The following is a 56401-nucleotide window of genomic DNA, read 5'->3' on the forward strand; positions in this document are numbered from 1 at the left end:
AGCAGGATGGAGCAGCTGACCACGGTGCCCGCGGGCAGCTGCCAGCCGCCGATGGTCATGTCGTCGGTGAGTTTGCGGACTGCGCCGGGAATCACGGTGCGCAGCCGCATGGCTTCCTTCATGACGGCTTCGAGTGCTTTGTCGTCGTCGGTGCGCACCGCCTCGAAGGCCTGCTGTTGCAGGTCGGGGTGGACCGCGAGTTCGTGCAGGGCCCAGGACAGCGCGGCGGCGGTGGTTTCGTGCCCGGCCAGCAGCAGGGTGATCAGCTGGTCGCGCAATTCGGCATCGGTGAGCGGCGGATCGGCGTCGGTCGTACCGCCTGCTTGCAGCAGCCTCGACAGCACATCGGTGCGCTCGGCGAGGTCGGGCGCGGTGCGGCGGGCCGCGATCTCCGCGTAGAGCAGATCGTCGATGGCAACCAGGTTGTCGTGGAAGTCCTTCCACGGCGCGAACCGCTGCAGCGCAGGTTTCAGGAGGCCGATGTACTGGATAGTGCCGATGGTGACGATGCGATGCAGCCGCGGTGCGAGTGCCGCGCGGGTGCGTGCGTCGGTGACGCCGAACACCACCCGCATGATGACCTCGAGGGTGAGCGCGTTCATCCGATCGAGGGTGATCACTGTTGAACCGGGCTGCCAGCGGTGCACTTCCGCGCCGGCGATCTCGGCGACCACGTCCCGGTAGCCGCGCAGTGCCGCACCGTTGAAGGCAGGCATCAGCAATCGGCGCGCCCTGGCGTGCTCGGCTTCGTCGGTCATCAAGACCGAATGCGCGCCCATGATCGGCCCGAGAATCTGGTTGCCTTCGCCGGCATGCAGGTCGCGCGGGTCGCCCGCGAAGATCTGCTTGATGTGTTCGGGCCGGGTGAACACGACGAGCTTGTCCGCGAAGGGCGGCACGCGCAGCGCGAACACATCGCCATAGTGGCGACGCAGCGGCGGCAAGATCAGCAACCGGCGGCGGATGTACAAGAAGCCCTGCACGAATGCCGGTAGCGGAGGGCCCGGCGGATACGTCGCTGTCATAGCTTCCTCCGAATCCGAGGCCGGAGGCATCCTTGTGTCCGGTCACGAGCCAATGTCGCACATTCCGCCGACCGCACGAAAGGGCCGAGGGCCCGCCTACCGTAGCGCGCACGGCAGGCATACGGTGCACGACAGAAATCCGCCAGCGGCTGTCTCATCTCGATGATCCCTCCGCCGGGCGGGTTGCCTTGCACCCCTTCGATACTGGCACGCGATGCCATGATCGGCCATCATGCGGAACGGGGACGCGGCACAACTCCCGGTGTGCACGATTCGGCGGGCGTGCCGCCGTCGGTGTCGTTACCCTGCGGGAATGAGTTCGATTGCGCCTGTGCTGCGCGGCGCCCGGATCGCAAACTCCTTCGCGTTCGGGTTGCAGGGTTTCTTCTTCGCCGTGGTGCTGACCCACTTGCCGCAGCAGAAGGAACGATTCGGCCTGTCCGACGGCCTGATCGTCGGGTCGGTGGTGTTGGTGTCGCTGCTCGCCGGTGGCGGCAGCGTGGCGGCCGAGCAACTGGCGATCCGCTGGTCGAGCCGCACGACGCTGCGCATCGGTCTGCTGGGCATCGCGATCACCGGCTGCGCGATCGCGATGGCGCCGAACACGATCGTGCTGTTGGTGACGCTCGGCTGCTACGGATTCGCGGTCGGCATCGTCGATGCAAGCACCAACATGCAGGCGGTATTCATCCAGCACGGGTACGGCACCTTCATCCTGTCGTCGTTCTACGCAGCCTGGAGCGCGGGATCGATCACCGGCGCGCTGTTCGTGTCCGGCTGCGAGGCACTCGGGGTCACGCTGCGCGAATCGGTCCTGACGGCGGCGGGGGTGGTACTTGTGCTCGGGCTGGTACTCGGACCGCGACTGCTCGGCGCCGACGAGGCGGAAGCAGATCAGGCGGAAGCGGCTGCGGCCGAGAGCGAATCCGGAGCAACGGAACCCTCGGGGACCGTCGCGTTCTCGGCGTATCTGGTGTTCGGCATCGCCATGGCGCTGGTGTTCGCGATCGACCTCGCGGTCGGCAACTGGTCTGCGCTGTATCTGACCGACGATCTGCTCGCCAGTTCCGCGACCGCGGCCTTGGCATTGGCCGCCTATCAGGGCACCTCGCTGATCGCCCGACTCACCGGCGACCTCTGGGTCCGACGCTTCGGGCCGCGCCGGGTCGTGCAGGTCGCCGCCACGATCGGAGTGGTCGGCCTTACGGTGGTGGTGGCGGCTCCTGGGCCGGTGGTCGCCATTGTCGGCTTCTTGGTCGCGGGCCTCGGGATGCCGGTGATCGCACCGCTGTGTTTCAGTGAGGCAGGCCAGCTGACCACCGGACGTGCATTGGACGCGCTGATGGCGCGGCTGAACCTGTTCAACTACGCGGGCACGCTCGTGGGTGGCGGCGTGGTGGGCGCGATCGCCGCCGGGTTCGGACACCGTGCCGGATTCGTCATTCCACTCGTCTTCGCGGCGGTCCTCATCGGGCTCGCACACGTATTCCATTCACGTTCCGAAGCAGGCAAGTTTCTCGCAGCGGGCGACGAACATGCTGTACTGGACAGATGAGCAACATCCCAGTCACCGTCGACCGGGCCGGATTGTGGGACGCCGAGGCTCTCAGTGACGTTGCGGCCGCGACCTTTCCACTAGCCTGCCCGCCCGGCGCCACCGCCGACGACATCGAGATCTTCATCAGCGATGTGCTGTCCGGAGAGCGCTTCGGCGAATACCTGACCGACCCGACGCGCACGGTGCTGAAGGCGGTCGCGAACGGTGACATCGTCGGCTACGCGATGCTGCACGCAGGCGATCCGGCCGATCCCCAGGTCGCCGCGGCGGTGAATCTGCGGCCGGTCGTCGAGATCAGCAAGATGTATGTGCTGCCGGGCCATCACGGCAGTGGGGTGTCGAAGGCGCTGATGCGCGCCGCACTCCAGCGCGCTCGCGAAGAGGGGGCCGCGGGAGTCTGGCTCGGGGTCAATCAGGAAAACACCCGTGCCCAACGTTTCTATGCCAAGCACGGGTTCACCAGGGTGGGCACCAAGACCTTCCACGTCGGCAACCAGCTGCATCACGACTTCGTGATGCGAATGGCGCTCTAGCTCTTCACGAAATTCACCAGCGCCGCGTGAAATGCCGGTTCGATCACGGCCATCAAGTGGTCGCCGGGCACCACGGCCAGCGTGCCGTCGGGTAAGGCGGCGGCGAGGCGTTCGGGTTCAGCGGCGAACGGGTCGGCGGCGCCTGCCAGAACCAGCGTGGGCACGGTAACACCGGCCAGTGTGGTGATCGGCTCGTCGTCGAGACCGGTCGCGACCGCCTCGATGGCCGTCCGGTCGGCACTGATCGCATCGGCGAGAATCCGGAACATCATGGCGACCTGGGATGCGCCCGCGCCGTCGCCGTGCATGGCGGTGCGCAGGTCATCGATGTCGATGACGCGGCGGTCGACGCCACCGCAGTCGAGCACACCCGAGCCGATGCCGCCGACGGCCAGCTTCGTCACCCGATCGTCGGCGGCCGCGACCAGCAGCGAGATGACCCCGCCCATCGAATAGCCGACCTGCACAACGCGATCGAAGCCGAGCTCGTCGTACAGAGCGCTGACGTCCTTCGCCATCGCCGCCCACGAGTACCGCGCGGCATCGTGCGGTTTGTCCGAGCGGCCGTGTCCGCGGGCGTCGAGCGAGACGACGGTGTGCCCGGCAGCCTGCAAGGCCTGCACCACACCGGTGCCCATCCAGTTGGCGTTGGTGTCGGCGACGACCCCGTGCTGTAGCACGACCGTGACCCCGTCGCCCTCCCACACTCGGTAGTTGAGCTCCAACCCGTCCCAGGTCTTGAACTTCGTCATGCCCGCATCGTAATGGCGTCCGATCCGGGGGTTGACAAGTTCTGGATGTTCAGTCTTTACTGAACACATCAGTTCTTACGGAAATCACAAGACATACAGAACCTGATCGAGAACCTTTCGAAGGAGCATCATGACCACCGCCGCGATCCGCACCGAGGGCCTGACCAAGCACTACGGCAAGCATGTCGCCCTCACCGAGCTGAATCTCGAGGTCGGCCAGGGCGAGGTATTCGGATTTCTCGGGCCCAACGGCGCGGGCAAGTCCACCACCATCCGCATCCTGCTGGATCTGATCCGACCGACCTCGGGTCACGTCGAAGTTCTCGGCGTCGATCCGCGCGCAGGCGGTGCAGAACTGCGCAAGCGCATCGGCTATCTGCCGGGCGAGCTCGAGATCGAGGGCCGCAACACCGCACGCGACCTGCTCGGGTTCCTGGCCGATCTGCGCGGCACGGTCCCGGCGAATCGGATCACCGACCTCGCCGATCTGCTCGATCTGGATCTGTCCAAGAAGGTCGGCGCGATGTCCAAGGGCAACAAGCAGAAGGTCGGCATCATCGCCGCCTTCATGCACAACCCGGACCTGCTCATCCTCGACGAACCGACCTCCGGCCTGGATCCGCTACTGCAGCAGCGCTTCCTGGACCTGGTCACCGCGGCGAAGCACAACGGGCAGACGGTGTTCATGTCCTCCCACATTCTCAGCGAAGTGCAGCAGACCGCCGATCGGGCCGTCATCATGCGCGCGGGCAAGCTGCTCGGCACCGAGAACGTCGAGGATTTGCGGCGGCGTTCGCCGCGCTCGGTCGAGCTGGTGTTCGGCGAGGATATTTTCGCCGATGACTTCGCAAAGCTACCCGATGTGCGCGACCTGACCATCGAGGGAAAAACGTTGCGCTGCACCACCGAAGGTGAAGTCGACGACCTGTTCAAGATGGCGGCGAAGTACCGCCTGGTCAGCGTGCTCTCCACCGAGCCGGATCTCGAGCAGATCTTCTTCAGCCTCTACGGCCGCTGACCCACACCGGCAAGCACACCACCGAAATACTTATCGCACAGGAGAACTCGTCATGACCCGCTCGGTTTTCACCCAGACACTGAAGGAACAGCGCCGCGGCCTGATCGGCTGGTCGATCGGCTTGGCCATCGTCCCGATGATGTACCTGCCCAACTTCCAGTCGCTGCAGCAGCAGGGCTCGCTCGATATCAAGCAGAACAAGATGTACGAAGCCATGGGGATGGGCGATTTCGCCAGCGCCACCGGCTATATGCAATCCATGGTGTACGCGATGATGGGTACGCTGTTGTTGCTCATCTTCGCGGTCACCTTCGCAGCACGTTCGGCCGCCCAGGAGGACAGCGGAACGCTGGATCTGCTACTGGCCCAACCGATCAGCCGCCGGGTTCTGCTCGCTCAGCGGTTCGCGGCGCTGGCGGTGCAAACCGGAATCGTCACCACTGTCTTCACCCTGAGCATCATCGCGGGCGCCAACGCGGGACAGATGAACATTCCAGCGGGCAATATCGTTGCCGCAAGCGCGGGACTCGGTCTGCTCGCCCTCGTCGTCGGCACGATCACGTTGTTGATCGGCGCACTCACCGGAAAGCGTACGCTGACACTGGGATTCGCCGCGCTGGTCGCGCTGGCGGCCTACCTGGCCAACAACCTCGGCGGGATGTTCGACGGTACCGAATGGCTGCGCAAGCTGTCGCCGTTCTACTACGCGATCGGTGACTCGCCACTGGTCAACGGCTGGAACGGCATCAACCTCGCGGTGCTGGTCGCCGTGGTTGTCGTCGCCGTGGCGGCCGCGCTGATCGCCTTCGATCGCCGCGACCTGGCGGTCTGATTTTTCCGAACGGGGCGGGCCGACACGGCTCGCCCCGTTTACCCATATCGACACCACCGAAGGGATACTCGACCGATGAGCGAGCGCAGCGAACGAAACACATGCACAGCGCCACTGGGGATCACCGAACAGCGCGCCAGCGAGGCCCGATCATGAGCAGCACGGACAACGAACCGACCAGCGACCCCACCCCGGAACAGTTGGCGTTCGTCGAGGATCTGGCGCTCGTATTCGAAAAAATGGGCCTGGTCCGGATGGTCGGCCGGGCGGCGGCCTGGCTGCTGATCTGCGACCCGCCCCAGCAGACGTTCGGCCAGATCGCCGACGCGCTGCAGGCATCGAAGGGATCCATCTCGAGCGCACTGAAGACCCTGGTTGCCATGCGTTGGGTGGACAAGACGTCCAAGCCGGGTGACCGCAGGGACTACTACTCGATCCGACCTGGAATCCTCCCCGACCTGCAGCGCCAGCAGCTCGCTCAATACACCGATCTCACGGACACGACCACACGCGGCCTCGCGTTGTTCGACGACCCGAACGGCGAACAAGCCGCCCGTGTCCGCGACATGCACGAGTTCTTCCTCTTCGTCTCCACGGAGATCCCCGTGCTGCTCGATCGCTGGGACGCCGCGCACCCGCGCTCCTGATCCGGGCATCCGAGGATCCCGGCATCAGCCGGGATCCCTTGCACGACAGCCGAAATCAGGCCAGCATCTTGGCCTTCAACGCGGCGACGTCGGCGGTCGAGAGCCGCAGGCCGTCGCGGACGTAGTTGTCGAAACTGCCGTAGGTCTCGGCGGCCTGATCGAAGGCGGCGTCGAGCCACGGCTGCTGGACGCCGTTGATGGTGTCGTTCGGGCCGGTGTTGCGGTACTGGTTGGACAGCAGATAGTCCTGGTTCACGGTGTCGCGATCGACGCCGAGAATGGTCAGCAGGACCGCGGAGGTCCAGCCGGTACGGTCCTTGCCCGCGGTGCAGTGGAACAGCACGGCGCCGTCTCCGGTGTCGATGATGTCGCGCAGCACCGCGGCGAAGGCCTCATTGGCGCCGGGGGCGGTGATGAAGGCGCGATAGAGGTCGTCGCCACCGGTCAGGGTGGTGATCAGGGTCTGTGGCGGCGCCTGGCCGATGACATCGGCCCAGTGCGCGGTGGCGCCGGCAGGCACCTTGTCGGGGCCGATTGCGCGTTCGTAGACGGTGCGCAGGTCGTCGACGTAGCGGACCTGCCGGTGGGTCAGGTCGGCGAGATCGGCCGGTGTCGCATTGTTGAGCTGGCCGGTGCGGTACACCAGGCCGGTGCGTACCAGTCGGCCGTCGACGGTGCGGTAGCCGCCCGCGTCACGCGCGTTCTGCACGCCCTGCAGGTTCAGCGAGCGGTCGAACACGGTCGCGGAGACGGTCGGCGGGTCGGCGAGGGCAACGCCTGTCACGGGCCCGAAGGCGACGGTGAGGCCGGCGGCGAGTGCCACCGGGACACGGATCGAACGACTGACCATGACAAGTCTCCCATCGGTTGAACGAACAGCCTCCCGGCTTCGAGACCCACCCAACCAATTGAAATACCAGTAGGTCAACTTTGTGCCGTGACCGCTATGCGGCAGCCGCTTCGAAACGCGACAGCGCCAGCAGTCGCGAGATCGCGCGCAGGTATTTCTTGCGGTAGCCGCCGTCGAGCATCTCCTGCGAGAAGATCTCGTCGAGCTTGGCGCCGGACACGGTCACCGGAATGCTCGCGTCGTAGAGCCGGTCCGCAAGCACCACGATGCGCAGTGCGACGGCCTGGTCGTTGACCTGGTGCACGTTCGAGATGTACACCGACGACACTCCGGAGATCAGTGCACCATACTTCGACGGATGCAGTGTGCTCAGGTGTTGCAGCAGCGCGTCGAACTCGTCGAGCGTGGATCCCGATGTGGCAGTGGCCCGTTCGGTCAACAGCTCCGGCGAGATCGGCTCGGGAGCAGGCGGCAGATCGCGGTGGCGGTAGTCGGGGCCGTCGACACGCACGGCCCCGAAAATCGAGCCGAGCTTCTTGATTTCCCGCAGGAAGTCCTGCGCGGCGAAACGGCCCTCGCCCAGCTGACCGGGCAACGTGTTGGAGGTCGCGGCGATCGACACCCCGCGCGCGGACAGCTCGGTCAGCAGTCGCGAGACCAGCATGGTGTCGCCGGGATCGTCGAGTTCGAATTCGTCGATGCACAGCACACTGTTGGCCGCCAGCCGCTCGACAGCATTGTTGAAGCCGAGCGCACCGACGAGATTGGTGAGTTCACCGAAGGTGCCGAACGACTTCGGCGCGGGCGCGCTGTGGAAGATCGAGGCAAGCAAGTGGGTCTTGCCGACACCGAATCCGCCGTCGAGATACAGGCCCGCGCCACTGACCGGCTTCTTCTTGCCGAACAGGCTCTTTTTGTTGGCCGCATGGTTGATCTTGGCGACCTGGCCGGCGAAGTCCTCGGCCTTGCGCACCGCGGCGGCCTGGCTCGGCTCCTTCGGATCCGGGATGTAGGAGGCGAAACTGACCTCGTCGAACATGGGCGGGGGCACCATCTGCGCGACCAACTGGTCTGCTGGAACCTCCGGATGGCGATCGACAAGGTGTTCTTGCATAGACGGAGCCTAATGACGTGGTGTGATGTTGCTTCATGCAGCGTATCCACAATGCGATCCAGCTCACACGGCTGAGCGACGATGACCTGGCCGAGCTGTACGCCTACCCCGCCCGGCTCCACCGGCCCTGGGTCCGAGCCAATTTCGTGTCCAGCATCGATGGCGCCGCCACCAGCGGCGGACTGTCCGAGGGTCTCGGCACGCCCGCCGACAAGTCGGTGTTCACGATGCTGCGCGAGCTGGCCGATGTGATCCTCGTCGGCGCAGCCACCGTGCGAGCCGAGAACTACGGCGGCGTCCGCGCCGACCCGCAGCGGCGCCGCGCGCTCTACGACCGCGGACTCGGCGGCCACCGCGACGGCGCACCGCCGCCGATCGCCGTGCTCACTGCGAGCGCCGCGATCGAACCCGGCTCGCGGCTGTGCACCGATACCTCCGTCGCACCCATCATCATTACGACCGCGGCAGCGCCGCAGGACCGCAAGCAGCAGTTGTGCGACGCGGGCGCGCGGGTCGTCGAGGCGGGCGATATCGCGGTCACACCGAAAGGGCTGCTGCGCGCGTTGGAGAAGCTCGAATTGCGCCGCGTGCTGTGCGAGGGCGGGCCCCACCTGTTCGGCGAGCTGCTCGACGCCGACGCGATCGACGAACTGTGCCTGACCACCGCACCCGTGCTGGTCGGCGGGACGGCGCGACGAATTTCGCTGTCCGCGCACGAGTTCCGCACCCCCATGGCACGCACGCACATCCTGCTCGACGACGACGGCACGATACTCACCCGTTGGGCCCGTCGCTGAGGTGCGCGACACCCACGCCCCGGCGCTCATCTACGGCTCCTTTGTGAAACAACCGGGCGAACCTGGCAGGCTGTAGCGCATGCGCTGGACTCGGGCCGCCGTGCTGGCCTCGACACTCTCGATCATGATCGCCGGATGCGGTGCGGGCCCCTCCGATCGCCCCGGTGTCGCCGTCGAGCGCGCGCCCGCCGTCGGGGGGCCCGCCGCCACGTCGACGCCGCCACCGCCGCCCAAGGCCGAGCTGCCCAAGACCGACCTGAGCTGGCGGGAGTGCACGGCGCCGACGCTCGACCTGCTCGGGCTCGGCCCAGCGCCCGCAGGCCTGGTCCTGGATTGCGCGGAGTTCTCGACACCGATCGACGGGACGGGCTCGGTGCTCGGCAGCTTCCGTGCGGGCGCCATGCGGGCCCGCCTGCCGCAGACCCCGGCCGACGCCGCCCCGCTGGTGCTCACCTCCGGAGCGGATCGGTCCTCCTCGGCCACTCTGGCCGGGCTGGCCGTCGGACCGGCGAGCAGTCTGCTGACCACGCGTCCGATTGTCGCGGTGGACCGCCGAGGCCTCGGCACCTCGGAACCGATCGACTGCCTGCCGATCGACGTGCGCCGCGGCCTCGCCGACAACGCACAATTCGCGCTGGGCGCAACCGATCCCGCCGAGGCGGTGACCGGGTTCAGCCAGGACGCCACCATCGCGTGCCGCGACTTCCTGCACCCCTACGAGGGCACGTTCGACGCCCCCCACGCCGCCGACGACATCGAACAGCTGCGCAAGCAGTGGCAGGTCGAGCACATCGACCTGCTCGGCAGCGGCAACGGCGCCAAGGTGGCGCTCAGCTTCGCCCGCAGGTACGGCGACCACCTGTCGCGGCTGGTCCTCGACTCCCCCGAAGCCGTCGGCGCCGACGCGACCACCCGGACCGAACAGCAGGTCCAGGGCGCGGAGGCGGCGCTGACCGCCTTCGCGCAGCGCTGCACCGGAATCAACTGTTCGCTCGGCGCGGACCCGCGCGCGGCGGTCACCGATCTGCTGAAACGCGCGAGCACCGGCGGTCTCGGCGATATCTCCGCGAATGCGCTGCTGACCGCGGTGACCGGTTTCCTCGGCGGACCGCGCGCCGACCAGGCCAACCGCATTGCCGAACTCGCCGACGCACTCTCGGCGGCCGGACGCGGCGACCGCGGTGCGCTCGGCAACCTCATCCTGCGGGAATCCGCCGCCACCGCGAGCGACGGGCAATTCGTGAACCGCTGCACCGACAATCAGACGCCGCCGACCCCCAGCCGGGCCACGGAACTCAGTGCCGAGTGGGGACAGAAGTATCCGGCCTTCGGCAAGGCCGCCGCGATCGCCATGATGGCGTGCGCCGCCTGGCCGGTCGCGGGTGCACCACCGCTGCCCGCAAAGCTCGACCTACCGGTTCTCGTTCTGGGCGGGATCGCGGATCCGGTCGTCGGCACCAGTGGCCAGGCGTCGGTGACCGGCGCGCTCGGCGCAGCGGGCGCCCGCCACGCCTCGGTGGCATGGCAGGGTTGGGGCCATCCGGTCTTCACCCACTCCGGCTGTGCGCAACAGGCGCTGCTCGACTATCTGAAGGACGCGAAGTTGCCCAAGGATGGCACCGCGTGCCCCGCATGACCCCCTGATATGGCGCGCCGGGCAGGTCCCCGCAACCGTCATGAGCTGATCCGGTGTACCGTGCCCCAGTGTTACTTCGACAGCTCGAGCCGCGCACCGCTCGTACCACCGCCGAAGCGATCAAGTTCGCACTCTGGCCCTTAGCGGTCATGACTGTGCTCAATCGGGTCTTCATCAAGGCTGTCAACGGGTTCATCACCGACGACTTCAAACCGGTCTACAACGCGTCGTTGGCCTTCCTCAACGGCAACCCGGTGTACACCGCCAATTTCGACTCGGTGGACCCGCATTACCTGTACCCGCCGAGCGGCACCCTGTTGATCGCGCCGCTGGCCCTGGTCGATCCGGAAAAGTCACGCTGGTGCTTCATCCTGCTGAACGCCGCCGCCATCATCCTGGCCTGTTACCTGCTGCTGAAGCTGTTCAAGTTCACGCTGTCCTCGGTGGCGGCCCCGGTGCTGCTGTTCGCGATGTTCATCTCCGAAACAGTCACCAACACACTAGTTTTCACCAACGTCAACGGTTGCATTCTGCTGGCCGAGGTGATCTTCCTGCATCTGCTGCTGCAGCGCCGAGACCTATGGGCAGGCGCGATACTCGGCTTGAGCATCGCCGTGAAACCGACACTGGCACCGCTGATCCTGATCGCGGCCGCCCGCGGGCAGTGGAAGGTCTTCTACACCGCGATCGGCGTACCTGTCGCGCTGACCGCGATCGCCTGGCCATTGTCGAAGGACGCGGACAAGTTCTTCACCCGCACCGCGCGCTACATCGTCGAGTCGCGGGATTACTTCAACAGCGCCATCGTCGGCAATGCGGCCTACTACGGTCTGCCGCTGTGGCTGACCTGGGGCATGCGCATCTTCATGGGCATTCTGGTCGCCATCACGCTGTGGCTGCTGTACCGCTACTACCGCCAGGACGAACTGTTCTTCGTAACGACCGCGTCCGGTGTGCTGATGACCGCGTCGTTCCTGCTGCCCTCACTCGGGCAGATGTACTACTCGATGATGCTGTTCCCGTTGCTGATGTCGGTGGTGCTGCACAATTCGGTGCTGCGCAACTGGCCTGCCTGGCTGGCGGTGTTCGGGTTCATGTCCTACGACAAGTGGCTCTCGGACCGCTGGCAGGGCTTCGGGCGCAACCTGGAGTACCTGCGTATCACCTTCGGCTGGGGTCTGCTGCTCATCGTGATCTTCTGCGTGCTCGGTGACCGTTATCTGGCGGCCAAGCGTGACGGTCGACTGCAATTCGGCATCGACCCGACCTGGATGGCGTCGGCGCCCGATTCCGGCGGCGACACGGTTTCCGCCGCCGCGGCGCAGAGTGCGAGCAAGACGGACTCCGCAGACAGCGACACCGAGGACAGCGAACGGTCCGGACTTCGGGAACCGGAGCCGAGCGCAGCCAAGTAGCGACCTGGCTTGCGGCGCGGCAGCCGAAAACCTATTAGCGTGGAGCAATGAGTTCCGACGCTGACACGACCCTGCCCGCGCCTCGCATCCAGCTGACGCCGCAGGAGTGGAAGGCCAAGCTGAATCCCGAGGAATACGCGGTCCTGCGGCAGGCCGCGACCGAACGCCCCTTCACCGGCGAGTACACCGACACCAAGACCGAAGGCGTCTACGTGTGCCGTGCGTGCGGGGCCGAGTTGTTCCGCAGCACCGAGAAGTTCGACTCGCACTGCGGGTGGCCTTCGTTCTTCGATCCGGCCGAGTCGGAGGCGGTCATCCTGCGCTCCGACGACACCCTCGGCATGCGACGGGTCGAAGTGGTGTGCGCGAATTGCCACAGCCACCTCGGCCACGTGTTCGAGGGCGAGGGGTACAACACGCCCACCGACAAGCGCTACTGCATCAACTCCATCGCACTGCAGCTGCACCCCTCGGGCACCGTAGCGCAGTAGTCTTCGGCGCTCAGCGGAAAGATACGGACCGCGGTCACGGTGCGCATGCCCCGAAATTTCGGGGCATGCGGTCTGCTGCGTCGCGATTGCTCAGAAATTGCAGCGCCTGCTGCCGAAGGCAGGTCGACGAAAACACGGCACAGCAGGTAGACGACACCATTTGCGCGCTGTCCGGCCGCTGCCGAAGAATGCCTCTCCGCACGCGTCTGCCGAGCCGGACGGGACGTCCGCCGAACCCGACGTGGCCGATCCTGGATTCAGCTCGGCAGCGTGGAATTCTGCTGCCGGGAATTCCGCGGTGGCCCCTGGTGCGGCCGCCAGCAGTGTCGTCGCCACCACGAGGCCGGCCGCATGTCGTCTCCCATCGGACACTCGCCGACCTCTGGATTGTCCGCCCCGGACGCACCGTGGTGGTGCCCGCGGCGGGGCCTAGTCCGAATCGCCCGAGGTCAAGACGCACGTCTACCCGCTCGGCAGCCGCAACACCGCGCTATGGCCCGCATCCGTGGTGACCGCAGGCGGGGAGGCTCCGATGTCGCCGCCGAAGACTGTCCGGCTCAGGGCAGCGCGGCGATGAGCTTGTCTACCTCGACGCGCGGACCGGTGTAGAACGGAACCTCTTCACGCACATGCAGGCGCGCCTCGGTGGCGCGCAGATCACGCATCAGGTCCACGATGCGGTGCAGCTCCGGCGCCTCGAAGGCGAGAATCCACTCGTAGTCGCCGAGGGCGAACGAGCTGACGGTGTTGGCGCGCACATCCGGGTAGCCACGGGCGGCTTTGCCGTGATCGGCGAGCATCTTGCGGCGCTCGTCGTCGGGCAGTAGGTACCACTCGTAGGACCGCACGAACGGATAGACGCAGATGTAATTGCCCGGGTCTTCACCGGCAAGAAACGCCGGGACGTGACTCTTGTTGAACTCGGCAGGCCGATGCAGCGCCACATTGCTCCACACCGGAGTACTCGCCCTACCCAGCTCTGTGGTGCGACGGAAGTCGGCGTACGCGGCCTGCAGGTCCTCGACACGTTCGGCGTGCGTCCAGATCATGAAGTCGGCGTCAGCCCGCATGCCCGCGACGTCGTAGATGCCGCGCACCACCACGTCACGATCGGCAAGCCCCTCGAAAAACGCCTGCGCATCGGCAATGGCCTTCGCCCGATCTTCCCCGAGCACACCCGGTTTCACCTGGAACACCGAGAACATCAGGTACCGGACGGTGGAGTTGAGGGCCTGGTAGTCGAGTCGCGCCATGCCTCCATCGTGCCACTCGACCGAACGTGGTCGCCCACGGGCCGAGCGAAGTCACCATGCCGAACGATCGCACGGCCTCGCCCCTATCGCCGACGAAACTCGTCATCGAAGCCCGCGCCGACTGCTGGCATCACACGCCGAGAATCTTCGAACGATACGAATCGCAGACCGCGTCAGCTCCTCGCTCGGCCCGGAGGCCGAGCAGCAGGGGCTGGGTTCACACTTGTCCACCTGCGATCCGGTGGGCAGCCGCCGTGCCCGAGGCTACGCAGGCCGGGACGCCGACGCCGTGGAGATAGGCGCCCGCGACGGCGAGGCCATCGAGATTTGCTGTCGCCGACTCGATTTCGGCGACACGGTTGGTATGGCCGGGGGCGTATTGGGCGAGGCCGCACGGCCACCGTTGAACGAGTGCGCCGATCGGTTCGATGGTGGCGCCGGTGACGGTGGCGAGGTCTTCGGTGGCGGCGTCGATCAGGTCGGCATCGGACCAGGACAGGGTGGAATCGTCGCCGAATTTACCGAAGGAGACACGCACAGCTGCGGTTTCGCGCTGCGCCAGATGTGCCCATTTGCGGCTGGACAGGGTGAATGCCTTGGCCCGCAAAGATTCTCCGGTGGCGACAAGGATGCCGGAGTTCTGCGGAAGCGCCGTGTCCCGCGGAAGTGCCAGTGCGACAAGGGCAGACGAGGACAGTTCGATTCCTGCCGCTGCGGCGGACGCGGCGGGCGCGAGGGTGCGCAGCAGGCGGGCGGTCACCGGCGCCGGGGTGGCGAGCACGACCGCATCCACGGCACCGACCGGGTCGACGACCCAGCCGCGCCCGCCGCGGGCCAGTCGAGTAGCCGGTGTCGCGGTGACGAACTTCGCATCGGATCTGGCCGAGAGTGCTTCCAGCAGTATCCGATAGCCGTCGCGGATGCCGCCGAAGACGGGCGCGTCGGACGGCGGCGGCATGGCAGCGGCGACCGCGTGGGTCAGGCTCGGTGCGCCGTCGTCGAGTGCCGCGGCCAGCGTCGGCAGCGCCGCACGTACACCGATCGAACGGGAGCTGCCGGCGTACACCCCGCCGAGCAGTGGGTCGACGCTGCGCTCGGCGACCTGCGCACCGAACCGGTCGGCGATCAGGCTGTAGACGTCGATATCGGCGTCGGGGTACCAGGCCATCGGCCTATCGGCCTCCGCGTCGATCCGCGCGAGTGTGTCGGCGTCGACCAGCCCGCGCATCGACTCGGCATCCACGGGGATACCCATCAGAGTGCGCTCCGGCATCGGATGCGCACTGCCCTCCGACCACAGCAGCGGACGTAGCCCCGCCGGAACGACCAGTTGCGGCTCCAATCCGAGTTCACGCACCAGCCCCGGCACCTCCGGCCGCCGGCCGACGAAGGCCTCAGCTCCGAGATCCAAAGGCTCCCCGGCCAATTCACCGGTGTACAGAATGCCGCCCACTCGATCGGCCCGATCGATGACCACGATGTCGGCTCGCGGCCCGAGCAGTGTCCGCAATCGATACGCGGCAACCAATCCCGTGATTCCGCCGCCGACAACCGCGATTCTCATACCTTCGACCGTAACCTGCCCGCTATCGGCCGCTGGTGTCGCCACCGACAATCAGGTCTGCATGCTCCCGGGTGCGATCGGCCGCGAAGTGCGCGTCCTCGGTCGCCATCCACTGCTGCCACAGCGGCAGCGTGTGGGCACCGTCCCGCTCGAGCCCACGGGCCAACCGCACGTCGGGTGGTGTCTCGACCCACACCGCCAACGACAGGCGATCACGCACAGCGGCACGCGCGGAGGACACGCCTTCCAGCACTATCACGCCACCTGGCGTGACCTCGCGCCACTCGGCCAAGACCCGATCGACCCAGTCGTAGCGCTGATACCGCCCCGGCCTGCCGCACGCGATCGGTTCGAGCACCTGCTCTTCCAACCGCGGCCACCAGGCGAGCTGGTTGTTCTCGGCCGCGAAATCATCGGTGTGCACCACCTGCGCGCCACACTCCGCGGCCAAAGATGCGGCGAGCGTGGATTTCCCGGCGCCACCGCCCCCGTCCACCGCCACCAGACGCGTCGACCCGAGCCGCGGCTGATGCGCGAATATCCGCGCGACAATCTCCTGCACCGACACATCCACGACGGATTGAACCCTCCGCTGATCAGCCCTGTTCCCGATATCTGCGGACGAGACCACCGGCCGGTGCGAATCGGCCGAGCAGCGATCGCGCAAAGGGCAAGCTCAGAGCTCGTGGACCAGCTCGACCAAGGCCGTCAGCACGCCGGGGTCGGTGTCGGGCAGTACACCATGGCCGAGGTTGAAGATGTGTCCTGCCGCGCCCATGGTGATCGCCTCGTCGGCTTCGCGGGCGATCCGGCGCGTCTCGGCCTCGACGGCTGCCGGACCGGCGAACAGGACCGCGGGATCCAGGTTGCCCTGCAACGCTTTTCCTGGTCCGACGCGACGCACCGCTTCGGTCAGCGGTACCCGCCAGTCGACACCGACGACGTCCGCGCCCGCCTCTCCCATCGCGCCGAGTAGCTCACCGGTCCCGACACCGAAATGGATGCGCGGCACGCCTGCGGCAGCAACCTCCGCGAACACCCGCTCGGAGTGTGGCAGCACGAAGGTGCGGTAGTCGGCGAGTGAGAGCGCGCCCGCCCACGAGTCGAACAGCTGCACCGCGTCGACGCCCGCGGCCAGCTGCGCCTGCAGGAACGCGATGGTGATGTCGGTCAGTACACCGAGCAGCTCGTGCCAGGTCTGCGGGTCGGCGTGCATCATCGCCTTGGTGCGCTCGTGGTTCTTGCTCGGTCCACCCTCCACCAGGTACGAAGCGAGCGTGAACGGCGCGCCCGCGAACCCGATCAGCGGCGTGTCGCCGAGTGCGTCGGTCAGCAGCCGCACGCCGTCGGTGACCGCGCCCACTTCCTCGGGACGCAGTCGCGGCAGTGCCCGCACATCGGCGGTGGTGCGTACCGGCGACGCGATCACCGGACCGACACCTGGCACGATGTCGAGGTCGATGCCGGCGGCCTTCAACGGAACGACGATGTCGGAGAACAAGATCGCCGCATCCACGCCGTGCCTGCGGATCGGCTGCATGGTGATCTCGCACACCAGCTCCGGATCGAAGCAGGATTCGAGCATCCCGATGCCCTTGCGCAGTTCGCGGTACTCGGGCAGCGACCGCCCGGCCTGACGCATGAACCAGACCGGCCGACGGCTCGGTGCGGCGCCAGTGGCGGCGGCCAGGAACGGAGCATCGGTCAACCGGCGGCGGGTGTGAGTGTTCATCGCCTTCATCGTAAGCGGGCCACCGCCCGGTCTTCGCTCGGCCGGGCGCAGAGCCACTCCTGAGACGACGTCCGACACGCGACCGCGACCGGCCGGGCAGTGCCCGCGGCAAGCCACACCCACAGCCGGCCTGACTCGTCTTCATTCGCCCCGCACGGCGGCGCAGAAACACCGCATCCGACGGTGCAGAAAGCGGCTCGGCGGCGCGCCTCCGACCGCGTCGGGGGGACTAGGTCTACCGTCGCTTTCGTGACACCGCTCGACTTCCGCGACGGAGCCGCACCGACCGAGGGACCCGATGAGCCAGCTCAATTTCGTGCCGCGGTCGAGGCGATGGCCACCGCTACCGTGCACCCTCGGATCGAGCTGGCACCGATCCGCCCGCCGCAACGCCTGGCCCCCTATTCGTACGCGCTCGGCGCCGAAGTCAAACACCCCGAAACCGCTGTCGTGCCAGTCGATTCCGAGGGCGATGCGTTCGGCAGGCTGATCCTCCTACACGATCCGGACGGCGACGACGCATGGCACGGCACCTTCCGTCTGGTCGCCTATATCCAGGCCGACATCGACGGCGCGCTGGCCACCGACCCGCTGTTGCCGGAGGTCGCCTGGAGTTGGCTGGTGGACGCTCTCGAAACGCGCAACGAGCCGTTCACGGCCCTGGGCGGCACCGTCACCTCGACGAGTTCGGTGCGCTACGGCGACATCGCCGGGCCGCCACGGGCGCACCAATTGGAGCTGCGCGCATCGTGGACTGCGGTCACCACCGACATGCGGCCACACGTGGAAGCGTTCTGCGAAGTGCTCGCCTACGCGGCCGGGCTGCCGCCCGCCGGTATCACCCATCTGCGGCCAGAGTCCTATACCAGCAACGACCACATCTAACCGCCACGTAAAGTTCAAGTTTATGCCGGTAGCAGACGAGTCCGACCAGGGCAGCACAGCGGAAGACAACGCAGCGGAGCCGCTGCTGGTCCCCGCGGAGGGTGTTCCACCCGTACTGGCTACCGCACGCGAGATCGCCGATGCCGCTGCCCGGCTTGCCGCGGGCACCGGTCCGCTGGCTGTCGACGCCGAACGTGCATCCGGTTTCCGGTATTCGGCCCGCGCTTATCTGATCCAACTGCGCCGCGCCGGAGCGGGCAGCTTCCTCGTCGACCCGATTCCGGTGACCGATGAGCTCGCCCCGCTGGCCGAGGCGATCAACGATCTCGAATGGGTACTGCATTCGGCGGACCAGGACCTGCCGGGTCTGGCCGAACTCGGTCTGCGTCCCGCGCGGCTGTTCGACACCGAATTGGGTGGCAGGCTGGCCGGTTTCGAACGCGTCGGGCTCGCGGCGATGGTCGAGAAACTGCTCGGCAGGGCGCTGCGCAAGGGCCATGGCGCGGCCGACTGGTCCACGAGGCCGCTGCCCGACGAGTGGCTGAACTACGCCGCGCTCGATGTCGAGCTGCTGCTGGAACTGCGCGACGAAGTCGCGAAAGCACTCGACGAACAGGGCAAGACAGATTGGGCCGCACAGGAATTCGAGCACGTTCGCAGCACCGAGCCCGGCGCGCCGAAGGCCGATCGGTGGCGGCGTACCTCCGGTATCCACCAACTGCGCCGCACCAGGCAGCTGGCGATCGTGCGCGAACTGTGGAACACCAGGGACGGGTTGGCGCGATCCCGCGACGTCGCGCCCGCGCGCATCCTCCCGGACTCCGCGATCGTTTCCGCCGCGACCACCGAGCCGCGCACCATCGCCCAGCTGCGGGCGCTGCCGGTCTTCGGCGGGCCACGGCAGCGGCGGTACTCCCGAGAGTGGCTCGGCGCCGTCGACCGCGGTCGGACGCTGCCCGACAGTGAGCTGCCGCCACTGACCCAGCCCTTCGACGGGCCGCCTCCGGTGAACCGGTGGGAACGCCGGGATGCCGCTGCGGCCGCCCGCTTGACCAGAGCGCGTGCCGAGATGGGTGAGCTGTCCACCGAACATGCCATTCCGGTGGAGAACCTGCTCTCCCCCGACCTGGTGCGGCGCCTGTGCTGGGACGGGCTGCCGGCTTACGACCGTATCCCGGATTCACCCGCCGACCTGGCGGCGGCCATCGACGGATTCCTCAAGTCGGGCGGGGCGCGGCCGTGGCAGCGGGAGCTGGCGGTACCTCGGCTGACGGCAGCGCTGACTCCGGAAACGCGCGACGCTTAACGCCCGTTCCTGGATCTGCGCCACACCATTCGCCTGCCGGGCGAGACGCGGAACAAGTCAGGATTTGGCGGTGACCGTGCCTTCGACGGTTTCCTTGAAGACCCGCAAACCTTCGTCCATGCCCACACCGAACGCGACCGCGAGTTCGTCGGGCAGCACGTCGTGGATCCAGACGAACCGGCTGCCGTTGTCGTGCGGGAAGACCTGCATCGACGCATTGTTGTGCACCGGCGCGACACTGTCGCCGACGATGGAGTACACGAATCGGTGCTCCGCCTCGTCCAACGCGATCAGACGCTCACGCAGCACCGTTCCGTTCACGAACGTGGCCACCCGAACTCCGGGACCATCGAGCCGGCACTCGGTGACGTAACCGGGCGCCATGCGAATCGGACCCTGGCCGAAATCGCGGATGATCGCCCATACGTCGTCGACGGGGGCCTCGACGACGATCTCCTTCTTGATCGATCCCACGGCGAACTCTCCTGTGTGTGGTGGCCTGAAGCCCAGTAACTGGCGTTAATGGAACGGTAGTTAGTTAACCTCCTATCGTCAATGGGTAGTTATCATGTAGTCATGCCCGCCAGAGCCGAGACCACGGCCGCCGATGACCGCACGCCCGCCGCGATGCGTCGACTAGTGGAATTCGTCAACACCCGCCGCGCCGACGGCGACGCCATCGGCACCCCGCACCAGCTGGCCACCTGGCTGCATGATCACGAGCTACTGCCCCGCAACACCGCCGTCACCGCCCACGAACCCGACCGCGCGGCCCGAGTCCGAGAAGGACTGCGCGCCATGCTCGCCCAGAACAATGCCGACCCTGTGAGCAGCCCACGACCCGACGGACTCGACCCCACAGCACATGCCGAGCTGTCGGCCATGACCGCAGAACTCCCCCTGACACTCGACGTCACCAGCACGCCCCCGACCCTGGTGCCCGCCACCCACGGATCGGTCGACACCGCCCTGGCCACCCTTCTCGCCGACATCGCCACTGCCGTCGCCGCGGGCACCTGGTCCCGCCTCAAAACCTGCCGCGAACCAAGCTGCCGCTGGGCCTTCTACGACCACTCCCGCAACCGCGGCCGCACCTGGTGCTCGATGAACGTCTGCGGCAATCGCGTGAAAGTCCGCGCCTCCCATCGCCGCAACTCCGCGCGATAGCATCCGATCCCACTCCCGCCGAGCGGGACCGTCGAAACGAGTGAACAGAACTCGAAGATCCTGGTGGGGAAGGACGTTGGCGATCGCGTCGGATACGCGCGCACCACTGACATTCCCTTGGCGGGTGGTGTGACCGCGGGAGGGCGGTGATGGGTACGGCTCGAACGCGGCCCAGTTGAACAGGATCGACCCGAACGGCCCGACGCGATGAGCGAGGCATCGTCGAATCCGCTGATCTCGCAACGCGAAGACACCACATGTCCTGGCTGCGGAATTCGCCTATGCCACCCTCCCCGACGGTTCGGGTACTCGGACTACCTTCACGAATTCTCTGATGTGCAAAGAAATATTTCTCGGGAAGCACCTGGTCAAGTATTACTACCGATGGAGCGAGTCCGTTGGAGAGAACCCGCCTCCCACGGATCACCGACGGCACCGTCGTCCAACGAGTCCTGATATCCGGCCGGCTGGACGCGGCGCTCGACGTCGGCATTCAAGCCGGTCCGCTAGCGGTCGGCCGCTGATCGTGGCGAGCGGGACATGACAGTGGCCGCTCTCGATGTTGCCGCAGCCGTGTCCCTCTTGTCGAGAGTTGGTGCAGGGGCGGTTGTCTCACCGGGCGGCGGTTCGGTTCCATCGGGACTTGCCGAGTTCTCCGGGCGTCCGGTGAGTGGCACACCCCGCGACACACCGCCAGTGGCACTCACGATGACATGCCACTCGACTCATGTAGGACAGCGCGCCCAGGCAGGTTGCCGCCGCGGTCAGCGGGCGTCGAGCCAACCTGTGATGCGGCGGGCGATGTCGGGGGCCGTCAGGCCCAATTCCTCGTGGATCTGGTTGCGCGAGGCATGGTCCAGGAAGTGTTGGGGGACACCGAGATCGCGGGTCGGCACGTCCAGGCCCGCGCCGCGGAGGCGGGCGGAGATGGTGGAGCCGATGCCGCCGTGCAGGCCGCCGTCTTCGAGAGTGACCAGAAGGCGATAGTTTTCGGCGAGTTTGACGATGGTGTCGGACACCGGGAGAACCCAGCGCGGATCGATGACGGTGATCGAAATACCTTCTGGTTGCAGCAGATCCGCTACTTGCAGTGCCAGTTCGGCGAAGGGGCCCACGGCGACGAGGAGGACGTCGCCACGCTGGGTTTGAGCGGAGCCGCCGTCCTGCTCGGGCAGGCGAAGGATGTCGACGCCCTCGAGGCGTTCGACGGCCGAAATATCTTCGACGACGCTGCCCTTCGGGAAGCGGATGGCGGTCGGGCCGTCACTGATGGCCAGCGCCTCGGCGAGTTCTTCGCGCAGGGTGCCCGCATCGCGCGGGGCGGCCACGCGGATACCGGGGATGATGCCCAGCACCGAGAGGTCCCACATGCCGTTGTGGCTGGCGCCGTCGTTTCCGGTGATGCCCGCGCGGTCGAGCACCACGGTGACCGGCTGCTTCAGCAGGGCGACATCCATCAGCAGCTGATCGAAGGCGCGGTTGAGGAAGGTGGAATAGATGGCGACCACCGGGTGCATGCCGCCGAGCGCGAGACCCGCGGCGGAGGCCATGGCGTGCTGCTCGGCGATACCGACGTCGAACATCCGGTCCGGGAAACGCTCACCGAATGCCGAAAGGCCGGTCGGCCCGGGCATGGCGGCGGTGATGGCGACGACGTCGTCGCGGCGTTCCGCGTGTGCGATCAACTCCTCGGAGAACACCGCGGTCCAGCCGGGCGCCTTGGCGCCGAGCGGCCGGCCCGTCAGCGGGTCGATCGGATCGCACGCATGCATCTGATCGGCTTCGTGGTTCTCGGCGTGTGAGTACCCACGGCCCTTCTGCGTCACCACATGGACGACGACCGGACCGCCGAAATCCTTCGCCCTGCGCAGGGCCGCTTCCAGCGCGACACCGTCGTGGCCGTCGACCGGGCCGACGTACTTGAGTCCGATATCACTGAACAGCTCCTGCGGGCTGACGGCGTCTTTGATCCCGGCCTTCACCGCGTGCACCATCGAGTACGCGGATTCGCCGACGCGCGGGATGCTCTTGAGGATCCGCTTACCCGCATCCAACGCATGCTCGTAGGCAGGCTGGGTGCGCAGCGCGGTCAGCCGGTCGGCGAGGCCGCCGATGGTGGGCGCGTAGGAGCGGCCGTTGTCGTTGACCACCACGACCACCGGACGATCGGGAGCTCCGGCAATGTTGTTGAGCGCCTCCCAGCACATGCCGCCGGTGAGCGCGCCGTCACCGACGACCGCGACCACATGCCGATCCTGGCCGGTCAGCGCGAACGCTTTCGCGAGGCCATCGGCGTACGACAGCGACGCCGAGGCGTGCGAAGACTCCACCCAATCGTGCACGCTCTCGGCCCGACTCGGGTAGCCGGACAGCCCGCCCCGCGTCCGCAGCGAATCGAACTGGTCCTTGCGGCCGGTCAGGATCTTGTGCACATAGGCCTGATGCCCGGTGTCGAAGATCAACGGATCGGCCGGCGAGTCGAAGACCCGATGCAGGGCGATGGTCAGTTCCACCACACCGAGATTGGGTCCGAGGTGACCGCCGGTCGCCGCGACCTTCTCGACCAGGAACTCGCGAATCTCCGCCGCAAGCTCCCGCAGCTCGGCCACGTTCAGCCTGCGCAGGTCTTCGGGTGCATCGACCCGGGAAAGCACTCCCACCTGAACTCGCTCCCTCCGGATAGTGCATCTGATCCGAACAGTCTACGGAGCCGCGGTGGCGTCCCCGCACGACGACGGCACGTCACCTGCCGACATGGCGCTGAAATGTGAGTCTCCACACGAATCACCGGACGAAAAGCACCTGTCCGGAGAAACGAGGGCGGGCGAACATCCGACCGCGGCGCGGCGACCGGAGGAAATCCCTCCGAAGACACGCGCTCAGCGGACGAAGGATCGACCACGGCACATACGCTACCGCGCCTACAGTGATCGTGTGGCCGAGCCCGAACAGAAGGTTCCGCAGGCGGTCGAACCCGGCGTCGTGGCACGTCTGGTCGCCGATGTGTACCAGCTCTACCGCGCCGACGAATCCGGCGCACTGGCCGACTACATTCCGGAACTCGCTGCGGTCCAACCCGATTCGTTCGCCGTGTGCCTGGCCACCGCGGACGGCCGGTTCTACGGCGCAGGCGATGTCGCCACCATGTTCACTATCCAATCCATCTCCAAACCGTTCACCTATGCGCTCGCCCTGGCCGACCAGGGCCCCGCCGCGGTCGCCGAGCGCATCGACGTGGAACCCTCCGGCGAGGCGTTCAACGAGATCAGCCTGGACCCGGTGACCGAGCGACCGCGTAATCCGATGATCAATGCGGGCGCCATCACCGCCGCGTCCTTGGTCACCGGTGACGATCCCATCGACAAGTTCGAACGCATCCGGCGCTGCTACTCCCGATTCGCCGGACGCGAGCTGACGATGAACGAGGCGGTGTACGCCTCCGAGGCGCGCACCGGCTTCCGCAATCGCGCCATCGGCTACATGCTGCGTTCTTTCGGCATCATCGACTCCGATCCGGACGAGGCAGTCGATCGGTACTTCCGGCAGTGCTCGATTGATGTCACCTGCCGCGACCTCGCGCTGATGGCTGCGACGTTGGCCAATAACGGTCTCAACCCGGTGACGCGCGAGCGCGCATTGTCGGTCGCGCTGACCGAGCAGGTGCTCAGCGTGATGACCACCTGCGGCATGTACAACGCCGCGGGTGACTGGGTGACCACCGTAGGGCTGCCGGCGAAGAGCGGTGTCGGCGGCGGGATACTCGCGGTGCTGCCCGGTCAGATCGGGATCGCCGTCTACTCCCCTCGGCTGGACAAGCACGGCAACAGCGTGCGCGGCGTCGCCGCCTGCCGGGCGCTGTCGAAACGACTGGAACTGCACTTCCTGCACGTGACGCGATCCGGTCGCACCGCGATTCGGGCTGCGTATTCGGTGGCCGAGGCGCCCTCGCGGCTGCGGCGCACTACCGAGGAGATGGCGGTGCTCGCCGAGCACGGTGATCGCGCTCGCGTGTACGAACTGCACGGCGACCTACTGTTCGCGGGCGCGGAACGTGCCGTGCGGGCCATCGAGGAGCAGTCGGGCGAGTTGGCGGCGCTGGTTCTCGACCTGCGCCGGGTGGGCGAGGTGAGCGAGATCGCAGTGCACATGCTCGACGAACTGCAGAACGAACTCGCCGCGGCGAGCTGCCGGGTCGCCATTGTCGATCCCGACGGCAAGATGGGCCACCTGGTCTCGAGCCTGGTTCCGAACGACCCGCGCGGACGCGTCTTCATCGACCGCGACACCGCTACCGAATGGTGCGAGGACATCGTGCTCGACCACCATCGGCCCGCTGACGAACCGGCGTGCACCTCCCTTCCGATCGAGGACCATCCCGCGCTCGCCGCACTGAGCCCTGATAACCGGGCGCGGCTGGCAAAGGATTTCGAGGTGCGCACCATCGCCCGCGGTGAAGTGATCGCGCGCCGCGGCAGCGCCCGCTCGGGCCTGTACCTGATCCTGGAGGGACGGGTGCGGATCACCTTCGAGGGCGCCGACGGGCACACGCACCGGTTGGTGTCGCTGTCGGCCGGGATGTCGTTCGGCGAGATCCCGATGCTGGTCGGCACACCGTTCGTCAACGAAGCCCGCGCGGAGAGCGGGGTGCGGGTCGCGGTGCTGAGCCCGGGACGGTTCGATGTGCTCACCGAGAAGGCGCCCGAGCTGAAACTTGCCCTGCTCGAGCGCCTGGCCGCGGGCGCGTACGCACAGATGGACGCCGCTGTACGCGCGATCGCGGTCCGCGGTGGCGACTATTGAGTTCGGCGGGCGGGGACATTTGCGTGTTATCGGCCGTTGAGCCCTGCGAGACCACGATCCCACCGAGTCAGGAGAGCGCCGTGAGCAAAAAGAAATCCGACGAAGCCGCCGCGGGCACGGTGACCACCTTCGGGAGCGGCAGCGCCCGCGCCACTCCCGACCTCATGCGCGTGACCATCTCGATCGAAACGCGGGCGAGCAAGGTCGCGCTGGCGTATGGGCAGGCCGGGGAGCGGGTCGCCGCCGTCACCGATTCGCTGCGCTCGGACGGGGTTTCGGGAGCCGACATCGCTACGAGCGGCCTGTCGGTGCGCACCGAGACCGTCTGGATCGAAGGTGGCGGTTCGAAGATCACCGGCTATCTCGCAACGACCGACCTGACCGTGGCGCTGCGCGATATCGGCGAGAACGCCGATCCCGGACCGGCCACTATCATCGCCAACGCCGTCGATGCGGGCGGCGACGATGTCCGGTTGGGCGGCCTCACCCTGACCTTCGCCGACCAGGAAAGCCTGCTCACCCAGGCGCGCGATGCAGCATGGGACAACGCGCTCGCCAAGGCCGAACAATATGCCGCCCGCGCGGGCCGCACGCTCGGGCCGGTGCTCGAAATCACCGAGAACACCACCTCGGCACCGCCGGTATACCCCCGCCTCCAAGCGATGTCCGCGCCCATGGACGCCGCTTACAGCGCCGCTCCGGTACCGGTCGAGCTCGGCGAATCCGAAATCAGTGCTGCCATCCGTGCCACCTGGCAGCTCGACTAGACCGTGACCGAACCGATCGGCGGCCACGAGAAGCTCGACGACCACCGGTTGGACGCGGTGCGGCGGCGAGATATCCGAGGCGGCAACGCATTCCGGAAACCCGGTCGGTCGGTCGGATTTGCCACGGCACGGCGAGGTTCTCGCCTATATTGAAGAATCGGTGGCCACCATCAGGGCTGCCGGTGAGGATTTCGCATGTCGTTCGTGCTCATCGATAAACCGCGCCCACACGTCGCCCTGGTGACGCTGAACCGGCCGGACCGGATGAATGCGATGGCCTTCGATGTGATGATTCCGCTGCGCGAGGCGCTGGAGGAGGTCAGTGCCGACAACGACGTGCGGGTCGTGGTGCTCACAGGAGCAGGGGACGGTTTCTGTTCCGGCGCAGATCTACAGAGTGCGGGGAAGGTGCCCAATACCGAGGGGCTGACCGTCACCAGCGTCGCGCGGCGCTCGATGGATCTGCTGAACGACGTGATGATCACCCTGCGACGCATGAACCAACCGGTCATCGGTGCGATCAACGGCGCGGCGATCGGTGGAGGCTTCTGCCTGAGCGTCGCCACCGACATCCGGATCGCGGGCGCGGACGCCTACTTCCGGGCGGCGGGGATCAATAATGGGCTCACGTCCGCGGAACTGGGCATCAGCTACCTGCTGCCCCGCGCCATCGGCTCCTCCCGCGCGTTCGAGATCATGCTGTCCGGACGCGACGTCGATGCCGCCGAGGCCGAGCGCATCGGCCTGGTCTCCCGCACCGTGCCCACCGCGAAACTCCTGGAAACCTGCTACGACCTGGCCGAGCGGATCATCAGCTTCAGTCGGGTCGGCACCGAGCTCACCAAACGGATGCTGTGGAGCGGTATGGAAGCGGGCAGTTTCGAATCCCAGATGCAGCACGAGGGCATGGCGCAGCTCTACGTCCGCCTCACCACCGGCAATTTCGACGAAGCCATCCGCGCGCGCCGCGACCGCCGCCCGCCCAGCTACGAAGACTGACCGCCTACGACCGGTGCCCGAGACCTTTCACCAGCAAGGTCACCGTATCCGCGCCGGCCTGCCGGTCTTCGGATCTTCAGGTACTCCGGTGACTGCGCCCACTCCTGGAACGCCGGCTCGTCGGGGAAGGACATCAGCACCACCTTCTCCCGCTCCGACTGCCCCTCGATCACCTGCGGGTTCTCGTCGGCAGCAAGCAGCGTGCCCGAGTATCGGGCGAAAATCTCCGTGAAGTGCGCCTGATAGCGATCATAGGCGGCACGATCGGAGAACTTCAGCTGCGCGACGCCGTACACGGTCATGGGCGCGACTCTATGCCGCCGACCGTACGATCAACGCTCCAACAGCGCAAGACATTCGACATGGTGGGTGGCCGGGAACGCGTCGAAGGCCCGCAGTCGGGTGAGCCGGTAGCCCGCCGACTGGTACAGCCCGAGGTCGCGGGCGAAAGCGGCCGGGTCGCAGCCGATGTGGATGATGCGGGCAGGATCGTGCCCGGTCAGTGCCGAGACAACTTCCTTGCCCGCGCCGGTGCGCGGCGGGTCGAGCACCACCACTTCCGGTGCGGCACTGCCCTGTTCGGTCAGCCAGCGCTCGACCCGGTCCGCACGCAGATCCACCCATGGCAGGTCCAGCAGGGCCGCGTTGCCGTCGACTACGGCGGTACGGGCGGATTCCGCGGCGAGCACCGATCCGTCCGGACCGACCTGTTCGGCGAGCCGGGCGGCGAAAACCCCGGCGCCGCTGTACAGATCCCAGGCGAGATCGCCGGAACCGAGTCCGGACCACTCGGCCACAATGTCCGAATAGCATTGCGCGGCACCATGATGCGCCTGCCAGAAGCCGGTCGCCGATAGTTCCCAGCGACGGCCGGCCACATACTCGACCGTGCGCCCGCTGCCGTCCAGCACCGACTCCTCGCGTGGCGCATGTGTCGCCGCGCGACGCGCCGATGCGCTGCGCCGTTCGCTCGCCTGCGCCTCGCCATTGCGCAGCGCCCGCCGGTCGGGTCGCCCGCTGTCGCGCCTGCCACGGCGCTCACCGCCACGCTCGTTGCTCCGTGGCCGCTCGCTGCCGCGCCGGTCATCTCCGCGACCACCCGCCGAAACCGGCACCGGCACCTCGAGTTCGACGATATGCCGCACCCCGTCGCCGTCTACCGCGATCACCAGATCCGCGCCGGGCGTCCAGGATTGCTCCGCCACCCCGTCCAACGCGCCGGGAACCGGTTGCGGGCAGCGCAGATCGGCGATCACGTCGGTGCTACGCAGCCGATGCACTCCGGCCCGACCCTGCGCGTCCACCACCAATCGAACCCTGGTGCGCCAACCACCGATCTCGTCGGCGGATCCGGTGATCGGCTCCACCGTGATCTCCCGCTCGACGCCGGCGATCCGACGCAACTGCTCGGCGACGACCATCGCCTTCAATTCCCGCTGCGCTGCCGGTGTGGCAAAGGAGAAGTCGCAGCACCCCGCACCGCCCGGTCCCGACACCGGGCAGGTCGCAGTAACCCGATCCGGTGACGCTTCGAGAATATCGATTGCGTCGGCCCGGCAGAACGAACCGCCGCGGTCCTCGGTAACCCGGACCCGTACCAGCTCACCGGGCAGTCCGTGCCGGACGAAAACCACTCGCCCGTCGTGGCGGGCCACACAGAAGCCGCCGTGTCCCGGCGGGCCGAGCCGCACCTCGAAGGTGGTGTTGCGCCAGTCGGTCATCCGGTCCTGTCCTCGTACCCACGTCGCACCGCACCCGGCGCGTTGATCACGCCTGCTTGCCGGGCCCGGGTGGAGGAACTCAGCTGCCACGGCACGCTCGTTACCATCACCCCCGGCTCGAAAAGCAGCCTGCCCTTGAGCCGCAACGCGCTCTGGTTGTGCAACACCTGTTCCCACCAGTGCCCGACCACGTACTCCGGAATGAACACCGTCACCACATCACGCGGCGAATCCTTGCGCACCCGCTTCACGTAATCGAGCACCGGTTTGGTGATTTCGCGGTACGGCGATTCGATCACCTTGAGCGGCACATTGATATCGCTCTGCTCCCATTCGCGGACCAACCCCCTGGTGTCGGCTTCGTCGACGTTCACCGTCACCGCCTCCAGGGTGTCCGGGCGGGTGGCACGGGCATAGGCCAGCGCCCTACGGGTCGGCAGGTGCAGTCTGGACACCAGCACGATCGAATGCGAGCGGCTGGGCAGCACACCGTCCCACTCGTGTTCGTCGAGCTCGCGCGAGACCGAGTCGTAGTGGCGGCGAATCATTTTCATCACCACGAAGATCGCGACCATGGTGAAGATCGCGATGTAGGCCCCCGCGAAGAACTTCGTGATGAGCACGATGACCAACACCGCGCCGGTCGCGGTGAGCCCGATCGCGTTGATCACCCGTGAGCGCTTCATCCTGGCACGCTGCGTCGGATCGGTTTCGGTGCGCAGCAAGCGCGTCCAGTGCCGCAGCATGCCCGTCTGGCTGAGCACGAACGACACGAAAACACCCACGATGTAGAGCTGGATCAACTTGGTCACCTCGGCGCCGAACAGCACGACGAAGGCGATGGCGGCACCGGAAAGGAACAGAATGCCGTTGCTGAAGGCGAGCCGGTCGCCACGGGTGTGCAGCTGCCGGGGCAGGTAGCGGTCTTGCGCCAGAATCGAGCCGAGCACCGGGAATCCGTTGAACGCCGTATTGGCGGCGAGCACGAGGATCAGCGCCGTCACACTGGTGATGAAGAAGAAGCCGAGCGGGAACCCGTGGAACACCGTCTCGGCGAGCTGCGCGATGAGCGTCTTCTGATGGTAGTCGGCAGGCGCACCGGACAGATCGGACACGTCGTGCGCGTACACGATCCCGATCTTCTGGGCCAGGATGATAATGCCCATCAACAGCACGATCGCGATGCTGCCGAGCATCAGCAGGGTGGTTGCGGCATTGCGCGACTTCGGTTTCCGGAAGGCGGGCACCCCGTTGCTGATCGCCTCGACACCGGTGAGCGCGGCACAACCGGAGGAGAACGAGCGCGCGATCAGGAAGGCGAAGGCCAGACCGTAGAGGTGCTCCTCCTCGGCGTTGAGCTGGAAGCCCGCCGATTCCGCCTGTAGGTCGTCACCGAGGACGAAGATTCGGAACAGCCCCCACGCGAGCATCGCGAACATGCCGATGATGAACGCATAGGTCGGAATCGCGAACGCGGTGCCCGACTCGCGCACGCCGCGCAGGTTGATCGCGGTCAGCACGGCAATGGCGACCACGGCGAACAGCACCTTGTGTGTATCCACGAACGGGATCGCCGACCCGATATTGGAGGCCGCGGAAGAAATCGACACCGCGACAGTGAGCACATAGTCGACCAGCAGTGCGCTGCCGACGGTGAGCCCGGCATTGGGGCCGAGATTGGTGGTGGCAACCTCGTAGTCACCACCGCCGGACGGATAGGCGTGCACGTTCTGCCGGTAGCTGGCCACCACCACGGCCATGACGAAGGCGACCGCGAGTCCGACCCACGGGGCGTACACGTAGGCCGAAATTCCGGCCACCGACAGGGTCAGAAAGATTTCCTCTGGCGCGTACGCGACCGACGACATGGCATCGGAGGCGAACACAGGGAGCGCGATTCGCTTCGGCAGCAGGGTGTGGCCCAGCGAATCGCTACGGAAAGGCCTACCCAGCAGCACCCGTTTCGCTGCCGTCGTCAACTTGGACACTGGAGCGAGCATAGATCCCCGAACGGTTGATCGCGCCTGGGGGCGGCCCGCGTCGCAGGTTTGACTTCCGGTCAGAGGGGGAAAGTGGGCCATGGACGCACTCGGCGGGTACGGTTTTGCCGAAGACAAGCAGACCGAACGGCACGAACGGCTGCATCGCCTTCGCTCGGCTCGACGCCACAGGCGTCGACGGACCTTGTCCGGCTGTTGGATCGTTTCCAGGAACGAGGTTGCACGGTGTACGTAGTGATCATGGGGTGCGGGCGCGTGGGTTCGTCGCTGGCACGCGCCCTGGTCCGGGTAGGTCACGAGGTCACGGTGATCGACCGGGACCCGAGCGCCTTCCTGCGCCTCGGCGAGGACTTCCCGGGTGAACAGGTCGTCGGCGTCGGTTTCGACAGGGACGTGCTGATTCGCTCCGGAATAGAGCGTGCGGACGCATTCGCCGCAGTGTCCTCCGGCGACAACTCCAACATCATCTCGGCGCGCGTTGCTCGCGAAACCTTCGGCGTCGAGCGCGTCGTCGCCCGCATCTACGATGCGAAACGCGCCGCGGTCTACGAACGTCTCGGTATTCCGACGATCGCCACGGTGCCCTGGACGACCGACCGGTTCCTAACTGCGCTCATCGGCGACAGCGGCACCACCACATGGCGCGACCCCACCGGCACCGTCGCCGTCGCCCAGCTGACGCTGCACGAGGAGTGGTACGGCCGCACGGTGCGCGACCTGGAACGCGCGGTCGGCGCGCGGGTGGCGTTCATCATCCGATTCGGTCAAGGACTGTTGCCCGAAAGCAAGACCATGGTTCAGGCCGACGACATCGTCTACGTCGCCGCCACCTCCGGCAGCGTCGGCGAGGCCGTCGCATTGGCCGGTAAGCCCCCAGCAAGCGAGGACTGAACATGAAAGTGGCGATCGCCGGAGCCGGCGCCGTGGGCCGATCGATAGCCAGGGAGCTCCTGCGCGGCGGCCACCGCGTGATGCTGCTCGAACGTCAGCTCGACCACATCGATCCGACCGCGATCCCGGACGCTGTGTGGGTGCATGCCGATGCCTGTGAGCTCGCGCTGCTCGAGGACGCGGGGCTGGAGACCTACGAGGTCGTCATCGCCGCCACCGGCGACGACAAGGCAAATCTGGTGCATGCCCTGCTCGCCAAGACCGAGTTCGGAGTGCGCCGCGTGGTGGCCAGGGTCAACGACCCGCGCAACGAGTGGCTCTTCGATCCCTCCTGGGGCGTCGATGTCGCCGTGTCGACGCCACGGCTGCTCGCCTCGCTGGTCGAGGAGGCGGTGTCGGTCGGCGACCTGGTCCGGCTGATGACGCTGCGGCAGGGTCAGGCCAATCTCGTCGAGATCACCCTGCCCGCCGACACCGCGCTGGCAGGCAAGCCGGTGCGCACACTCACCCTGCCGCGCGACGCCGCCCTGGTGACGATCCTGCGGGGCGGCCGAGTGATCGTGCCGCAGCCCGACGACCCGTTCGAGGGCGACGACGAGCTGCTGTTCGTGACCTCCGTGGAGGCCGAAGAAGATCTGCGGGTGGCGCTGGCCCACCACGGCATCAAGCCATAACACCCCGATACGGCCGGATGCCAACGCGGATCCGGCCGAATCAGGCGGCGGCGAGCTCGGCACGCAGCTTGTTGAGCGCGCGGTGCTGCATCACTCGAACCACGCCGGGGCTGGTGCCGATCGCCTCTGCAGTCTGCGCGGCGCTCCAGCCGAGCACAATCCGCATCACCAGCACCTCGCGGTGCGCGGGCGCCAGGATCTTCATCAATTCCCTTGTCACGTCGCGACGTTCGGACGCCAACGCCCATTCCTCCGGGCCCGCCGCGGTCGAGACGGTGTCCGGCACGTCGGCCACCGGGTAGCTCGGGTGCATCTGCGAACGCCGGAACGCATCGGCGACCTTGTTCGCCGCGATCCCGTACACGAAAGCCAGGAACGACTTTCCCTGATCCCGGTAGCGCGGGATGGCGTTGACGGTAGCCATCAGGATTTCCTGCACTACATCGTCGGCGGTGACGTGCAGGTGTGAGGTATTGCCGAGGCGCGCACCGCAATACCGGCGAACCAGCGGATGGACCAGGCGCACGATCTCGGTGACGGCCTGTCGGTCGCCCGCCGCGGCGGGTCCGATGAAAGTGTCGAGCTCCGCGGAAATTCGGCGGCTCTCCGAGAGTGCCGGGTTGTTGTGGCTGCGGGTCTTCGACAGTGCCGCAATGTTGTGCTCGGTAGCCATCTTCCGAGTCCTTTCGCCGATGTTGCGCTTTTTTGTCTCGCAACGATCGTCTGATGAACTCGGCGTTCCAACCAGTAACCCCAGGGTGGGTACTGCCCACCTCCGCGGTGCGTGTTAGCGCACCCCGGCGTGAATCCTCCGGACTCCGGGGCGATATCCCCCGGTCTCACGGGACCGCGACAGTCGCGAAACCCCCAGGTCCGTGCGGCCGCGTGAATTTCTCGGGCCGCTCCGCGGCAGATCCTCAGGCAGCTTCGGCAGTAGTCGCACGACGGACCGGCATGTGCCCGGCCCGGCGCACCGCCCACACGGTGACGGCCAGTGCGACCGCCGTCAGCGGCCACCCCATCGCAATGCGGGCCGCGGCAAGCCAGCCGGTGTGGTCGGAGTCGTAGAGCTGCGACTGCACCAGGTAGCGGGCCGCGAACACCAGCACCCAGGTAGTGGTCGCGACGTCGTAGAGGCGCACCACACGCCGATCGGTCCGCCAGTCGGAGCCGTGTCCGTTCAACACACCCCAGATGACGCCCACCAACGGCCAGCGCACCAGCATCGACACCAGGAAGACGCCTGCATAGACGAGGCTGGTGTAGATGCCGAACAGGAAGAAGCCTTTTGCTTCACCCATGCGGTAGGCGATGAACGCGCAGATGCCGACACCGAGGAAACCGGAGATGGCAGGTTGAATCGGGCTGCGTCGTATCAGCCGCCAGATGAGAATCGCGGCGGCCACGCCAAGGGCCGCCCAGATCGCCGCGGTGAGGCCGGCGAAGGTGTTCACGGGGACGAACACGAGGACCGGCAGCGTCGAATAGATCAAGCCGCTGAAACCGCCCAACTGCTCGAGCAGGGTCTGCTCGACCGTGTCCGCTGTCTCGTCGAGCGGTCGCGCGGGATCTGCCTGCCGGTGCCGACCGGAATCGACCGCGGTGCGCCGTGCGTCCTCCACCACCGCTCCGGGTTCGGCGGGCTCACGCATCCCGGTATCGATCGACTTGTCGGCGGCGTTCTCGTTGCTCGATGGCATACGTCAGCTGTTCCCGCGCAATTCGTAGTAGGGGTTGTAGATCACCTTGCGGCCGTCGCGGTCGCCGACCCGGCCACGGACCAGGATGCGCCGGCCCGGCTCGATCCCGGGAATGCGCCTGCGCCCGATCCACACCAAGGTGATGGCGTCGGTGCCGTCGAAGAATTCTGCCTGAACACTGGCGCCCGCAGACTTCGGACACGCCTCGACACTCCGTAGTCGGCCGAGCATGGTGGCTTCGTCACCACGCCGACACTCCGATGCCCGACACGCTCCCGAGGCATCTGCAGTCTCGGCGAGTTCTTCGGCGTCCAACCGATCGAGGTCCTCGGTCAGTCTGCGGCCCAAACGGCGAAAATAACCTGAGGCAGCGGATGGCATTGCACGCTCTCCTGCATGGAGCAAGACGGCGTGGGTTGCACGCCATCGTGGTTTTCCGGTAACGACCGGCTATTGGCCGTATACCCGCCACTGTAGATGGGCAACCCTGCCCCCGCTACGCTCGGTCCGATGTTCGAGACCCCCTCTCCCGCGGTTGTCGTCGCGCTGCCGGGCACCGGATCCGACGCCGACTTCGCGCGCCGCGCATTCGAACCTGCCTGCTTAGCCCGTAAAACCCCGTTCCTGGCTGTCGAACCGGACCCGGGCGCCGTGGTCGCATCGTGCCGGGCTGCATTGGACGCCGCGGCCTGCTCCGGACCGGTGCTGGTGACGGGAATCTCCCTCGGCGCCGCGATTGCCGTGGAATGGGCGGCCGAGCACCCCGACGCCGTTGTCGGCGTGGTCGCGGCGCTGCCCGCGTGGACCGGATCCGACACTGCCACATGCCCCGCCGCACTGAGCGCCGCCGCGACGGCCGCACAGTTGCGGGCCGACGGTCTGGACGCGGTGATCGAGCGGATGCGGGCCAGCAGCCCACGCTGGCTGGCCGATGCGCTCACCCAGTCCTGGCGCGCCCAGTGGCCGCAACTGCCCGACGCGCTCGAGGAAGCCGCCGACTACAAGTGGCCGGGCGCCGAGCGTCTCGCCACACTCGACGTCCCGGTCGCCGTAGTCACCGCGGTCGACGACCCGGTGCACCCGCTCACGGTCGCCGAGGAATGGGCCACGCTGATCCCTCGCTCCGAGCTGATCCGGATCACCCTCTCCGAGCTGGGCGAAGATCCTGCGATCCTCGGGAAGACCGGGCTGGCCGCATTCGGCTGAGAGACGCTGACAGCGTCGGCCTACCACGAGGGAGCGAGTCTTACGAGCGACCGTTCGCGGCCGGCTCGCGTCCGAGTGGCCGAAGCGCATGCGACGAAGTCGCGAGTCTCGGCCGCTCGGACGCGAGCCTTCGGGGCCGCGAACACGCAGCGCCGCAGGCGCTGCAAAACAAACCCAGCCGCGAACACGCAGCGCCGCAGGCGCTGCAAAACAAACCCAGCCGCGAACACGCAGCGCCGCAGGCGCTGCAAAACCAGCACTGCCGCAGGCGCTGCAAATCAAACCCAGATCAGTTCAAGCCGAGCTGCTGCATCGCGGACCCGTCGGCGCCACGACGGGGTTCCTGCGGCATCCGCGGCGGGATCACTGTGGCGGGCGTGGCCTGGGCCGCGGCTTGGGCGGCCGCGGCTTGCTGCTGCGCCTCCACCTGCTGCTGATGTGCGGCCGCGAGCTGCTCGGCCAGTTCCTGCGGCAGCACCACGGCGAGGGGTTCACGCACCGGCATCGGGTCGTCGCCGCGGCGAATCACGGTCTCGCTGAGGATGGCTCGCGCGGCCGTGACCAGCGGTCCGCCCGCGTCGGCGGCGCCTGCCGGGCCCGCGGCGACGAGACGGACCATCCAGCGGGGCCCGTCGACTCCGATGAACCGGAGGTCGGCACCCTCGGTGATGGCGAGCAGCTCGCGGCCCCACGGTCCGGTCTCGACTGCGACCCTGGCGCCGTCCTTGCGTAACGATTCGGCGAGATCGGCGGCCACCGTGCGCCATTGGCCTGCCGACTTCGGCGCAGCGTAGGCCGCGACGGTGATTCGGCCGTGTTCGGTGGCCAGGTGCACCGCCTGCGGGGTGCCGTCGGGAGTCATCTCGACCTGCAGCTGGCCGCCCGGCGGCACCGGCAGGATCACCGATCCGAGGTCGAGGCGCTGGTCGGCCACATCCTCGAGCAGCTCGGCGACGTCGTTGTAGTCGTAGGGGCCGGACTTCGACGCGTCGGTGTCATCGTCGTAATCGGCGTCGTCGTCGTAGTCGGCCGCGGCGTACGCGGCCGGGACGTAATCGGCTGGGATGATGGGGTTTTCGTCGGTGATGGGCTCATCAACTGGAATGATGGGATTTTCGTCGGTGATGGGCTCATCGTCGTAGCCCGGCTGCGCGTACTCGGCGTCAAAGTATTCGGGCGCCTCGTCGTACAGCTCATCGGCATACCGGTCGTCGGACTTCTTCTTCCTTCCGAACATTGCTGTCATGCCTCCTTACCGGCCGAGCCCGCCCCATCGGCCTGCGCGGTCAGACTCGCGTGACCGCCGCTCGAGCCGTATCCGCCCGCGCCGCGCGCGGTGTCGTCGAGCGTGTCGACCTCGACGAAATCGACCAGCTCCACTCGTTGCACGAGCAGCTGCGCGATCCGGTCGCCGCGCCGCAGCTCGATCGGGGTGCGCAGGTCGTGATTAACCAGGCACACCTTGATTTCACCGCGATACCCCGCGTCGACCGTGCCGGGGGTGTTGACCACCGACAGCCCGGTTTTGGCCGCGAGGCCCGACCGGGGATGGATGAGGCCGACGGTGCCGACCGGTAGCGCAACGGCCACGCCGGTGCCGACCAGCACCCGCTCGCCCGGCTCCAGGATGACGTCTTCCGTGGTGCACAGATCCACGCCCGCGTCACCGTCATGGGCGCGCACGGGCATGGGGATGCCGGGATCAAGCCGCAGCAAGGGTATGGGTGAAAGTGCGTTCACGTTGATCGAGCCTACGCGTAAGCCGCTGACCACCGTGACTTAGTGTTGAGTCGTGTCGGACCAGCCCAATCCCGCGACGACGGACCACGAAAACAACAGCCAGCACCCCTACCGCGAACGCCTGTGGGTGCCGCTGTGGTGGTGGCCGGTGGCCTTCGCCATCACCGGGCTGCTTGCCGCCGAAATTCATATGGGCGCGCCCGGAGTCCGGGCGTGGCTGCCGTATGTGGCGCTGTTCCCGGTGCCGGTGTGGGTGCTGTTGTGGCTGAGCCGCCATCGGGTGGAGGTCGCGCCGGATTCGACCGGCACGCCGGACCTGCGCGTCGATCGCGCACATCTGCCCGCGACCTTCGTGGCACGCGCGGCAGCTGTTGCGCCGACAGCGAAAAGCGCGGCGCTGGGTCGCCAGCTCGACCCGGCCGCCTATGTACAACATCGGCCGTGGATCGGGCCGATGGTTGTGCTCGTGCTCGACGACCCGGACGATCCGACGCCGTACTGGCTGGTCAGTACGCGACGGCCCGAACGGGTCCTTGCCGCGCTTGGCATACCTGGCACAGAGCCTGGCGTGCCGAGCGCGGGCTGACCTCGATCTCGCTGCGAGATCAGGCGGCGCAGTCCATGCAAATCAACTGACCGCCGCTTTCACTGGCCAGCCTGCTCCGGTGATGAACCAGGAAACAGCTGGAACAGGTGAACTCATCGGCCTGCTTCGGGATCACTCGAACCGTCAGCACTTCCTCGGACAGGTCCGCGCCGGGAAGCTCGAACGACTCCGCGGTATCGGATTCGTCGATATCCACGACGGCGGACTGTGCCTCGTTGCGACGAGCCTTCAGCTCCTCCAGCGAATCTTCCGACACTTCGTCGGTTTCGGTGCGCCTCGGTGCGTCATAGTCGGTTGCCATGTCGTCTTCCCCTCGTCCTTACTCCGTATATCCCGGACCGGCCGCATCAGTCACGATTCCTCTCGGAATCGCGCTGACCCGCACCGCCCCGCCGGTGGTGCACATCACACGTGCACCGGTCGCCTATCAGGTCGGACCCATTCGATCCATCACTGATAGCGTTTGGTGAACGCAGGACATGCCCTGCTTGTTCCCGCGACCGACCACCATTTTCGCCGCCAGTGATTCGATCTGGGCCGCCAGACAATAGCGGACCGCGCGGCAAAAGTCGCAATCAAAACACAGACGAGTCGAAACCGACGACGAATCGACACCGTTTGTCGAACTCGCCGAGACCTTGCGCACCGTCACCGAGACAATTTCGTACAGTGTGCTCGTGGTTTCACTGATCACCGAAGGCAGCGCAACGGATCAACGGGGTCAACCCTTCCTCCGACGGCGTAATCAGCCATGGCTCATCCTGGTCGGCGTGTTGGTGCTGATCTGCACAGTTGTGTGGGTCAGGGCTCTGACGACCGAGGACGACAGCGGCACGGCCATGTCGTGCAACTCTGCGAGCCCGGCAACCGACGCGAAAGCGCCGCCACCTGCGCCCTTAGGGCAGCGGCAAGGATCGTCGCGACTGCAGGACGTCGATCCGGCGCCGCTGGCCTCGTCGAAGGTCCGGGTGCTCAATGCCAACAACAAGAGCGGGCAGGCCTCGCACATCGCCACGGCGCTCGGCGATCTCGGCTTTGCGAGCCCGCCCGGGCAGCAATTCGGTAACGATCAGATATACGTCAACGGTGACCTCGAATGCACCGGCCAGATCCGCTTCGGTGTGAACGGTCGCCCGGCCGCCGCCTCCGTGCAGCTGGTCGCGCCGTGTGCCGAGCTGATCGAGGATCAGCGTGGTGACGAGACCGTGGATCTGGTGCTCGGATCGGTGTTCGGTGAGTCACTGCGGCCGAGCGCCGATGCCGAGGAGGTGCTGCGTTCGCTGAAGAACCCGGCGCCGGGTGGGTCGCCGTCGATCGACGGCACGCTGCTCGCCGCCGCACGACAGAGCCGCTGCTGAACCACGCGTCCCGGGCTGGGTGCTGAACCGTTCAGCACCCAGCCTGCCGCACCGGGTCCGCTAGACGTCCGGGATCGGGTCGGTTGCGCCGACCCGATCGAGCAGCTCGATCAACTCATCGGCGATTCCCGGTGCCGCGGCGGCCACCAGATCGCCTGCCGCGCCGGGGTTGATAGCCGGTGGCAGGACGAGCCGCGCGCCCGCCTCCGCGGCGATCAGGGCCCCGGCCGCCCAGTCCCACGCATTGAGCCCGTGCTCGTAGTAGGCATCGACACGGCCGGACGCAACCAGGCACAAATCCAGGGCCGCCGCACCGAACCGCCGGATGTCCCGAATGTTCGGCAGCACCTCGGCGACCAATGCGGCCTGCCTGGCACGCCGGTGGGTGCCATAGGCGAATCCGGTGGCCACCAATGCCAGCGACATCGACTCGACCGGCGTGCAGCGCAAGTGTTCGACGGTGCCGTCGGCATCCTCCCGCGCCGCACCGAGACCGAGTCCGGCGCTGTAGGTCGATGCCCGCGCGACATCGACAACCGCGCCCGCGACGGGCCGTCCGCCGCGAACTGCGGCGACCGACACGGCATAGCCCGGAATGCCGTACAGAAAGTTGACGGTGCCGTCGATCGGGTCGACCACCCAGTAGATCGTGTCCTCGGCGCCGCCTGCCAGGCTGCCGCCGCCTTCCTCACCGAGGATCGGGTCACCGGGACGCAGGTCGGCGAGCAGCTCGCGGATCAGTTCCTCGGTCTCGGTGTCCACGACGGTCACCGGGTCGGTGGGATGTCCTTTCGTCTGCACGTCACCTGCGACGCGCGCACCGTCCGGACCGAAGACTTCGGGACGGCGCGCCCGGACATGTGCGGCAGCGGTCTGCGCGAGATAGACGGCGATCCGGCGCAGCTCGGCCTCGTCGCCCGAGGGCGTCGAAGGGGCTTCAACAGTGACTGGCGACGTGGTTTTCAGCACGACCTCCATCGCATCACAGATCCTCGCCGAACGCGCAGCAGCGCACGCCATTACTCTTGTCGTGCACGACACAGCGCCGTCGTCGGGCACAAGCTCATTCGCGTGCCTTGCGGCCGTGGCGGGACTGTGCGGCGGCGTCATCATCACACCGGCCAGCACAGGGAACGAGGGAATCGTCATGTCCGCTCGGGGGCACGCATTCGGTATCGATATCGGTGGCAGCGGCGTGAAGGGCGCCGCGGTGGATCTGGCCACCGGTGCGCTCGTCCATGAGCGGATCAAGATCGCGACACCGCATCCGTCGACACCGCAGGCGGTCGCCGACACAGTGGCCAAGGTCGTCGCTCAGGCGGACTGGGACGGTCCGGTCGGCGTCACGCTGCCGTGTGTGGTGCTCGAGGGCGTCGCACGCACCGCGGCCAATGTCGACAAGGCCTGGATCGGCACCGACGCGCGGGCGCTGTTCTCCGACGCCCTCGGCGGCCGGGAGGTCACCGTGCTCAACGACGCGGACGCGGCCGGCCTGGCCGAAGACCGTTATGGCGCGGCAAAGGATTTCGCCGGTCTGGTGCTGCTGCTGACCTTCGGCACCGGCATCGGCTCGGCGTTGATCTTCCACGGCACGCTGGTGCCCAATAGCGAATTGGGCCATCTCGAGATCGGCGGCATGGAGGCCGAGCATCGGGCCGCCGCCTCGATCAAGGACCGTGACGGCCTGTCCTACGAGCAGTGGGCGGCGGAGGTCAGCATGGTGCTGAGCGGTCTGGAGAATCTTTTCTGGCCGAAGGTGATCGTCGCAGGTGGCGGCATCAGCCGCGATGCGGACCAGTGGATTCCTTTGCTGACCAACCGAACTCCGGTGATTCCCGCGGATCTGCGCAATACCGCGGGTATCGTCGGCGCGGCGATGGCCATCGACGCGGGCATCGCGCCGTGATGCGGCGCGGCGTTTTGTGCGCCGAGCCGAGGTTCGGAGGAACCGCCAATGCGACAGGTGGCCATGGGTACCCTGGTTCGATCGTTACAATGGAAAGTACTCCGGCCGCGAGCCGGAAACCCCCAGCCCGGCACTCCGCCGGTGAAACCCGACAGACCGCTCCGCCGGAACACCACTCTGGCGTGACGCCGCACGAGACCGTCACGAAAGGGCGTACGTGGTAGCCACGACCCGTCAGACCGCCGACTCGGCCGAGGCCGACTCCGCAGATGTAACCGAAGCACGGCCGGTCCGCAAGGCTGCTGCGAAGAAGGCCCCGGCGAAGAAGGCCGCAGCCAAGAAGGCTCCGGCCAAGAAGGCCGCTGCCAAGGCGCCCGCAAAGAAGGCCGCGAGCAAGAAGGCCGATGGCGAGCCCGGCGAGGAAAACCTCGACGAGGAGTCGCTCGATCTCGAGGACCTCGGCGATCTGGAGGTGTCCGAGGACGACCTCGTCGAGGAGGAGGTTGTCGACGACCCTGCCGAGGAGGTCGCCGACGACGAAGCCGAGGCCGAGCCGACGGCAGCCGACAAGGCTTCCGGCGACTTCGTCTGGGACGAGGAAGAATCCGAGGCACTGCGGCAGGCCCGCAAGGATGCCGAGCTCACCGCCTCGGCCGACTCGGTGCGTGCCTACCTCAAGCAGATCGGCAAGGTCGCGCTGCTCAACGCCGAGGAGGAGGTCGAACTCGCCAAGCGGATCGAGGCCGGCCTCTACGCGGCGGAGAAGGTGCGCGAGTTCGCCGAGCAGGGTGAGAAGCTGCCGGTCGCCATGCGCCGCGACTACACCTGGATCGTGCGCGACGGCAACCGCGCCAAGAACCACCTGCTGGAAGCCAACCTGCGCCTGGTTGTCTCGCTGGCCAAGCGCTACACCGGTCGCGGCATGGCGTTCCTGGATCTGATCCAGGAGGGCAACCTCGGCCTGATCCGCGCGGTGGAGAAGTTCGACTACACCAAGGGCTACAAGTTCTCCACGTACGCCACCTGGTGGATCCGGCAGGCCATCACCCGCGCCATGGCCGACCAGGCCCGCACCATCCGTATCCCGGTGCACATGGTCGAGGTCATCAACAAGCTCGGTCGCATCCAGCGCGAGCTGCTCCAGGATCTGGGCCGTGAGCCCACTCCGGAGGAGCTGGCCAAGGAAATGGACATCACGCCGGAGAAGGTGCTGGAGATCCAGCAGTACGCGCGTGAGCCCATCTCGCTGGACCAGACCATCGGTGACGAGGGTGACAGCCAGCTCGGTGACTTCATCGAGGACTCCGAAGCCGTTGTCGCGGTCGACGCGGTGAGCTTCACGCTGCTGCAGGATCAGCTGCAGTCGGTGCTGGAGACACTGTCGGAGCGCGAGGCGGGCGTGGTCCGGTTGCGCTTCGGTCTGACCGACGGCCAGCCGCGCACACTCGACGAGATCGGTCAGGTCTACGGAGTTACCCGTGAGCGCATCCGGCAGATCGAGTCGAAGACCATGAGCAAGCTGCGCCACCCCAGCCGCTCTCAGGTGCTGCGGGACTACCTCGACTAGATCGAAACGGTTCCGACAGGCCCGTATCCGCTCGGCGGATGCGGGCCTGTTTCGTTATCCGACCGCTAACCAATTTCGGTTTCAACCAAACCATGAAGTGACCGAAACCACTTCTGCGGATTGAATTTTCGAGACTCGAGCCGCGTAGTCCTGCCGTATCGTCTGACCCGCTGTCGTTTCAATAGCCGGATGTTCTTACTCCGGTATAGGGGGCGTTACGTGCTAGATATTCATCATTTCAGTTACGGGTTGCTCACCCCACTTCTGGCATACACCATGTCCGTCACCGGATCCCTGCTCGGATTGCAGTGCGCCGCAAGGGCACGCACCGGAGGCAGCCGCGGAGGCTGGATCGTCGCCGCCGCGATCTCCATCGGCGGCACCGGCATCTGGGTCATGCATTTCATTGCGATGCTTGGCTTTTCGATCCGCGGCACCGAGATTCGCTACGACGTCCCGCTCACCCTGTTGAGCGCGGTCACCGCGATGGCGGTGGTCGGCATCGGGCTGGTCATCGTGATCAGGCCGCAGCCGACAGTGCTCGGTCTGCTGGCAGGCGGGAGCTTCACCGGCATCGGGGTCGGCGCGATGCACTACACCGGGATGTACGCGATGAAGTCGGACGCGAACATCGCCTACGACTCGACGCTGGTTGCGCTGTCGATGGTGATCGCCGTCGTCGCTGCGACCGTCGCGCTCTGGTTCACGTTGCGCGTCACGGGTCTTCTCGCCACCGTCGCCGCGGCGCTGATCATGGGCGTCGCGGTGTGCGGCATGCACTACACCGGGATGGCGTCGATGCACGCACACCGCAACGCCCATGCGATGCCGCCGTCGGGCACCGGCGCGATGGAGCTGATCGCCCCGGTGATCGTGGTGATAAGCGTGGTCAGCATGCTGCTGCTCATCAGCGTCAGCCTCACCGACATCGATCGCAGTATCGACCTGCCGCCACTGAAGCTGAGCAATGTGCGCACGGAAAGTGCTGCCGCACGAAGGGTTTCGATCGCGCAGCCCGAGCCGCTGGAGCCCGCGACGGCCTACTGGCCGACCATCGAGATCAGCGACCGGCCCCGATCGAGATGATCTCCCCCGCGCCCACCGCAGCGGTGCGCGAGGTGTCCTTCAGGTCGACGCCCGACCTGCCGAGCAGTCGAGCGCCGGAAACCAAGCCCGCCACCACCTTTGCCGCCTGCGCATAACCCAGCCCGTCCGGCGGGTGGATGTTGGAAATGCAGTTGCGGTCGGCATCGGTCCGGCCCGGCCTCGGTAGGTGGGTCAGGTAGATACCGAGGCTGTCGGCCACCGACAGTCCCGGCCGCTCGCCGATCAGCACGACAACCGTTGCCACACCCATGAATTCGGCTATGTGGTCGCCGAGGGCGACCCGAGCCTGCGTGGCGATCACCGGGGCCGCGATCGAATACCGCGGCGCGAGTTCCTCGATGAGGGCGGCGACCATGGCAGGGCCGTGATCGGTCAGTGCGCGCGGCGAAAGCCCGTCTGCCAGTACGAATCCGATCTCCGCACCGCTGTGCGGCATATGCGACATAGAATGCTCGCCTGCCGATGAAGTGGCGGGCACTCGCCCCAGATCGGGCCTGCGCAGGTACTCGGCGCGGTCGCGGGCCCGGCTGCGCACGTGCGCGACGTCCCCCAATCCCAGCCCCGTGATCTGCTCGGCCAATTCGGCCACACCCAGCGGCATATGCACCGCATCGCGGGCCGCCGCGTGCGCGGCACGAAACTCCAGCACTCGTCCCGTCGGGAGAGCGTCACCGGTGCGGCCGAGTCCGATCCTGGCCTGGGTGGTGCGCCGCAGTTCTTGCCAGAACCGTTGCTCCGCAGCGTAATCCGATCCGATCACCGGCGACGCCACGCTGCCCGCTTCCTGTCGATCGGCACCCGGCACGGCGTCTGCGGGCCGCCCTTCGACGACCGCGCTCTGCCGATGGCCCGCCGCTGCGGTGCAGGCATCGAACTCGGACAGCGCAACGAAGTCCGCGGCCGAGCTGTCGCCGCTCATCGTGTCACCGCTAATGCGCGCAGCGGCGAGGCGAGCGGCTCGACGGGCAGCACGCGACCGGTGGCATCGATCATGCCGAGGCCGTCCAGCCACGCCTCGAACTCCGGCGCAGGCCGCAGCCCGAGCACGCGCCGGGCATACAGCGCGTCGTGGAAGCTCAGGCTCTGATAGCCGAGCATCACGTCGTCGGCGCCGGGCACGGCGATGACGAAGGCGCAGCCCGCCGCACCCAGCAGGGTGAGCAGCGTGTCCATGTCGTCCTGGTCGGCTTCGGCGTGATTGGTGTAGCAGACGTCGACGCCCATGGGCAGGCCGAGGAGCTTGCCGCAGAAGTGGTCTTCGAGGCCCGCCCGGATGATCTGTTTGCCGTCGTAGAGGTATTCCGGGCCAATGAAGCCGACAACCGTGTTGACCAGGAGCGGGTCCAGGTCGCGGGCCACCGCATAGGCCCTGGTCTCCAAGGTCTGCTGATCGACAGGCTTGCCACCGGCGCCCAAGTGCGCACCCGCCGACAGCGCCGATCCCTGACCGGTTTCCAGGTACATCACGTTGTCGCCGACCGTGCCGCGGCCGAGCGAACGGCCGGCCTCGTTCGCTTCGCGCAGCAGCGAGATGTTCACCCCGAAGCCCGCATTCGCGCCCTCGGTGCCCGCGATCGACTGGAACACCAGATCCACCGGCGCACCGGCCTCGATCAGCCCCAGCGTGGTTGTCACATGCGACAGCACACAGGATTGGGTCGGAATATCGAAGCGCGTGCGCACCTCGTCGAGCAGATGCAGCAGATCGGCGGTCGCCTGCGGCGAATCGGTGGCGGGATTAATGCCGATCACCGCATCACCACAGCCGAGCAGCAGCCCGTCGAGCACGGCGGCGGCGATGCCGCGGGGATCATCGGTGGGATGGTTCGGCTGCAACCGGGTGCCCAACCGCCCCGGCAGGCCGATGGTGGTGCGGAAACCGGTAGTCACCTCGACGGCGCGCGCTACCGCGATCAGATCCTGGTTGCGCATGATCTTGCTCACCGCCGCGACCATTTCCGGCGTCAGGCCCGCCGCGACGGCCGCCAGGGTCACCGCCGCGCCGACGCCCGCCGAGACCTCGAGCAGCCAGTCCCGCAGCCCACCGACGGTGAGATGCGAAATCGGCTGGAAGGCGGTGCGGTCGTGGGTGTCGATAATGAGCCGGGTGACCTCGTCGGACTCGTACGGCACAACGGGATCGTTCAGGAACTCCTGCAGCGGCACCTCGGCGAGCGCCCACTGGGCGGCAGCCCGTTCGGCATCGGACCCGGCCGCACAGCCCGCGAGTTCATCGCCACTGCGCAACGGGGTGGCCTTCGCGAGCAGTTCGACCAGTCCGTCGAAGACATAGGTGGTGACGCCGAGTTGCTGGGTGTAGCGCGTCATTCGAGTTCCGCTTCCGCGCGGGCCAGCATGGCGAACTCCTCGTCCGGCGAGTTCGCCACCAGCCGGTGGCGGCTGTAGAGAGCGAAATAGAGCAGGAAAGCGACGAACGCGGCGAGCGTCCACGATGCGGCCACCGGATCGACGAGGAAGGTGGCAATCACGGCGGCGCAGGCGATCACGAGTGCGAACGCGGTGGTGACGATGCCGCCCGGGGTGCGGTATGGCCGTGGCATGTTCGGCTCGCGGACCCGCAATACGATGTGGCTGACCATCATCAGCACGTAACTCACCGCCGCGCCGAAGACGGCCATGTTCAGCAGCATCGCACCCTCGCCGGTCAACGACAGCGCGAAACCGATGGCGCCGGGCACGATCAGCGCAAGCACCGGGGCCTTGCGGTTGTTGGTGACCGACAGGCCGGTCGGCAGGTAACCCGCCCGCGAGAGCGCGAAGGTCTGGCGCGAGTAGGCGTACACGATGGAGAAGAAGCTGGCCACCAGGCCCGCGAGCCCGATGTAGTTCACCAGCTTCGCGGTCGATCCGTCGCCGAGCGCCTCGACAAGCGGGTTACCGGAGGTCGAAATCGCTTGGGCGCCAAGAGCTCCGGTGGCAAGGACAAGCACGGCCGCGCCGGTGACGATCAGCACCAGCATGCTGATGATGATGCCCTTCGGCACGTTCTTTTCCGGCTCGCGCGCCTCCTCGGCGGCCAGCGGCACACCCTCGACAGCCAGAAAGAACCAGATCGCGAACGGAATGGCGGCCCAGATGCCGAATACACCGTACGGCAGGAACGACGAGCTGCCCGCGGCATTCGGATCAGCCGGAATATCGGTCAGGTTGCCCGCGTCGAAATGTCCCCATGCCGACACCGCGAACACCGCGAGACCGACCAGCGCGATGGCGGTGATGACGAACATCGCCTTGAGCGCCTCCCCTGCACCCGTCAGATGCACGCCGATGAAGAGCGCATACACGGCCAGATACACCCACCAGCCGTCGGTGATACCGAACAGATTCAGCGATTCGATGTATGCGCCGATGAAGGTGGCAATGGCGGCGGGCGCGATCGCGTATTCCAGCAGGACCGCGGTGCCGGTGGCGAAGCCGCCCCACGGACCGAGCGCACGCCGGGCGAAGGTGTAGCCCCCGCCCGCAGTCGGCAGGGCCGCCGACAGCTCGGCCATGCCGAGCACCACCGCCAGATACATGCCCGCGATCACGACAGTGGCGATGAGCAAGCCGCCGAAGCCCCCCTGTGCGATCCCGAAGTTCCAGCCGGAGTAGTCGCCGGAGATCACATAGCTCACCCCGAGCCCCGCGAGCAGCACCCACCCCGCCGTGCCGGAGCGCAACGTCCGCTTGGCCAGATAGTCGTCGCCGATCGGGCTGCCGACCTTCCCCTCATCGATCGTCATGTTTGCTGCACACTCCTCATCCACCGGCCCACGCGGTCGGTGGCCCAATTCTGGGATGGGCATGTTGCGCGGAGGTGACCCGACGTTACAAGCGAACCGCCAGGTCAGGTGACCCCGGGCACACCGAGGGCGGATCGGGCGACACGACCGGGTGGCGCACGGCACACTGCATAGCGTGGTTGCTCCCACTTCGCGCCGGCCTCGGACACCCTGGACACACACCCTCGATCTGGACACGGAGGTGCGCGCCGCGTGGGCCTGGATCAGCCGCCCCGGCCTGCTGCGCCGGATCCCCCCCGCGGTGCGTCATCACCTCTCCGCCGCGCCCGCGAGCACCGCGTATGCGTTCACCCTCTTCGTGACCTGGTGGACCCTGCGCGGCGTCGGCGGATCGGTCGAGCGCAGGCTGATCTTCTCCGCCTCGACCAACCTCTACAACATGCAGCACAACCCGATTCAGGTGTTGGTCGCCTCCGCATTCTGGACCGAGGGCGAGTTCCCGTGGGTGACCATTGCCGAGTTCCTGCTGCTGATGGCCGCCGCGGAACGCTGGCTCGGCACCGGACGCTGGACCCTGCTGTTCGCGACCGGGCACATCGGGGCGACCTTGCTGACCGTGACCGCGATCGACCGTCTCATCACCCGCGGCATCATTCCGACAAGGGTCGCAGTGGCCGCGGATGTCGGCACCAGCTACGGATTCACCGCAGTGCTGGCCGCGATGGCGTTCCTCTTCCGCGGCAAGGTCCGGGTGGCGTGGATCGGCCTCATCCTCGTCTCGCTCGCCGCCGCCCTGGTCGTCGGCCCGACATTCACCGACTACGGCCACCTCTGCGCGGCACTGATCGGACTGCTTGTCGGCACGGTCGCGAGCACGTTCTGGCGACGTGTGGAACGAGTGCGCAACCGGTCGGACGAGGTTGATCAGGAGGCGTGATCAGGCCGTGGCCGGTGGCGCGACGCGACGCTGCACCAGGCCGATTACGGGTTCGACGACGCGCGCCGCGATCGGGCCGAGTACCGCCATCAGCAGCACATACGCCGAGGCGAGCGCGGCGAGGTCGCCGTCGACCCCGCCCATGGTGACCGCCAGTCCCGCGATGACGATGGAGAATTCGCCGCGTGCGACCAGTGCCGCGCCCGTCCGTGCACGGCCCATCCTTCGGATGCCCTGCCTGCTGGCGGCCCACCACCCGGTGGCGACCTTGGTCAGCATCGTGATGACGGCGAGCGCGATAGCCCAGCCGAGGACAGGCGGGATGGCCTGCGGATCGGTGCCGAGCCCGAAGGCCACGAAGAAGATGGCCGCGAAGAGGTCCCGGATCGGTTCCAGCAGTTTCGTCGCCTCGTGCGCGGTCGAACCGGAGATCGCGATACCGAGCAGGAACGCGCCGACCGCCGCAGAGACGTTCAATGCGGAGGCCGCCCCTGCCACCAGCAGTGCGGCGCCCAGCAGCTTCAGCAGGAACACCTCGCGGTCGGAGCTGTCGACGACCGCCGACACGATGCGGCCGTAACGCAGCGCGACAATGAGCACCACCGTCACTGTCACCAGCGCGATGGCCAGTGCCTTCAACCCGCTGAAGAAGCTGAGACCCGCCAGAATCGTGGTGAGCAACGGCAGATACATCGCCATCGCGAGATCTTCGAACACCAGAATCGACAGGATCACAGGAGTTTCCCGGTTGCCGAGCCGTCCGAGATCGTTGAGCACCTTGGCGACGATCCCCGAGGACGAGATGTAGGTGACCCCCGCCATGGTGATCGCGCCGTTCACGCCCCAGCCGAGCACTACTGCCACCACAGCGCCGGGGGTCGCGTTCAAGACGATGTCGAGCAGACCCGCGGCCCAGGAGCGCCGCAAACCGGTCACCAGCTCCGGCGCGGTGTACTCGAGACCGAGGAGCAGCAACAGCAGAACAACGCCGATTTCGCTGGCGAGACGGCCGAATTCGTTGGCCGCACCGAGTTCTATCAAGCCACCTTGGCCGAACGCCAGCCCGCCTAAGAGGTACAGCGGGATCGGCGACATGCCGAAACGGCCTGCGACTCTGCCCAGCATGCCAAGGACGAAAAGCACAGCCCCGAGCTCGAGTAGTGCGAGCGCGGTTTCCGTCACGGGCTCACCCGTGCGTAAGAATTTTGGCGGCCGCGTCCAGACCGTCGGGCGTCCCGACGACCACGAGCAGGTCATCGACGGCGAAGGTGAAATCGGGACCAGGTGAGGGGTGCAGCTGGCCCGCACGCATCACCGCGACGATCGATGTCTTGGTCCGCGTGCGCATTCCGGTCTCGCCGAGGGTGCGGCCCTCGTACGGCGAATCCTCGCCGATGGGCAGCTGTCTGGTGGTGATGCCCGGCATATCCCGATGATCCTCGCGCAGTTTCGCGACCAACTGGGGTGCGCCGAGCAGGTTCGCCAGGACGGCGGCCTCATCGGCGGTCAGCGGAATCTGGGCGGCGCAAGCATCGGGATCGTCCAGTTTGGACACGATGAGATCGATGCCGCCGTCACGGTGGTCGACCACGCCGATTCGGCGACCCGAGCGCGCCGAGAAATCCTTGCGGACCCCGATCCCGGGAAGAGCGGTGACATCGACATTCACACTGTCCACCCTAGCGCTCGAGTACGACACACATTCAGATGAGGCTAACTGCCGACCAGTCCACCGATCGCACCGCGCGCGAGCACGATTCCGGCGATGGCCAGCGCCCAGCCGGTCGCGCTGTCGGCGTGCCTGCTCAGGAAGTTGTCGATCCGGACGAGCAGCGGCTCGATCCTGCTGTGCCACATCGTCCGTGCGGCGATCAGCACCAGCGCCGGCCCGGCCATCACCACGCAGTAACCGGCCAGCAATGTCACCGAAGAGACGATCGACAGGTGACTGGTCGCCAACAGACCGATGGCGGCCAGGTAGGGCACCATCGAGAACACCTCCAGCGTCCCCGCGCTCAGCGCGAGCACCGCGAGCCCGGCCGCGGAAGACTGCGATGCCAGCACCCGGGTGCGCCACGCGGCGGTCCGATCCAGCTCTCCACGCGCTCGGCGCTTGGTGGAGTCGAAGCGCCACGAGACCGCGAACAGCGCGACGCCGAGCGCCAGTTGTGGTACCAGCAGCCACGAGCTGCGCGCGGCGTCGCGGAAACGCTCCAGACCCGAATCCAGGACGAACAGGCCGAGCACACCGACGAGGAAATAGAAGGCCGTGATCGCAGCCAGATAGACCAGCATTCGGCGGGCAGGTGGGCGTTGCGTCGCAAGCAGCAACCACACGGGGACGATCAGCGTGCCGATGCTGATGCTGTCCACCAGGGCAAGTCCGATCAGGGCGAGTATCAGTGTCACCGACCGAGACTCCCTCGTGTTGGGCGGCGTCGGCGTCGGCCGTCGGGCCGACGACCGCTCATCACTTCGGTGGACCTGCGCGCGCGGCTCGGTGTGCTGTGATGGGGACGTGAGGAGGCAGTGGTCGGCGTTGTCGGCGATGGTGCAGGACGCGCTGATCGCCGGCTTCGTGTTCGCCTTCGGCGCGACGCTGTATGTCGCAGGGCTGTATCCGATGACCTCCGACAGTATCGATCCGCCGCTGACGGCGCGTTTCGGCGTGCTCGCGCTGATGTGCGCGGTGTCGCTGCTGCGCCGCAGGACCCCGTTGTGGGCGCTGGCCCTCGGACTCGTGCCGCTCGGCATCGACCTGTGGCTCGGTGCGACGGTGCCGATCTGGATCATGTATTCGGATCTGATCTATGCCGCCGTCCTGTACGCACCGCCCGCGCGGTCCCGGTTCGTGGTGGCGGCGGGCGCGGTGCTGTCGGCGGTGGCGGCGGTGCTCGCCCTGGTGCTCACCGGCGACTGGCGCGTGATGGCGTTGGCGATCACCGCGGCGGTCGCCTTCATCGGCACCTCGATCTGGTGGGCGCTGTCGGTGCGGCACCACCGGGAGATCGCGGGTGCCGAACGCGCACGCGCGCAAGCACTTTCTCTGGTCGCCGAGCTGGACCGGCGGGCGGCGATCGCCGACGAGCGCAAGACGATGGCGCGCGACCTGCACGATGTGATCGCGGGCCACCTCTCGGCGATCGCCATCCAATCCGAAGCGGCGCTCGGTGTGTTGTCCCGCCAGGAATCGGCCGACCCGGCGGTGACCGGCATCGTCGGCTCGATCCGGTCCAACAGCGTCAGCGCATTGCAGGAGATGCGGACCATGATCGGGCTGCTGCGCCGCGACGACGGCGCCGAGGACGATCCGGCCGCGCCGCGGCGGCTCGCGCATCTGCCGATCCTGGTCGACGCGGCCCACGCGGCCGGGATCACCGTGCGGGTGGCCGCGGACATCGACGGTGTCGAACTGCCGAGCGCAGTCGACCAGGCCGCCTACCGGATCGTCCAGGAAGCGCTCACCAACGCGATGAAACACGCACCGGGACAAGCGGTCGACATCGAGGTGTCCGTCGAGGCGACGACAGTGGCTGTCCTGGTGCGCAATCAGGTCAGATCGACGCCGCGGCAGCAGTCCGAGGACCCGGAGGCAGGGCGCGGCTTGGTGAATATGCGTGAGCGCGCCGCCGTACTCGGCGGCAGCTTCACCGCAGGACCGGCTACCTCGGGTTGGGAAGTACTTGCCCGACTACCGATTTCGACCACCAAGGAGACATCGTGACGATTCGGGTGCTGATCGCCGACGACCACGGCGCGATCCGGGCCGGCCTGCGGATGATCCTCGACGCCACCGCGGACATCGAGGTGGTCGGCGAGGCCGCAGACGGGGATATCGCTGTGGCACAGGCGAAAGCGCTGCGCCCGGATGTGGTGCTTATGGATGTGCGAATGCCCGGAGTCGACGGCATCACCGCCACCGGCCGGATCACCGCCGACGCACTGGCCAGGGTGCTCATCCTGACCACCTTCGATCTCGACGAGTACGTCTTCCGAACGTTGCGAGCCGGCGCCTCGGGGTTCGTGCTCAAATCCGCGTCGGGACAATCGCTGGTGGACTCCGTGCGCGCGGTGGCCGCGGGCGATGGCGTGCTCGCGCCGGAGGTGACCGCGGTGGTGATCAACGCCTTCGCCACGACGACCATGGAGGACACCGAGCCCCCGCCCCAGGGGTTCGCCGATCTCACCGAACGCGAACGCGAGGTGCTCGACTGTCTCGGCGAGGGGCTGACCAACGCGCAGATCGCCACCCGACTGTTCATCGGCGAGACGACCGTAAAGACGCATGTCTCGCGGGTGCTCACCAAACTCGGTGTGCGGTCCAGGGTTCAGGCTGCGATCCTGGCCAGGGAAGCCAAGGATCGGTAGTCAGCGATCCAGTGGGGCGAAGGTGCCATCGGGGCCGGGCAGGTACTCGACGACGGCGGTGACCGCGCCTGCGGGCAGCGGACCGTAGAGATGCGGGAACAGCATGGACTCCGGGTCGCTCGGCACACCCGGCTCCCACTTCACCGGCGCGCCGACCCGCGCCGGGTCGATGCGTAGCAGCACCAGATCCCGGCGACCCGCGAACAGCCGATTGGCGGGCAGGTGTGCCTGCTGCGGCGCGGACAGGTGGATGAACCCGACCTCGTCGAGCGAAGCCGGCCGGTGCTCGCCGGTCTGGCGCGTGGTCAGCCACTCCGACAGAGTGCAAATGTGAACGAGAGTGTGAGTGTCGTGGATCACGGGTAATCTCCCGGTAGACAACTGGATAGGCCTGTTCGTGATCGTGATCGCGTGGGGTTCGGTACGTGACCAGTGATGTTCGCCTTTAGCGAAATCCCAGGTCGTGTTACAGAAAACACACAGAATCACTTCCGGGAACAAAGCCCCCGTCCCGAACGTCTGACAGAGTAGTCATACCCCTGCTGGGAAGTAGCGGTAGCGAGCCCGCGGAGTGACCACGGGCCCCACACCAGGTGAACGGACTGTAGTGCCGGGAGCCAGGACGGAGGAGTCATGCCAGGAACCCTGACAAGCACCCCACTGACCGCGGTCGATCGTTGCGACCGCTGCGGGGCGGCTGCACGAGTGCGTGCCGTACTGCCCGCAGGTGGCGAGTTGCTCTTCTGCCAGCACCACGCGAACGAACACATGGATCGACTGCGTGAGCTCGAAGCCGTGATCGATACGGAATCGGCTCCCGCCCTGTAGCCCGTCCAGTTTCGCGTCCCGACACAACAGCATCGAACAACAGAACATCGCGAATACCAGCAGCGGGCGACCTACACGTCGCCCGCTGTTGGCGTTGCACCGCACTCGCCGAGGATGCCGTCCAGCAGTGCGGCAAGGCCGAACGCGAACGCGCCGTCCGGATCCGCCGGCGCCTGATAGTGCTCGCCCGCGGCGGCCCCGACGCGCGAGGACAGCGGGAACAGCGCCACCGGCATCGCCTGTGTCAGCAGCGGACCGTGCTGCTTCCACCACTGCGCGTCCGAGAGTTCGGCGGTACTGCGGGTCGCGGCGATGGCCATGCGCGCGTTTCCGGTCGCGAATTCCGACAGCACGGCGATGACCCGGTCCATCGCCACATCCGATAGACCGATCCCGTCTATCGCGCCCAATTGGCGTTCGTAGCGCCGCATTCGGCCGGGGCCGAGCACCAGTCGCCATGGCGGCACCTCGAGCAGCCACGGATGGTTGATCAGCTCGGTGCGCACTTGGGTGGCGATGGCGGCCATCCGATCGCGCACCGGCATGTCGCCCGGGATGGGCGCGTCCTCGTCGGCCACCGCGTCGACCATCAGCACCGCCAGCGCGTCCTTGCTCGGGACATAGGTGTAGAGGCTCATGGGTTTGAGACCGAGTTCGGCGGCGACCGTCCGGATGGACACCTTCTCGTAGCCGTCGCGGTCGGCGAGGGCGACCGCGGCGGTGACCACGGCGTCGACGCTGACTGCCTGTTTGGGTCCGCGACCGCCGAGACGCTGCGGCATGGTGTGCCGCCAGAGCAGGCCGATCAGCTGTTTCGCCTGGTCGGGAGTGGTGCCGTTGGTCACGTGCCTCCTCGAAATAAATCCAGTACGGTGTACGTTGTTACAATACTCCGTACGCCATACGACGAACTAGGGGTGCGCTCTGCCAAGCACACAGGCCACATATCTTCCCGACCGTCACATGTTCGCGCTGTGGACCTGGACCGGGCATGCCGTCGGACGCGCACCGGAGGGCGACCACGAGACCATGCGGCTCGCGGTACCCACCGGCGCGCGCGACGCCATCGAGGTCGCGGACGTCGACTGCGCGCTCGTCGACCCCGAGGATCTGCTCGGTCTGACCATCGAGGGCGCGGGGCCATCCGTCGACGCCTGGCAGGCCGCCCTCCGCCCCACCGGCGAGCTGTCGGACCCCGCGGCCACTGCAGGCAACACCACCCACAAGACGTCAGGCCCGCCGGACGCCGCTTCGCCTGCCGCCGCGACGCAGCCGATCGGACCGACGCTTCCGATTGCTGCACACGCCGTCCCCGACGCGGTCGGCACGTCGATCTACGCGGCCGAACGCGCGCTGCGCGTGCTGCACGAAACCCGTTCCATCGTCGCGGAATTGCGTTCCACACTGAAGGCCGAGCTGCGACCGTATCAGGCACGTGGAGTTGGCTGGCTGCACGAGACCGTCGCCGCGCACGGTGGCGCGGTGCTGGCCGACGAGATGGGGCTCGGCAAGACGGTGCAGACCATCGGCTTCCTACTCGGCCGGGCCTCGGCAGGACCGCAGCTGGTGGTCTGTCCCACCTCGCTGGTCGGCAACTGGGCGCACGAAATCACCCGGTTCGCGCCGGAGCTACGCCCGGTCGTGTGGCGCGGTGGCGACCTCGCTGCCGAAGCGGGCGAGGTCATCATCACCGGGTACCCGACGCTGCGCCTGCACGGCGGCGCACTGAACGACCGAACTTGGGCGACAGCAGTTTTCGACGAGGCGCAGGCGCTGAAGAATCCGCGCACCCAGATCGCCACGGCGGCGCGCGCACTCACTGTCGACGCGCGGGTCGCGCTCACCGGAACCCCGGTCGAGAATCATCTGGAGGAACTGTTCGCGCTACTGAACCTGGTCGCGCCCCGACTGTTCGGGCACCGCACCCAGTTCCGACGCCGGTTCGTGCGGCCGATCCACGAGGGCTCTGCCGCCGCGGCTGCGCGGCTGCGCAATGCGATCGAACCGGTGGTGCTGGCGCGCAAAAAAACTCAGGTCGCTGCCTCACTGCCGCCGAAGATCCACAGCGATCTGCTGTGCGATCTCACCTCGGAACAGGAGACGCTCTACGACCAGTTGCTCGATCGGGCGATCGACGACGGATTCGGCCGCGGCGCCCAGCGCCAGAGCCGGGTGCTCGCGGCACTGACCGCACTCAAACAGGTCTGCAACCACCCCGGCCTGATCACCGGCGAGCTAGGCGAGCTGGCAGGTCGCTCCGGCAAGCTCGACCTGTGCACCGACATCGTGGCCAACAATCTCGAAACCGGTGATCCGACACTGATATTCACCCAGTACCGGCAGACCGGCGAACTGCTGGTGCGACACCTGGCCGAACAGTTCGGGGTGAGCGCGCCGTTCTTTCACGGCGGATTGAACCAGTCGGAACGGGCCGCGATCGTCTCCGGGTTCCAGGCCGAGGATGGACCGCCGGTGCTGGTGCTGAGCCTGCGTGCGGCGGGCACGGGCCTCACGCTGACGCGCGCTGCCGACGTCATCCACTTCGACCGGTGGTGGAACCCTGCGGTGGAGGCCCAGGCCTCCGATCGGGTGCACCGGATCGGTCAGACCAGGACCGTCACCATCACCTCCCTCACCTCGGGCACCACCGTCGAGGAGCACATCGCGGGGATGCACGACCGCAAGTCCGCGCTCTCGGACCTCGGCGATTCGGCAGGTATCGCCGCACTGGCAAAGCTCGACGACGACCAGCTGGTCGAGATCCTGCGCCGCAAGAGGGAGTTTCAATGATGGTGTCAAGCCGCAGCGCTGATCGGGGCTGGTGCCTCGATGGTGAAGGTGCGGTTGTCGCGGATGAGCGCCCAGATGACGTCGATAAGGCGGCGGGCCAGGGCGATGAGTGCT

At 67.1% G+C, this 56401-nt stretch carries 57 protein-coding genes and 1 pseudogene (1 of these 58 only partly in view); 29 read left to right on the forward strand and 29 right to left on the reverse strand.

Annotated elements, in window-relative coordinates; all coding sequences use genetic code 11:
- Window positions 1–1025: the 5' portion of a cytochrome P450 gene (locus ACLMAL_RS28990; protein WP_412001992.1), read on the reverse strand. The gene continues 292 nt to the left of window position 1, outside the view; 1025 of the gene's 1317 nt are visible here — the first part of the coding sequence; its start codon is at window positions 1023–1025; its stop codon lies off the left edge, out of view.
- Between the two features lie 313 nt (window positions 1026–1338).
- Between ACLMAL_RS28990 and ACLMAL_RS28995 the strand changes: the two genes are divergently transcribed.
- Window positions 1339–2580 (forward strand): MFS transporter, encoded by a 1242-nt coding sequence (locus ACLMAL_RS28995; RefSeq protein ID WP_412001993.1) that lies wholly within the window; start codon window positions 1339–1341, stop codon window positions 2578–2580.
- Entirely contained in the window at window positions 2577–3116 is a 540-nt protein-coding gene (locus tag ACLMAL_RS29000) for an N-acetyltransferase family protein (protein WP_412001994.1), read from the forward strand. Before ACLMAL_RS28995 ends, ACLMAL_RS29000 begins: the two co-directional genes overlap by 4 nt.
- On the opposite strand, the gene ACLMAL_RS29005 is transcribed toward ACLMAL_RS29000, so the two are convergent.
- On the reverse strand, window positions 3113–3868 hold the full coding sequence (locus ACLMAL_RS29005) for an alpha/beta fold hydrolase (protein ID WP_412001995.1): 756 nt from the start codon (window positions 3866–3868) through the stop codon (window positions 3113–3115). The two genes, ACLMAL_RS29000 and ACLMAL_RS29005, sit on opposite strands and share 4 nt — an antisense overlap.
- Window positions 3869–3998: 130 nt before the next feature.
- Here ACLMAL_RS29005 and ACLMAL_RS29010 point away from each other — a divergent pair, with 130 nt between their 5' ends.
- The 3 genes from ACLMAL_RS29010 (at window position 3999) to ACLMAL_RS29020 (ending at window position 6365) form a co-directional block, all read left to right on the forward strand.
- Window positions 3999–4886, forward strand: coding sequence for an ABC transporter ATP-binding protein (locus ACLMAL_RS29010; RefSeq protein WP_328403426.1), 888 nt, complete (start codon window positions 3999–4001; stop codon window positions 4884–4886).
- 52 nt (window positions 4887–4938) lie between these two features.
- Window positions 4939–5718, forward strand: a complete 780-nt coding sequence (locus tag ACLMAL_RS29015) for an ABC transporter permease subunit (protein ID WP_412001996.1) — start codon at window positions 4939–4941, stop codon at window positions 5716–5718.
- Between the two features lie 152 nt (window positions 5719–5870).
- Entirely contained in the window at window positions 5871–6365 is a 495-nt protein-coding gene (locus tag ACLMAL_RS29020) for a GbsR/MarR family transcriptional regulator (protein ID WP_412001997.1), read from the forward strand.
- A gap of 55 nt (window positions 6366–6420) precedes the next feature.
- Here ACLMAL_RS29020 and ACLMAL_RS29025 read toward each other — a convergent pair whose 3' ends face one another.
- The gene (locus ACLMAL_RS29025) at window positions 6421–7215 is read right to left on the reverse strand and encodes a tyrosine-protein phosphatase (protein ID WP_412001998.1); all 795 of its coding nucleotides are present in this window, start codon (window positions 7213–7215) and stop codon (window positions 6421–6423) included.
- Between the two features lie 94 nt (window positions 7216–7309).
- On the reverse strand, window positions 7310–8329 hold the full coding sequence (zapE, locus tag ACLMAL_RS29030) for a cell division protein ZapE (RefSeq protein ID WP_412001999.1): 1020 nt from the start codon (window positions 8327–8329) through the stop codon (window positions 7310–7312).
- Between the two features lie 35 nt (window positions 8330–8364).
- Here zapE and ACLMAL_RS29035 point away from each other — a divergent pair, with 35 nt between their 5' ends.
- The 4 genes from ACLMAL_RS29035 (at window position 8365) to msrB (ending at window position 12668) form a co-directional block, all read left to right on the forward strand.
- Entirely contained in the window at window positions 8365–9126 is a 762-nt protein-coding gene (locus tag ACLMAL_RS29035; RefSeq protein WP_412002000.1) for a pyrimidine reductase family protein, read from the forward strand.
- 79 nt (window positions 9127–9205) lie between these two features.
- Entirely contained in the window at window positions 9206–10762 is a 1557-nt protein-coding gene (locus ACLMAL_RS29040; protein ID WP_412002001.1) for an alpha/beta hydrolase, read from the forward strand.
- 68 nt (window positions 10763–10830) lie between these two features.
- Entirely contained in the window at window positions 10831–12177 is a 1347-nt protein-coding gene (locus ACLMAL_RS29045) for a glycosyltransferase family 87 protein (RefSeq protein WP_412002002.1), read from the forward strand.
- 47 nt (window positions 12178–12224) lie between these two features.
- Entirely contained in the window at window positions 12225–12668 is a 444-nt protein-coding gene (gene msrB / locus ACLMAL_RS29050) for a peptide-methionine (R)-S-oxide reductase MsrB (protein ID WP_412002003.1), read from the forward strand.
- A gap of 557 nt (window positions 12669–13225) precedes the next feature.
- Here the strand turns inward: msrB and hemQ are convergent.
- From hemQ to hemE, 4 genes are all read right to left on the reverse strand, one after another.
- Complete coding sequence (gene hemQ / locus ACLMAL_RS29055; RefSeq protein ID WP_412002004.1) at window positions 13226–13921, reverse strand: hydrogen peroxide-dependent heme synthase; 696 nt, start codon at window positions 13919–13921, stop codon at window positions 13226–13228.
- A gap of 217 nt (window positions 13922–14138) precedes the next feature.
- Window positions 14139–15485, reverse strand: a complete 1347-nt coding sequence (locus tag ACLMAL_RS29060) for a protoporphyrinogen oxidase (protein ID WP_412002005.1) — start codon at window positions 15483–15485, stop codon at window positions 14139–14141.
- A gap of 22 nt (window positions 15486–15507) precedes the next feature.
- Complete coding sequence (locus tag ACLMAL_RS29065) at window positions 15508–16047, reverse strand: uridine kinase (RefSeq protein WP_412002006.1); 540 nt, start codon at window positions 16045–16047, stop codon at window positions 15508–15510.
- Window positions 16048–16161: 114 nt separating this feature from the next.
- Window positions 16162–17226, reverse strand: a complete 1065-nt coding sequence (hemE, locus tag ACLMAL_RS29070; protein ID WP_328403450.1) for a uroporphyrinogen decarboxylase — start codon at window positions 17224–17226, stop codon at window positions 16162–16164.
- A gap of 324 nt (window positions 17227–17550) precedes the next feature.
- Here hemE and ACLMAL_RS29075 point away from each other — a divergent pair, with 324 nt between their 5' ends.
- A complete protein-coding gene (locus ACLMAL_RS29075) occupies window positions 17551–18102 on the forward strand; it encodes a DUF3000 domain-containing protein (protein WP_328413196.1) in 552 nt (183 codons plus the stop codon).
- A 22-nt stretch (window positions 18103–18124) separates the two neighbouring features.
- Complete coding sequence (locus ACLMAL_RS29080) at window positions 18125–19408, forward strand: HRDC domain-containing protein (protein WP_412002007.1); 1284 nt, start codon at window positions 18125–18127, stop codon at window positions 19406–19408.
- 57 nt (window positions 19409–19465) lie between these two features.
- Here the strand turns inward: ACLMAL_RS29080 and ACLMAL_RS29085 are convergent, their stop codons facing one another.
- Entirely contained in the window at window positions 19466–19882 is a 417-nt protein-coding gene (locus ACLMAL_RS29085; protein WP_412002008.1) for an SRPBCC family protein, read from the reverse strand.
- Window positions 19883–19984: 102 nt separating this feature from the next.
- On the opposite strand from ACLMAL_RS29085, the gene ACLMAL_RS29090 reads away from it, so the two are divergent.
- Window positions 19985–20575 (forward strand): CGNR zinc finger domain-containing protein, encoded by a 591-nt coding sequence (locus tag ACLMAL_RS29090; protein WP_412002009.1) that lies wholly within the window; start codon window positions 19985–19987, stop codon window positions 20573–20575.
- A 398-nt stretch (window positions 20576–20973) separates the two neighbouring features.
- Window positions 20974–21099: a hypothetical protein gene (locus ACLMAL_RS29095; RefSeq protein WP_412002010.1), complete on the forward strand. Its 126-nt coding sequence runs from the start codon at window positions 20974–20976 to the stop codon at window positions 21097–21099.
- 240 nt (window positions 21100–21339) lie between these two features.
- Here ACLMAL_RS29095 and dxs read toward each other — a convergent pair whose 3' ends face one another.
- A complete protein-coding gene (dxs, locus tag ACLMAL_RS29100; RefSeq protein WP_412002011.1) occupies window positions 21340–23235 on the reverse strand; it encodes a 1-deoxy-D-xylulose-5-phosphate synthase in 1896 nt (631 codons plus the stop codon).
- 274 nt (window positions 23236–23509) lie between these two features.
- Between dxs and glsA the strand changes: the two genes are divergently transcribed.
- The 3 genes from glsA to ACLMAL_RS29115 all read left to right on the forward strand — a co-directional run bounded on the left by glsA (window position 23510) and on the right by ACLMAL_RS29115 (window position 27141).
- The gene (glsA, locus tag ACLMAL_RS29105) at window positions 23510–25375 is read left to right on the forward strand and encodes a glutaminase A (protein ID WP_412002012.1); all 1866 of its coding nucleotides are present in this window, start codon (window positions 23510–23512) and stop codon (window positions 25373–25375) included.
- Between the two features lie 80 nt (window positions 25376–25455).
- Window positions 25456–26142 carry an SIMPL domain-containing protein gene (locus tag ACLMAL_RS29110; RefSeq protein ID WP_412002013.1) on the forward strand — a complete coding sequence of 229 codons (687 nt, stop codon included), beginning with the start codon at window positions 25456–25458 and terminating at the stop codon, window positions 26140–26142.
- Between the two features lie 195 nt (window positions 26143–26337).
- A complete protein-coding gene (locus ACLMAL_RS29115; RefSeq protein WP_328403461.1) occupies window positions 26338–27141 on the forward strand; it encodes an enoyl-CoA hydratase in 804 nt (267 codons plus the stop codon).
- A gap of 4 nt (window positions 27142–27145) precedes the next feature.
- Here the strand turns inward: ACLMAL_RS29115 and ACLMAL_RS29120 are convergent.
- The 3 genes and pseudogenes from ACLMAL_RS29120 to ACLMAL_RS29130 form a co-directional block, all read right to left on the reverse strand.
- Window positions 27146–27443 (reverse strand): annotated as a pseudogene (locus ACLMAL_RS29120) (DUF1330 domain-containing protein).
- Between the two features lie 30 nt (window positions 27444–27473).
- On the reverse strand, window positions 27474–28862 hold the full coding sequence (locus tag ACLMAL_RS29125; RefSeq protein ID WP_412002014.1) for a class I SAM-dependent RNA methyltransferase: 1389 nt from the start codon (window positions 28860–28862) through the stop codon (window positions 27474–27476).
- Window positions 28859–30850 carry an APC family permease gene (locus ACLMAL_RS29130; RefSeq protein WP_406231237.1) on the reverse strand — a complete coding sequence of 664 codons (1992 nt, stop codon included), beginning with the start codon at window positions 30848–30850 and terminating at the stop codon, window positions 28859–28861. Before ACLMAL_RS29130 ends, ACLMAL_RS29125 begins: the two co-directional genes overlap by 4 nt.
- A 237-nt stretch (window positions 30851–31087) precedes the next feature.
- On the opposite strand from ACLMAL_RS29130, the gene ACLMAL_RS29135 reads away from it, so the two are divergent.
- Together ACLMAL_RS29135 and ACLMAL_RS29140 are read left to right on the forward strand one after the other, a co-directional pair.
- Window positions 31088–31753 carry a TrkA family potassium uptake protein gene (locus tag ACLMAL_RS29135; RefSeq protein ID WP_328403471.1) on the forward strand — a complete coding sequence of 222 codons (666 nt, stop codon included), beginning with the start codon at window positions 31088–31090 and terminating at the stop codon, window positions 31751–31753.
- A 2-nt stretch (window positions 31754–31755) separates the two neighbouring features.
- Window positions 31756–32427: a potassium channel family protein gene (locus tag ACLMAL_RS29140; RefSeq protein WP_328403473.1), complete on the forward strand. Its 672-nt coding sequence runs from the start codon at window positions 31756–31758 to the stop codon at window positions 32425–32427.
- A gap of 40 nt (window positions 32428–32467) precedes the next feature.
- On the opposite strand, the gene ACLMAL_RS29145 is transcribed toward ACLMAL_RS29140, so the two are convergent.
- The 3 genes from ACLMAL_RS29145 to ACLMAL_RS29155 form a co-directional block, all read right to left on the reverse strand.
- Entirely contained in the window at window positions 32468–33100 is a 633-nt protein-coding gene (locus ACLMAL_RS29145; RefSeq protein ID WP_412002015.1) for a sigma-70 family RNA polymerase sigma factor, read from the reverse strand.
- Window positions 33101–33344: 244 nt separating this feature from the next.
- Complete coding sequence (locus tag ACLMAL_RS29150; RefSeq protein WP_406231241.1) at window positions 33345–34127, reverse strand: DUF3159 domain-containing protein; 783 nt, start codon at window positions 34125–34127, stop codon at window positions 33345–33347.
- 3 nt (window positions 34128–34130) lie between these two features.
- Window positions 34131–34508 (reverse strand): OB-fold nucleic acid binding domain-containing protein, encoded by a 378-nt coding sequence (locus ACLMAL_RS29155; RefSeq protein WP_379065571.1) that lies wholly within the window; start codon window positions 34506–34508, stop codon window positions 34131–34133.
- Between the two features lie 129 nt (window positions 34509–34637).
- Here ACLMAL_RS29155 and ACLMAL_RS29160 point away from each other — a divergent pair, with 129 nt between their 5' ends.
- Window positions 34638–35333 carry an alpha/beta fold hydrolase gene (locus ACLMAL_RS29160; protein WP_412002016.1) on the forward strand — a complete coding sequence of 232 codons (696 nt, stop codon included), beginning with the start codon at window positions 34638–34640 and terminating at the stop codon, window positions 35331–35333.
- Window positions 35334–35622: 289 nt separating this feature from the next.
- Here the strand turns inward: ACLMAL_RS29160 and ACLMAL_RS29165 are convergent, their stop codons facing one another.
- Together ACLMAL_RS29165 and dut are read right to left on the reverse strand one after the other, a co-directional pair.
- Window positions 35623–36570, reverse strand: coding sequence for a DUF3710 domain-containing protein (locus ACLMAL_RS29165; protein ID WP_412002034.1), 948 nt, complete (start codon window positions 36568–36570; stop codon window positions 35623–35625).
- A gap of 5 nt (window positions 36571–36575) precedes the next feature.
- A complete protein-coding gene (gene dut / locus ACLMAL_RS29170; protein ID WP_328403483.1) occupies window positions 36576–37073 on the reverse strand; it encodes a dUTP diphosphatase in 498 nt (165 codons plus the stop codon).
- A 52-nt stretch (window positions 37074–37125) separates the two neighbouring features.
- Here dut and ACLMAL_RS29175 point away from each other — a divergent pair, with 52 nt between their 5' ends.
- Window positions 37126–37659, forward strand: coding sequence for a DUF3093 domain-containing protein (locus ACLMAL_RS29175; RefSeq protein ID WP_412002017.1), 534 nt, complete (start codon window positions 37126–37128; stop codon window positions 37657–37659).
- 19 nt (window positions 37660–37678) lie between these two features.
- Here the strand turns inward: ACLMAL_RS29175 and ACLMAL_RS29180 are convergent, their stop codons facing one another.
- Together ACLMAL_RS29180 and ACLMAL_RS29185 are read right to left on the reverse strand one after the other, a co-directional pair.
- On the reverse strand, window positions 37679–37981 hold the full coding sequence (locus ACLMAL_RS29180; RefSeq protein ID WP_062988999.1) for a DUF4193 domain-containing protein: 303 nt from the start codon (window positions 37979–37981) through the stop codon (window positions 37679–37681).
- Between the two features lie 126 nt (window positions 37982–38107).
- Window positions 38108–38374 carry a hypothetical protein gene (locus tag ACLMAL_RS29185; RefSeq protein WP_328403489.1) on the reverse strand — a complete coding sequence of 89 codons (267 nt, stop codon included), beginning with the start codon at window positions 38372–38374 and terminating at the stop codon, window positions 38108–38110.
- Between ACLMAL_RS29185 and cei the strand changes: the two genes are divergently transcribed.
- A complete protein-coding gene (gene cei, locus ACLMAL_RS29190; protein ID WP_412002018.1) occupies window positions 38358–39038 on the forward strand; it encodes an envelope integrity protein Cei in 681 nt (226 codons plus the stop codon). The two genes, ACLMAL_RS29185 and cei, sit on opposite strands and share 17 nt — an antisense overlap.
- A 60-nt stretch (window positions 39039–39098) precedes the next feature.
- Here the strand turns inward: cei and ACLMAL_RS29195 are convergent, their stop codons facing one another.
- The gene (locus ACLMAL_RS29195; RefSeq protein ID WP_412002019.1) at window positions 39099–40016 is read right to left on the reverse strand and encodes an inositol monophosphatase family protein; all 918 of its coding nucleotides are present in this window, start codon (window positions 40014–40016) and stop codon (window positions 39099–39101) included.
- Between the two features lie 169 nt (window positions 40017–40185).
- Between ACLMAL_RS29195 and ppgK the strand changes: the two genes are divergently transcribed.
- From ppgK to ACLMAL_RS29210, 3 genes are all read left to right on the forward strand, one after another.
- The gene (gene ppgK, locus ACLMAL_RS29200; protein ID WP_412002035.1) at window positions 40186–40944 is read left to right on the forward strand and encodes a polyphosphate--glucose phosphotransferase; all 759 of its coding nucleotides are present in this window, start codon (window positions 40186–40188) and stop codon (window positions 40942–40944) included.
- A 217-nt stretch (window positions 40945–41161) separates the two neighbouring features.
- Window positions 41162–42511, forward strand: coding sequence for an RNA polymerase sigma factor (locus ACLMAL_RS29205; protein ID WP_328403497.1), 1350 nt, complete (start codon window positions 41162–41164; stop codon window positions 42509–42511).
- Between the two features lie 219 nt (window positions 42512–42730).
- Window positions 42731–43597 carry an MHYT domain-containing protein gene (locus ACLMAL_RS29210; RefSeq protein WP_412002020.1) on the forward strand — a complete coding sequence of 289 codons (867 nt, stop codon included), beginning with the start codon at window positions 42731–42733 and terminating at the stop codon, window positions 43595–43597.
- On the opposite strand, the gene eutC is transcribed toward ACLMAL_RS29210, so the two are convergent.
- The 3 genes from eutC to eat all read right to left on the reverse strand — a co-directional run bounded on the left by eutC (window position 43572) and on the right by eat (window position 47364).
- Complete coding sequence (gene eutC / locus ACLMAL_RS29215; RefSeq protein WP_412002036.1) at window positions 43572–44375, reverse strand: ethanolamine ammonia-lyase subunit EutC; 804 nt, start codon at window positions 44373–44375, stop codon at window positions 43572–43574. The two genes, ACLMAL_RS29210 and eutC, sit on opposite strands and share 26 nt — an antisense overlap.
- 158 nt (window positions 44376–44533) lie before the next feature.
- The gene (locus ACLMAL_RS29220) at window positions 44534–45946 is read right to left on the reverse strand and encodes an ethanolamine ammonia-lyase subunit EutB (protein WP_412002021.1); all 1413 of its coding nucleotides are present in this window, start codon (window positions 45944–45946) and stop codon (window positions 44534–44536) included.
- Entirely contained in the window at window positions 45943–47364 is a 1422-nt protein-coding gene (gene eat, locus ACLMAL_RS29225) for an ethanolamine permease (protein WP_412002022.1), read from the reverse strand. The genes ACLMAL_RS29220 and eat overlap by 4 nt, the downstream gene beginning before the upstream one ends.
- A gap of 175 nt (window positions 47365–47539) precedes the next feature.
- Between eat and ACLMAL_RS29230 the strand changes: the two genes are divergently transcribed.
- Window positions 47540–48301 (forward strand): rhomboid-like protein, encoded by a 762-nt coding sequence (locus tag ACLMAL_RS29230; protein WP_412002023.1) that lies wholly within the window; start codon window positions 47540–47542, stop codon window positions 48299–48301.
- Here the strand turns inward: ACLMAL_RS29230 and ACLMAL_RS29235 are convergent, their stop codons facing one another.
- From ACLMAL_RS29235 to ACLMAL_RS29245, 3 genes are read right to left on the reverse strand one after another with little or no spacing between them, the layout of a single operon-like run.
- Window positions 48302–49483 carry a cation:proton antiporter gene (locus tag ACLMAL_RS29235; RefSeq protein ID WP_412002024.1) on the reverse strand — a complete coding sequence of 394 codons (1182 nt, stop codon included), beginning with the start codon at window positions 49481–49483 and terminating at the stop codon, window positions 48302–48304.
- 4 nt (window positions 49484–49487) lie between these two features.
- Window positions 49488–49970, reverse strand: coding sequence for a cation:proton antiporter regulatory subunit (locus ACLMAL_RS29240; RefSeq protein ID WP_412002025.1), 483 nt, complete (start codon window positions 49968–49970; stop codon window positions 49488–49490).
- Between the two features lie 44 nt (window positions 49971–50014).
- Window positions 50015–50710 (reverse strand): GAP family protein, encoded by a 696-nt coding sequence (locus ACLMAL_RS29245; protein WP_412002026.1) that lies wholly within the window; start codon window positions 50708–50710, stop codon window positions 50015–50017.
- Window positions 50711–50819: 109 nt separating this feature from the next.
- On the opposite strand from ACLMAL_RS29245, the gene ACLMAL_RS29250 reads away from it, so the two are divergent.
- Window positions 50820–52025, forward strand: a complete 1206-nt coding sequence (locus ACLMAL_RS29250) for a sensor histidine kinase (protein WP_412002027.1) — start codon at window positions 50820–50822, stop codon at window positions 52023–52025.
- On the forward strand, window positions 52022–52669 hold the full coding sequence (locus tag ACLMAL_RS29255) for a response regulator (RefSeq protein ID WP_412002028.1): 648 nt from the start codon (window positions 52022–52024) through the stop codon (window positions 52667–52669). Before ACLMAL_RS29250 ends, ACLMAL_RS29255 begins: the two co-directional genes overlap by 4 nt.
- Here the strand turns inward: ACLMAL_RS29255 and ACLMAL_RS29260 are convergent, their stop codons facing one another.
- Window positions 52670–53029: a DUF952 domain-containing protein gene (locus ACLMAL_RS29260; RefSeq protein WP_379065536.1), complete on the reverse strand. Its 360-nt coding sequence runs from the start codon at window positions 53027–53029 to the stop codon at window positions 52670–52672.
- Between the two features lie 273 nt (window positions 53030–53302).
- Between ACLMAL_RS29260 and ACLMAL_RS29265 the strand changes: the two genes are divergently transcribed.
- A complete protein-coding gene (locus tag ACLMAL_RS29265) occupies window positions 53303–53497 on the forward strand; it encodes a hypothetical protein (RefSeq protein WP_029903635.1) in 195 nt (64 codons plus the stop codon).
- Window positions 53498–53568: 71 nt separating this feature from the next.
- Here the strand turns inward: ACLMAL_RS29265 and ACLMAL_RS29270 are convergent, their stop codons facing one another.
- On the reverse strand, window positions 53569–54279 hold the full coding sequence (locus ACLMAL_RS29270) for a TetR/AcrR family transcriptional regulator C-terminal domain-containing protein (protein ID WP_412002037.1): 711 nt from the start codon (window positions 54277–54279) through the stop codon (window positions 53569–53571).
- A gap of 181 nt (window positions 54280–54460) precedes the next feature.
- Between ACLMAL_RS29270 and ACLMAL_RS29275 the strand changes: the two genes are divergently transcribed.
- Window positions 54461–56287, forward strand: a complete 1827-nt coding sequence (locus ACLMAL_RS29275; RefSeq protein WP_412002029.1) for a DEAD/DEAH box helicase — start codon at window positions 54461–54463, stop codon at window positions 56285–56287.
- Window positions 56288–56401 lie beyond the last annotated feature (114 nt).

The sequence above is a fragment of the Nocardia sp. CWNU-33 genome, assembly GCF_046764895.1.
Classification (GTDB): Bacteria; Actinomycetota; Actinomycetes; order Mycobacteriales; family Mycobacteriaceae; genus Nocardia.

Excerpts from the sequence above, each read along its gene's own strand:
- ACLMAL_RS28995 (WP_412001993.1), top strand. The coding sequence starts at position 1,339 with ATGAGTTCGATTGCGCCTGTGCTGCGCGGCGCCCGGATCGCAAACTCC.
- ACLMAL_RS29000 (WP_412001994.1), top strand. The coding sequence starts at position 2,577 with ATGAGCAACATCCCAGTCACCGTCGACCGGGCCGGATTGTGGGACGCC.
- ACLMAL_RS29005 (WP_412001995.1), bottom strand. The coding sequence starts at position 3,868 with ATGACGAAGTTCAAGACCTGGGACGGGTTGGAGCTCAACTACCGAGTG.
- ACLMAL_RS29010 (WP_328403426.1), top strand. The coding sequence starts at position 3,999 with ATGACCACCGCCGCGATCCGCACCGAGGGCCTGACCAAGCACTACGGC.
- ACLMAL_RS29015 (WP_412001996.1), top strand. The coding sequence starts at position 4,939 with ATGACCCGCTCGGTTTTCACCCAGACACTGAAGGAACAGCGCCGCGGC.
- ACLMAL_RS29020 (WP_412001997.1), top strand. The coding sequence starts at position 5,871 with ATGAGCAGCACGGACAACGAACCGACCAGCGACCCCACCCCGGAACAG.
- ACLMAL_RS29025 (WP_412001998.1), bottom strand. The coding sequence starts at position 7,215 with ATGGTCAGTCGTTCGATCCGTGTCCCGGTGGCACTCGCCGCCGGCCTC.
- zapE (WP_412001999.1), bottom strand. The coding sequence starts at position 8,329 with ATGCAAGAACACCTTGTCGATCGCCATCCGGAGGTTCCAGCAGACCAG.
- ACLMAL_RS29035 (WP_412002000.1), top strand. The coding sequence starts at position 8,365 with ATGCAGCGTATCCACAATGCGATCCAGCTCACACGGCTGAGCGACGAT.
- ACLMAL_RS29040 (WP_412002001.1), top strand. The coding sequence starts at position 9,206 with ATGCGCTGGACTCGGGCCGCCGTGCTGGCCTCGACACTCTCGATCATG.
- msrB (WP_412002003.1), top strand. The coding sequence starts at position 12,225 with ATGAGTTCCGACGCTGACACGACCCTGCCCGCGCCTCGCATCCAGCTG.
- hemQ (WP_412002004.1), bottom strand. The coding sequence starts at position 13,921 with ATGGCGCGACTCGACTACCAGGCCCTCAACTCCACCGTCCGGTACCTG.
- ACLMAL_RS29060 (WP_412002005.1), bottom strand. The coding sequence starts at position 15,485 with ATGAGAATCGCGGTTGTCGGCGGCGGAATCACGGGATTGGTTGCCGCG.
- hemE (WP_328403450.1), bottom strand. The coding sequence starts at position 17,226 with ATGAAGGCGATGAACACTCACACCCGCCGCCGGTTGACCGATGCTCCG.
- ACLMAL_RS29075 (WP_328413196.1), top strand. The coding sequence starts at position 17,551 with ATGGCCACCGCTACCGTGCACCCTCGGATCGAGCTGGCACCGATCCGC.
- ACLMAL_RS29080 (WP_412002007.1), top strand. The coding sequence starts at position 18,125 with ATGCCGGTAGCAGACGAGTCCGACCAGGGCAGCACAGCGGAAGACAAC.
- ACLMAL_RS29090 (WP_412002009.1), top strand. The coding sequence starts at position 19,985 with ATGCCCGCCAGAGCCGAGACCACGGCCGCCGATGACCGCACGCCCGCC.
- ACLMAL_RS29115 (WP_328403461.1), top strand. The coding sequence starts at position 26,338 with ATGTCGTTCGTGCTCATCGATAAACCGCGCCCACACGTCGCCCTGGTG.
- ACLMAL_RS29125 (WP_412002014.1), bottom strand. The coding sequence starts at position 28,862 with ATGACCGACTGGCGCAACACCACCTTCGAGGTGCGGCTCGGCCCGCCG.
- ACLMAL_RS29140 (WP_328403473.1), top strand. The coding sequence starts at position 31,756 with ATGAAAGTGGCGATCGCCGGAGCCGGCGCCGTGGGCCGATCGATAGCC.
- ACLMAL_RS29145 (WP_412002015.1), bottom strand. The coding sequence starts at position 33,100 with ATGGCTACCGAGCACAACATTGCGGCACTGTCGAAGACCCGCAGCCAC.
- ACLMAL_RS29150 (WP_406231241.1), bottom strand. The coding sequence starts at position 34,127 with ATGCCATCGAGCAACGAGAACGCCGCCGACAAGTCGATCGATACCGGG.
- ACLMAL_RS29155 (WP_379065571.1), bottom strand. The coding sequence starts at position 34,508 with ATGCCATCCGCTGCCTCAGGTTATTTTCGCCGTTTGGGCCGCAGACTG.
- ACLMAL_RS29160 (WP_412002016.1), top strand. The coding sequence starts at position 34,638 with ATGTTCGAGACCCCCTCTCCCGCGGTTGTCGTCGCGCTGCCGGGCACC.
- ACLMAL_RS29165 (WP_412002034.1), bottom strand. The coding sequence starts at position 36,570 with ATGTTCGGAAGGAAGAAGAAGTCCGACGACCGGTATGCCGATGAGCTG.
- ACLMAL_RS29180 (WP_062988999.1), bottom strand. The coding sequence starts at position 37,981 with ATGGCAACCGACTATGACGCACCGAGGCGCACCGAAACCGACGAAGTG.
- ACLMAL_RS29195 (WP_412002019.1), bottom strand. The coding sequence starts at position 40,016 with ATGGAGGTCGTGCTGAAAACCACGTCGCCAGTCACTGTTGAAGCCCCT.
- ppgK (WP_412002035.1), top strand. The coding sequence starts at position 40,186 with ATGTCCGCTCGGGGGCACGCATTCGGTATCGATATCGGTGGCAGCGGC.
- ACLMAL_RS29220 (WP_412002021.1), bottom strand. The coding sequence starts at position 45,946 with ATGACGCGCTACACCCAGCAACTCGGCGTCACCACCTATGTCTTCGAC.
- eat (WP_412002022.1), bottom strand. The coding sequence starts at position 47,364 with ATGACGATCGATGAGGGGAAGGTCGGCAGCCCGATCGGCGACGACTAT.
- ACLMAL_RS29265 (WP_029903635.1), top strand. The coding sequence starts at position 53,303 with ATGCCAGGAACCCTGACAAGCACCCCACTGACCGCGGTCGATCGTTGC.
- ACLMAL_RS29270 (WP_412002037.1), bottom strand. The coding sequence starts at position 54,279 with ATGCCGCAGCGTCTCGGCGGTCGCGGACCCAAACAGGCAGTCAGCGTC.
- ACLMAL_RS29275 (WP_412002029.1), top strand. The coding sequence starts at position 54,461 with ATGTTCGCGCTGTGGACCTGGACCGGGCATGCCGTCGGACGCGCACCG.